This window comes from Anaerococcus sp., from assembly GCF_030825785.1.
GTDB lineage: Bacteria > Bacillota > Clostridia > Tissierellales > Peptoniphilaceae > Anaerococcus.
Window position 1 is genome coordinate 1 of the sequence record NZ_JAPJPG010000005.1, and the last position, 57,671, is coordinate 57,671.

Sequence of the window (57,671 nt, forward strand, 5' to 3'; positions counted from 1 at the left end):
ATATAAATATCCTTTGCTTTGAGTAATAGATCATTTTCATTTTCATTATATGAATTTATCATAAGTATACAATACTTTCCTTCATGCTCAAATATATTGCTTATCTCATCTTTTTCCTTAACCTTAGATTCCAATAGTAGTTGATCGTTTATATAAACGAAATCGGAATTTATAATTGAGTAGTTCCTTGCATTTTTATTAAGGAATGATTTAAAACTTTTTGCATCTGTTATTTTATCTTTGATATTTTTAGCGACATTCTCATCATCGAATACCAAGACGTTATACTTGTATAGCCTATGAAGATTCTTATCTTTGTTATAAAATTCAACTACATATTTATCTTTAACCTTGTTCTTCTTAAGGTAGAGATCAAAATGAGCCTTCCTTATAGAATCATTATATAAGATATCATTCATAGAGTTTTCATTAAACCCTAAGGCGAGGATATTTGCCTTAAGTGAATCCTCACCATTTAGTTTATCTGAAATAATATTCTTTAAACTATTTGATCCATTATCATCTAATTTAATATTATTAGACTCTAAATCTTTTTTCATAACTTGATCTTTAATCATAGAGTCAACAAGTTCATCTCTTAGTATTTGATCATTAGTCTTCCCGTTTTTGCTCTTATTTTCTAAGTAAGATTCACCGTAGACCTTGCTATAATAGGCCTGATAAAATCTTAATTCTTTTGAATATAAATCACTCGAAATGGTCTTTCCATCAACACTTGCTATGATATTGCTAGTAGTTCTATCCTTACTATTACATGAAGTAAGTGTGGCAAATAACAAAAACGCTGTTAGTAAAATCTTACTTGTTTTCGTCTTCAGATTCTTTATTGTTTGCTTCATCTTTAGAATCTTCTACTTTTTCCTCTTTATCAGTAGTATCTTCTTCTTTTTCTGTCTTTACTTCAGTTTCTGATCCTTTTGCATCATCACTAGCGTCTTTTTCACTTGCATTATCAGTAACTACATTTGCATCATCATGCAATTTCTTAATGTAATCTGCATATTTTTGATCTTTGATTTTCTTAGCGATTTCTTCTTTAGAATCTTCGAAAGAATCTGTTATTTTGTTAACCTTAATTATATGATATCCGAATTGTGACTTAACTGGATCAGAAACTTCCCCTTCTTTCATAGAAAAAGCAGCATCTTCAAATTCCTTAACCATTTGACCTTTGGAGAAGGCACCTACAGCTCCACCGTTTTTAGCACTAGCAGTGTCAGTTGAGTATTCCTCTGCAAGCTTAGCAAAATCTTCTCCGTTATCAATTTTTTCTTTTACTTCTTTAGCAGTTTCTTCATCTTGAACTAAGATGTGAGATGCGTCAACCTTTACAAATTCATCTTTGTTATCTTCGAAATATTTTTTGATTTCATCTTCTGTAACTTCATTGTTAGAGTCGAACCATTCCCTATGTTTTTTATACATTAGGTCCTTTTTGAGAGTTTCTTTGAATTTATCTAAACTCATATTGTAATCATCTAGTGTCTTATCGAATTGTTCTTGACCACCAAAATTTTGTACAGATTGCATCAAAGCATCATCTACTTCTTTATCATCTATTTTAATATCATTTTTCTTGATGTCATTTGCAATTAATTTATCTTGTACCATCATAGTTACGATAGAGTTTTTGAGTTGTTGTTGGCTAGCCAGCATTGATGCATAGAAGCTTAGCTCTTCCTTATAATCATCCTTACTAATCTTTTCTCCATCGACTATAGCTACAGTTTTATCATCGAGTTTTTCTGTTTTCTTATCTTTTACTTCCTCTGTTTGTTCTGTTTTATTGTTCGCACCTTCTCCTGCATCTTTATTTTGATTACATCCTGCAAATAACAAAGAAGCCATTAACATCACTGGTATAATTTTATTTTTCATTTTTACTCCTTACTTTTTCGATTGTTTTTAATAGTTCATAGGTATCTAAGAGTTTGTTTCTAGATACTGGAATTTTAAACGCTGGATTAGTCGATAAATCAAGAGACATATCTCTTTCAAATGATTGATTAATCTCTGCCAATTCCTCAAAACTAAATGCATCCTTATTTTCGAAATATATGTTTACATTACCGCTTTTTTCTCTAATTTCACTAAATAATAATTCATCCGCCATAGATTTTATCAATGAAATGTACATTAAATTATCTACCATTATAGGTATATCGCCATATACATCTATTAAATCAGCGACTAATTCATCATAGTCTTCTTGATTTTGAATTCTTGCAATTCTATTATAAATCTCAATCTTTTGTGCTTGGTCTTCAATATAAAAGTTAGGAATATATCCATCGACCTTTATATCGATATATACATCAGATTTATCTTTGATTTCTACTTCCTTACCACTAGCTTTTTCTACTGCTTCTTGAAGGAATTTAACATAGAGATCATATCCTATTGCTTCGACATGTCCTGATTGGCTTTCTCCCAAAAGATTTCCTGCTCCTCTTAATTCTAGGTCTTTCATAGCTATTTTATAGCCTGAACCAAAATCTGAAAAGTCTCTTATAGATTTTAATCTTTTTTCACTAATCTCTGATAATATTTTTCCAGTCCTATAAGTAAAATATGCGTAGGAGGATCTATTTCCTCGCCCGATTCTTCCTTTAAGCTGATATAGCTGTCCAAGTCCCAACATATCAGAGTCATAGATTATTATGGTATTTACATTTGATATATCCATCCCGGTTTCAATGATAGTTGTCGATAGGAGAATATCTATCTCACCATCTATGAATTCAAGCATTGTTTTTTCAATCTGCTTCGGACTGATCCTCCCGTGAATTATCGCTATATTTGCATCAGGAACAAGTTCTATTAGATGATTGTAGAGTTTTTCTATATCATTAACTCTGTTATAGACAAAATAGACTTGACCATTTCTATTTAGCTCTCTTTCTATAGCTTGTTTAATAATACCATTATCATATTCAAGTACATAGGTATTTACAGGCATCCTTTCTTCAGGAGCTTCATCTAAAGTAGATAGATCGCGGATTCCTGATAAGGACATCTGAAGGGTTCTTGGTATCGGAGTTGCTGACAATGTCAAGACATCAAGGGATGATTTTAATTCTTTTAATTTCTCTTTATGCTTAACACCAAATCTTTGCTCTTCATCTATAATCAATAGGCCAAGATTTTTATATCCTACATCTTTTGATAGTAATCTGTGAGTTCCAATAATTAAATCAACCTTTCCTGCTTTCAGATCCTTAATTATTAGTTTATTTTTTGAACTAGGATTAAATCTAGAAATCACTTGAACATTGACAGGAAACTTATCAAAGCGTCTTTTTATGGTCTCATAGTGCTGATTCGCAAGAATTGTAGTGGGAACTAGAAATGCTACTTGATACCCATCCATAATTGCCTTAAAGGCTGCCCTTATAGCAACTTCTGTCTTACCAAAACCCACATCGCCACATAGGAGTCTATCCATCGGTTTATCAGATTCCATGTCTTTTTTTATCTCTTCTATGGATCTTATTTGAGAATAAGTTTCTTCATAAGGGAAAGAATTTTCAAACTCGTTTTGCCAAGTCGTATCTTTTGAGAAAGCATGCCCCTTAATTTTAGATCTTTTAGCATACAATTCAACCAAATCATCTGCTATTTCATCAACAGCCTTTTTGGCTCTTGCTTTAGCCTTTTGCCAGGTTTGAGTCCCCAAAGACGAAAGTTTTGGGCTTTCCCCTCTACTTCCTATATATTTACTTATTAGATTCATCTGATCTACTGGTACGAAGAGTTTATCTGTTCCTCGATATTCGATGACTATAAAGTCTTTTTCAATATTATTTACTTCAATTTTTTCAAGACCCTTATATATACCGATACCGTTATTTTCATGAACTACATAATCTCCAATATCAAGGTCAGAATAATTGATAATATCTCTAGACGAGGTCTTGTTCTTTGATTTTTTCTTTCGAGCCTTTCTTTCACTACCATAAATTTCCTTATGGGTAAAAACATAAAAGTCTAGATCATAAATATAATATCCGCTACTACTTGTAGCATTTGCGATTTGTATAGGGATTTTCTCGAAACTTTCACCTATGCCAACTTTTGAAACTTGCGTAAAATCTTTTTCTAAATACGCATCTATCAGCTGAAAAGCAGTTTTTTCATTACCTTCAAGTATTAATACCTTTTTGTCGCTATTAGCAAGTTCTATTGTCCTATCTATGAAATAATCTACTCGTCGATTGAAATTTTCTGATTCTATTGTTTTTATCTCTATAATTTTTCTAGGATTAAAGAGCTTTGATTTTTTTAGAATAGATGTTAGGTTTATTATTCTAAAATTATCTATTTGTTCATAAATATCATCAATCAGTATTCTTGCATGCTCAAAAGATTTGAAAACCTCATTATTCTCCATTTGTAGACTCAAGTCTTCGAGGAAATTTTCGTAAAAGTTATCATAGTCTTCTATAACTCTAGCAACATCATCAAAAAATATCAGACCACTCTTTGGGATATAATCTAAGAAACTAGAATAGTCATCCTTTCTATAGGGATTTACAAGGTCAATATTACTAACAAACATACTCTCTTCAATAAAAGCTGTAATTTGTTTATATTTATCTATGAGCTTCTGTCGATTTATTTCCTTTGAATCATTATCTAAAGACATTATTTCCCTGTTAATATTTTTTATCACCTTATCATAATCGTCTTTTGAATATATAAGTTCAGTAACAGGGCTAATTTCAGCCTCAGAAATCTTTTCTATTGTTCTTTGACTGTCCTTATCAAATAATCTGATGGAGTCTACCTCGTCATCGAATAGTTCAATTCTAACTGGATTGTCGTATGAAACGGGCCAGAAATCTATAATAGAACCTCTCTTAGCGAAGTCTCCCTTATTCTCTACAAGAGAATTAGCTGTATAGTTAAGATTTATAAGATTTTCTATGAAGTTATTAACGTCAATAATATCTTCATCTTTTATTTTAACAAAAGACTTGTTAAATCTATCTAAAGTGGTCAGTTTATTTGTCATAGCCTTTAGTGTAGTTATGACTATAAAGTTTTCTCCCTTAGCAAGCTTCGTTAGAACTTCCATCCTTTGAGAAAGCTTTCTATTATCTATTGACTTAATATTATAAAAATTAATATCCAAACTAGGGAACAAATATGCCTTATTTTCTATAATTCCGTTTATACTATCGAGATAAATCTCAGCCCTTTTTTCATTTTCTGCAATTATTACTAGGCTTTCTTTAAACTTTTCAAACAAAGCAAGGACTAAGTGAGGCTTGAAACCGTCAGTTAGTCCTGATAAATATATAGGTGAATAATCATCTATATTATTTTCTATTTGCTTAAATTGCTCTAAAGAGTTGATATTTTCTAATAATTTATTCATCAATATCTTCCACTAATCTAACAGAATTGTACAGATTCATTGACTTATCAATATTTTCTTCTATTATAGTTTCGATAGACTTGCTCGCTATATCAATTTCATTTCGTATTATTTCTGCTTCTTTTTCGCTAAATCCACTTAGGACAAAATTTGCCAAATCCATATATTCTGGTTTCTTTCCTACTGCTATCTTTATCCTTGGGAAAGAGTCATCTTGAATTTGATAAATAATGGATTTCATTCCGTTATGAGTCCCAGCTGATCCTTTTTTTCTTATCCTTATACTTCCAAAATCTATATCTATATCGTCGTAAATTACGATTAATTTGTCAGTATCAAATTTGTAGAAATTCTTTAAGTCCCTTACTGCTTCTCCTGAATTATTCATGTATGTTTGTGGTTTTACGAGCATGACTTTATGGCCAGAAATTGTTCCCTGACCATAGAGTGATTTGAATTTAGATTTTCTGACATCTATATTATGTTTCCTTGCAAGATAATCAATTGTCAAAAACCCAACATTATGTCTTGTATTTTCGTATTTTGATCCAGGATTACCTAATCCTACGATATAATACATTATCTACCATCCACGAATAGTCCACTTATTGATTCATAAGTATTAATTCTGTGAATTGCTTCAGATAATAAAGGAGCTATAGACATTTGAGTTATCTTATCTATGTTCTTATCTTCGTCTAGGGCTATGGTATCAGTTATTACTACTTCTTTCACATTTGATTTATTTATTTTATCAATTGCATCTCCACTAAAGACACCATGAGTCGCAACAAGATATACATCTTTAGCACCACTGTTAATTAAAAAGTCACCTGCGTTAGTAATTGTCCCTGCAGTGTCAATCATATCATCAACAATTATTGCATGTTTACCCTTAAAGTCTCCAATCACAGACATAACTTCAGAAACATTTGGTTTTGGTCTTCTTTTTTCAATTATAGCTATAGGAAGCTTTAGATAGTCTGCAAACTCTCTTGCTCTTCTAACTCCACCTAAGTCGGGGCTTACTACTACAAATTCATCTGGTCTATCATAAGCAAAATCCTTAAAATGAGTTGAAAGATGTCTTATAGCAGAGAAATGGTCGACAGGTATATCAAAATATCCTTGGATTTGTCCAGCGTGAAGGTCCATTGTAATAACCCTATCAGCTCCTGCTACTGTAAGCAGATTTGCTACAAGCTTCGCAGTAATTGGCTCACGACCTCTAGTCTTTCTATCCTGTCTAGCATATCCGTAATAAGGTATTATCGCATTTACGTATCCTGCTGATGCTCTTCTACAAGCATCAATCATAATAAGTAATTCCATCAAATTATCATTAGTAGGATTAGAGGTTGGTTGCATTATAAACACATCTTTACCTCTTATGGATTCATTTATTTTGATAGATATTTCTCCATCTTTAAATTTCTCAATATCTGCTTCAGTTAGTTCAACTCCTAGATGTTTAGCAACACTTTCAGCAAGTTTCTTATTAGAGTTACCTGTTAAAAGCTTCAATTCCCCTCTTTGAATATATGAGCCTCTATTACAATTTGATGTCATTTTTTCTCCTTTAATTTTTCTTGATCTCTTTTTTTCTTTTTATCTACGTAGCCTGCAATATTTTTTTGCTCTGCTCTCTCTATTGATAACTCTCCCTTATCAATATCTTTAGTAATAGTAGATCCTGCTGCTACATATCCTTCAGAAGCAATGTTTACTGGTGCTACTATATTAGAATTTGACCCTATAAAAGCACCATCTCCAACTACAGACCTATGTTTAAATTTACCATCATAATTAACAAAAATCACGCCACAACCAACATTAATATCTTTACCTAAATCACAATCTCCTATATAAGCCAAATGACCAGCCTTACAACCATCACCCATACTGGCATTTTTAACCTCAACAAAATTGCCAATGTGAACATTTTTATCCAAATGCGCCTTTGGTCTAAGATGTGAAAAAGGTCCAATATTACTAGATTCTTCCATGATAGATTTTTCTATTACAGAATTGTCTATTCTCACATTATTGTAAATTTTCGAATCTTCAATTCTAGATGATCCCTCAATCACACAATTAGATCCAATCTCAGTCTTACCTAGAATTTTCACATTTCCAGATATAACTGTGTCTTGTCCTATTATTACTCCAGGTTCAATTGTGACCGTATCTGGTGTCTCGATTATTACTCCATCAAACATGTACTCTTCATTTATTCTCTGTCTAAGAATTCTACCAGCCTCTGCTAGTTCCTTTTTGTTGTTAATTCCATAGAATAAATCAGCTTCCTCATTCATAAAAGCCATTGATTTTTCGTTTTTATTATGGAGAATTTCAATGCAATCAGTTAAGTATAATTCATTTTGGTCATTATCTGTATTTATTTCTTTTAGGGCATTTTTAAGAGAGGCTCCATTAAAGATATAAATACCTGTATTTATTTCGTTAATGTCTAATTGGTCATCTCTAAGATCCCTATGCTCTGTAATTTGCAAGAAATTTCCGGTTTTATCTCTTATTATTCTTCCATATCCACTAGGATCTGATACTTTGGTAGATAAGACAGAAACACTTGACTTATTTTCTATGTGTCTATCAACGAATTCTTCAAGTGCCTCCTTAGTTATAAGTGGTATGTCACCATTTAATACAAGCACCTCATCATTATCCTCTATATAGTCGCTACATAGGCTTACAGCATATCCCGTTCCGTAAGGGTATGCTGGCCCAATTTTCTGCTCTATTATCTCACACGTATCGAACATTTTACCTATAGCTTCTCTGTTCTTACCTGAGATGATAATAGTTTCAGAATTTTCTAACTTACTTGCTTCATAAACATATCTAATTATTTCTTTATTAAGTAACTTGTGAAGGACCTTGCTTGTAGATGATTTCATCCTAGTTCCTTCACCTGCTGCCATTATAATAACTTTTAACATATATTATTCCGGTGCCACTTCTAGAGCAAGTTCCATCATATTTGTATATGAAGTTTGCCTATTCTCAGCGCTATCAGCAACATTTTCGACAAGTGAATCACTAATTGTGAATATTCCTAGACCCTTTTTACCGTGTTTCTTGGCTGCCATAAATAGGCCGTATGATTCCATTTCTACACATAAAACGCCATATTTCTGTAGGTTCTCAAAAACTTCTTTTGGCATATCATTGTAAAATTGATCTGATGAGTGAACTTGTCCACAGTGGGTAGTATAGCCTAATTCATTTGATTTTTCATAGGCTTGTAATAATAAGTCGAAATCTGGTGTTGATGAAAAATGTATATTTCCAAATAAATTATCATTAATAGATGATTCAGAACAAGCTGCTGATGCAATTACAATATCGTGTAGTTTCACATCTTCTTGCATGGAACCTGCTGTTCCTACTCTAATAATAGTATCTACATCATAGAATTGAAATAATTCGTTGTAATAAATCATTGATGATGGAATTCCCATTCCACTTCCCATAACAGAAACTCTTTTTCCCTTATAGTAACCTGTATATCCAAGCATTCCTCGAGTTTCATTAAACTGAGTAACATCCGTTAAGAAATTATCTGCAATATATTTTGCTCTAAGAGGATCTCCTGGCATTAATACTGTCTTTGCAATTTGATCAGCACTTGTTGCTGATATGTGTGGTGTAGGTATACTCAAATTTATCTCCTTTAAAATATTCTCACTTATATAATAACATTTTTTATGAAAATTTAAAACAGAACTCCTAAGCTTTATTGGATTTTTCTATATCCATAATTTTATCTACTCTTCGTTGATGTCTTCCGCCTTCAAATTTAGTATTGACAAATTCATCCACAATCATTCTACATGTTTCAGAGCCTATGACGCGAGCTCCCATACATAGGGTATTAGCATTATTATGGGCCCTACTCATCCTTGCTGAGTAAGCTTCAGAAACGCACGCTGCCCTAATACCCTGAATCTTATTTGCTGAAATACTCATACCAAGTCCAGTACCACAAATTAAGATAGCAAAATCAGCTCTTCCTTCAATCACCTCGGTACAAGCCTTTTTTGCATAATCGCTATAATCTACAGACTCACTGTTGTAAGCTCCTACATGATATACCTCATGCCCAAGCTTTTCTAATTCATCCTTTACTACTTCTTCTAAATCAAGACCTCCATGGTCATTTCCTATTACATATTTCATATTCTCTCCTTTGCTATTAATATACTTTTAGCTAAATTCTAATCAATTATTAATATCAATTGACTCACTTTATTATATAAATATGGTATAATAAAAACACCCATACAGTATAGATAATAACTAAGGAGAATATATGTTTAAATTTGATTTAGAAAGACATGATTATAAATACATTCATTTTATAGGAGTAGGTGGCATATCAATGAGCGGCCTTGCTCAATTGCTTTTGGCTAAAGGTTATGAAGTTTCTGGTTCTGATAGGTCAGATAGTAAAATTATCAATCATCTAAGAGAACTTGGAGTTAAGATATCAATAGGACAAAAGAAAGAAAATATAACAAATCCTGATCTAGTAATATATACGGACGCTATCTTAGATGATAACGAAGAATTAATAGCTGCAAAAAAGCTTAATGTTCCAGTTGTAACAAGAGGAGTTTTCCTAGGTGCCTTGATGAGAAACTATAAAAATTCTATTGCAGTATCTGGATCTCACGGTAAGTCTACCACAACTTCTATGATTTCTAAGATTTTAATGCACTCTGATAAAGACGCTACTATCCTGCTAGGTGGTGAATTAGATGAAATGAAGGGTAATGTTAGGGTTGGTAGTGAAGAATACTTGGTAACTGAGGCTTGCGAATATAAGGGAAATATCAGATATTACTATCCACAAACATTAATAGTATTAAATATTGACGAAGACCACCTAGACTATTACAAGGACCTAGCCGATATTGTAGATACATTTAGAGAGTACCTAACTAACCAAGATGAAAACTCAATGACTATTACAAACTTAAATGAAGAAAACAATAGATTGATTTTTGATTCTGTAAAGGGAAAGTTAATAACTTACGCACAAGAAAACGATGAAGCCGACTATTGTGCTTTCAATATAAAGTTTGACGAAATTGGTAGACCAAACTTTGACTTAAGAATGAGAAATGGTGACGTTGAACATTTCGAATTAGGTGTTATAGGAAGACATAATATCAATAATGCTATGGCTTCAATCATCGCCACATATGAAAATGGCATAGATGTTGAAACTATTAGAAAGAATATCCTTAAGTACGAAGGGCTCGATAGAAGAATGCAAATCATAGGTGAAGTTGATGATGCGACGATAATGACCGATTACGGCCACCATCCATCAGAGATTAAAGTTACCCTAGACGCCTTAAAAGAACATACTAAGGGCCGTCTTATTTGCGTATGGCAACCTCACACCTACAGTAGGACCAAGACATTGTTTGACGACTTCTTGACTTGCTTCGATTCTAGTGATGAAGTGATTATAACCGATATTTATGCTGCAAGAGAAAAGTTTGATCCAAGTATTCATTCAAAAGATGTTGTTGATGCTTTAGTTAAACAGGGAATAAATGCAAAGTATATTGGTGAGTTTGAAGATTGTAGGGATTATATTTATAAGGAAATTAAAAAAGACGACTTAGTCCTCACCACAGGTTGTGGAAACCCAGATGTTTTGGCGAGAATGATTGTCGAAGATAAGTAGATATTAATTTTAAAATAGAGCTGTTACAAGATTGAATACATGATTCTAATGAAAGGGTAATATTCATTCTCTAACAGCTCTTTTATGTATTATGTAAGTTTAATTATCAACTAAATCTAATGATATTGCCATAGCTTCATCTATTTTTAGCATTATGTCGTGATTGAAGCTACCTATTTTCTCTCTTAATCTTTTCTTATCTATTGTTCTAAGCTGTTCCATCAATGCTACGCTATTTTTGGGAAGTCCGAACTCGTTACCCTTTAGTCTAACATGGGTGGGAAGCTTGGCTTTATTAAGCTGACTAGTCACAGGAGCAACTATAATAGTTGGTGAATATTTATTTCCTACATTATTTTGTACAACAATAACAGGTCTAACACCTCCCTGCTCACTACCGACGACAGGAGATAAGTCAGCATAAAAAAGATCCCCTCTTTTAATTTTCATACAGTTCTCCTAAATAATTATCTACCTCAACAATTTCCCCATCTTTTATGTAAACCCTAGTTAATCTCATATCGAAAGATGTCATTAGTTCATAAGGTATTGTTCCAATCTTATTAGCTTCTTCGTAAATGTCTGGGTATAGTATCACCTCATCTTCTATTTTACAGTCGATATCGCTTACATCGACCATGATCTGATCCATGCATATCCTACCACAGACTTTGGCAATCTTACCCTTAATTAATACTTCCCCAATATTGGAAAAAGCCCTAAAATATCCATCAGCATAGCCTATGGGAATAGTCGCAATCTTCATCCTATCTTTGGCTATAAAGCTTCTACCATAGCTAACTGAATCACCAGGGTTAATATTTTTTACAAATGATATTCTGCTTTTTAAAGAAAAAACTTGTTCTAGCTTAATATCTTCTCTTTCCTTTAAATAATCAGAAGGATAAATGCCATACATAGCTATTCCAATCCTATCTATATCACTATTAATATCATGATAAATAGATGCAGCCGAATTTGCTATATGAAATATTTCAATCTTAAATTCGTCACTAAGATTTTCTCTTAGCCTTTCAAACTTTTCATATTGCTCATGTGTAAAAGTCTTATCTTCTTCATCTGCTGTTGAAAAATGGCTGAAAGCTCCCTTTATTTTTAATTTTTCTAGCTGTTTTAGCTTAAGAATTCTATCAAATTCGAATTCTCTAAATCCTAGGCGAGAATGCCCAGTATCTAAAGCTATATGAACATTCAATAAACCGTCTATACTCTTATTTATCCTTTCCGCATAAGATAAGTCATAAACGGGGATTTCAATATCATAATCTACACATCTATTTGCTTCTTCTATACTAACAAAACCCAATATCATTATAGGTTTTGTAATGCCAGCAATTCTTAGGTTTTTAGCTTCAAGGAAATTAGCAACAGCAAAATATGATACTTGGTTTTCTATGTATTTAGCAATAACAGTTGCTCCCAATCCATAAGCATTTGCCTTGACTACAGCACAGATATTTTTATTTTTAGATATTTTTTTTATATTTTCGATATTTCTCTGTATTTTATCTATATCAACTTCAATATAATTAGTAAACATTCCTACCCCAATAATTTCATAGCACCTGGAATATGGTTAACAATGTCAGATGCTATTATTGAATCTTCGCATAAGTCTTTTGATGCAAGATCTCCTGCTAACGAGTGGATGTAGACACCAAGACAAGCCGCCTCGTAGTTATCCAACCTATGTAATAAAGCAGATATTACTCCAGATAATACATCCCCACTTCCTGCAGTAGCCATTCCAGGATTTCCGATTTTATTTATATAAATCCTATTGCCATCAGTAACTATAGTTTCCTCAGATTTTAACACAAGAATTAATCCGTTATCCCTAGCAAATTTTTTAGCAAGATCTATTCTATCAGAATTAATTTGATCAAGGCTTAATTTTACAAGTCTAGAAAACTCCATTAGATGAGGCGTTAATATAAGATTTTTGTGGTTTTTTAATATCTTAATATCATTGCTAACAGCATTCAATCCATCTGCATCTATAAGTATTTTACCACTAAAATCGATAAATATGCTATTGATTAATGAATTTAATGAATCATCTTGACCCATCCCCGGTCCTATTTCTAATACATCCTTATCTCTTAGATAATATGTTATTTTTTCTAGATTCTCCTTGTTATTAGTAATATTAAAAGAGTCCAGAGGTAAAATTATCTGCTCATTAGTTTTTATCTGAAGAATATCACTAATAGACTTAGGAACTATATTATATACTAATCCTGCCCCAGTTCTTAGGCAAGCCATGGAAGAAAGATATACAGAACCACTCATACCAGAACTTCCGCCAAGTATGGCGATCCTACCGTAATCTCCTTTGTGGGTATTCTTCTTTCTTTTAGGAAATATATTTTTGAAATACTCGTCTACATAGATTTTTTCTAAATAAGACTCACATACAGAAAGCGCATAGTCTCCATCATGGCTTATGCTTATATTATCAGTTAAGAAAAATCCATCTAAGAAAACTCTTGGTTTCTTATCCCTGTATCTTATTTCGATTCTCTTTTTTAAAATATAAGATAAATTAAATCCATATGCCTTAATAGTAGCTTCTTTTGCAGCAAAAATTCCCGAAAGACTCATATTAAAGTCCTTACTTTCTCTTGCGTGCGCTAATTCTTTTTCTGTGAAAATCTTTAAGACCTTGGATTTTTTCTTAAATTTATTTACGCTAACTAAATCTATTCCAATCATTATCTAGCCTTAAGTTCTTCGAATTGTTTTTCTGTCATTGACATTATATTTTCTCTATCGACATTATTAAACTTACCATCTCTATAAACAATGTTACCATCTATAATAACATTTTTTATATCTGATTCATAGGTAGAAAAGCACAAGGACGATAGGATATCATTGTAGGGGATGTGGTTTTCATTATTGATATCAATCATTATTAGATCAGCCTTATAGGTTTCTTTAATCATTCCTACTTTATCAAAGCCTAGGGCCTTCGCCCCATTTATAGTTGCCATTTGTAGCATTTCTATGTAGCTTATCGGTCTACTTGAATAAAGCTTAGATACAAGCATCGATACTTCCATCTCTCTTAGAATTGATAGCTTATTGTTACTTGAAGCAGAATCAGTGCCTAAGCACACATTAATACCCTTATCAATTAATCTGGCTAGGTCTAAAAATCCTGATGATAGTTTTAAATTAGAGCTTGGATTATGAACTATGCTTACATTATTTTCTTTAATAATATCCAAATCATCATCGGATAAATATACTCCATGGGCAGCTATTGTTTTGTTTTTAAAAATTCCAGCCTTATCAAAAAGCTCGGTCGGACTCATATTGTATTTTTTATAGCAATCTTCATTTTCCTTTTTGGTTTCGGATAAGTGTATATGAACAGGTAGCTTGTATTCTTGCGCATAGTCTGATATTTTTTTCAAATAATCTAAATCTGCTGTATATACAGCATGAGGACCAAGCCCTATATCTATTAAACTGTCATCCTTATATGTATTGGCAAGATTTATGTTTTCCATAATTTTAGAAGAATTTTTATCTGGAATAGCTAGTCCTCTAGATATTTGTGCCCTGATATTCATCTCTTTACAAGCTTTTGCAGTCTCTTCACAGAAAAAATACATATCTGCAAAGCTAGTAGTACCTGCTTTTATCATCTCTAATAGAGCAAGCTTTGATCCGTAGTAGACATCTTCTGCCTTTAGCTTATCTTCAAGTGGCCATATGTAATCGTTAAGCCAAGTCATAAGATCAGTCTCAGGTCCATAATTTCTAAAAAGAGTCATGGCAACATGAGTATGAGCATTAATAAACCCAGGCATTGTCAAGAAGTTTTTGCCATCTATAACTGTATCACTTTTAAAATCATCCCTATTTCCTATATAGGAAATCTTATCATCTTCTATAAAAATATTCGCCCTTTTTATTTTATCATCTTCCATTGTAAGTAGGCGTGTGTTTTTAATTAGTATCTTCATTTTATCAAGGAGCTTTATTAAATCATCCCATTGGTTTAGAGCTTGCTGTATATAAAAGCAAGCTCTTCTATGGTTTTATAGCCCTACTCTCCTATCTTTTCTCTTAACAATTTATTGATTTCTTGAGGATTTCCTTTGCCTTTAGTTTTCTTCATAGCTTGTCCAACTAAGAAACCGAAAGCCCTATCCTTACCTCCCCTTATATCTTCTATAGATTCAGGATTCTCACTTAAAACCTCATCTACAACTTCCTCCAAGAAGGATGAATCTGATATTTGAAGTAAGTTTCTTTCCTCAGCGAGTTTTTCTGGATCTTCATTTGATTCATAAATTTCTCTAAGGAGTTTCTTGGCAACATTGTTGTTTATTTTATCTTCTTTAGCTAATAGTATTAACTTAGAAAAGTTTTCTACTGAAAGTTTCATCTCTGAAGGACTTTGTTCAAACTCATTTAGCCTTCTAGATAACTCTGATAGAATCCAGTTTGCGCATGTATTAGGATCGTCAACTATGGCATTTGTTTTCTCAAATAGTTCAGAAAGCTCTCTGTCATTAGCTAGTAAATTCGCATCATACTTGCTAAGTGATAGGTCATTGATATATCTCGCTTCTTTTTGACCTGGCAATTCTGGTAGATTTTCTTTAACGTGATTTATGAAATCATCAGAAAGTTCAATTAGAGGAATGTCACCTTCTGCGGAGAATCTATAGTCGTTTCCAACTTCCTTATTTCTCATATGAACTGTTTCTGATAATTCATCATCCCATCTTCTTGTTTCTTTCACGCCAACTTTTCCTTCTTCAAGAAGGGTGATTTGTCTTTTTTCCTCAAAAGCTAGTGCATTTTCTATAGCTTTGATAGAGTTTATGTTTTTAATCTCTGCTATGGCAGTTCTTTCTCCAGTTTCTAAGTTTTCGATATTGATATTAACATCAACACGCATAGAACCTTGAGCCATGACACAGTCTGATACTCCCAAAAATCTTAAGGTAGATGCAAGAGTTTCTACATACTCCCTAGCTTCATCTGGTGAAGACATATCTGGTTCACTAACTATTTCAATTAGTGGGACACCTGCTCTGTTGTAATCCATAAGGGTCGCATTATTTTCATCGTGATTTGACTTACCTGTATCTTCTTCCATATGAATTTCTGCAATTCTAATATTTTTACCTGACTCTAAAGTTAGGTAACCATTTGTTGCATAAGGCTTATCAAATTGAGTTATTTGATATCCCTTCACAAGATCTGGATAGAAATACTTTTTTCTGTCCATTTTTTGGTCATGTCTTATGTCACAATTAAAGGCAAGACCAGCCATAACTGCAAATTCAACTGCTTTTTCATTCATTTGAGGAAGAGTTCCAGGATGACCTAAACATATTGGACATACATTTGTGTTAGGAACTTGTCCGAACTCATTTTTACAGGAGCAAAACATCTTCGTTTCAGTGGCTAGCTCCACGTGAATTTCTAATCCGATAATTGTTTTAGTTTTCATTTATACTCCTTAAAAATATCTCACTTGCATTGATTAATTTGTTATCTTCAAATCTATTAGCTATAAACTGTACTGATCCAGATATGCCTTTTCTCACAGGTAATGAAATACCGCACATTCCAGCGAGATTTACAATTACATTGAAACCATCCGCCTTGAAATCGCTTAATGGATCGTTCTCATCATCTGTTAAATATGGTGGTAGATTTGTTGTAGTTGGCGTTATCAGTAAGTCTATTTCTTCAAAAACTTTTTCCAATTCGTTTTTGATTAAGCTTCTCAACTTAAGTCCTTGCTTATATATCCTTTGATCATCATTTGCTGATAAATACATAGTTCCCAAAGCGATTCTTCTTTGAACTTCTTCTCCTAAACCTTCTGATCTACTTTTTACGAAAAGTTCTTCTACACTTTCGTAATGATCTGCCTGATATCCAAATCTCACTCCATCAAATCTACTCATGTTTGAGGATACTTCTGAGCTCATTACGACGTTATATACTTGGTTTGCGTACTTAGCATACTCTAAATCGATAGGGTAAAGATCGGCTCCTAAAGACTCTAGGGTATCTAATGCTTTTTGATAATCTCTCTTTACTTCCTCTTCAATGCCTTCATAAAGGCTTGAATCTGTTTTTATAAAGCCTATCTTTTTTCCTTTGAAATCATAATCTTCGTAGCTATATTCATATTTTTCGAGATTAGAAGTCATATCCTTAGGATCATGTGAAGCAGTTGTATTGGCTAACACTCTCATATCTTCGATGTTTTTAGCGAACAAGGATACTTGATCTAAGGTGTTTGCCATAGAAACTACACCATACCTACTCATAATGGAGTAAGTAGGTTTATAGCCCAAAATGTTACAGTAGGATGCAGGGCATCTTACCGAACCACCTGTATCTGTTCCTAGAGCTACTAGGACATCACCCTTAGCTACTGCTGCCGCAGATCCTGAAGATGAGCCACCAGGAACTCTCTTGTTATCAAGAGGATTTTTGGTAGGGCCAAAGTATGAGGTCTTTCCTCTACCGCCCATAGCAAACTCATCCATGTTAGTTTTAGCTACTATAATAGCATCTTCTTTTAGTAGATTTTCTACTACACTTGCATTATATACTGGCTTGAAATTTTCTAACATTTTGGATGCACAGGTCATTTTCATTTGGTCATAGGATATATTGTCTTTAACTGCAACAGGCACCCCAAATAGAGAACCTAACTTTTCACCGTTTTTTTGTTTTTCATCTAACTTTTTAGCTCTTTTAATAGAACCATCACGATCAATACTTATATAAGCATTCAATTCGTCGTTTTCTATTTTATCTAAGGTTGCTAAAATATTATCTTCAACACTTAGATTTCCGTTTTTATAATCTTCGATTAATTTTTTTATATTCATTATAGCTCCTATAATTTCCAATCAAGTCTAAAATAACCAAATTCTGTATCTTCAGCGTTAGCCAAAGCCTCATCTCTAGTTATTGATTCTTTAGCTTCATCTTCTCTAAAGATTGCCTTGTGATTTGGTATAAGTTCAGTCATATTAACTTCATCTGTATCAACAGTAAAGATATCTTCGATAAAATCTATAACTGTATTGAACTTATTTGCTAGTAAGTCAGTGTCTTTTCCTTCTAGACTTAGATTAGCAAGCCTATATATTTTTTCTACTTCTTGTGTATTCATATTACATTCCTTCCAATTCATTCAAGAAATCATATAATTTATCATTCTCATAAATTTCTATTCCTAATTTATTAGCCTTATCTTTCTTTGAACCAGATTTTTCACCAGCTAAAACAACATCCGTATTCTTTGAAACCGATCCAGTAACCTTAGCTCCGTTACTTTCCAAAAGTTTCTTTATGTCATCTCTTTTATAATTATCTATAGTTCCAGTAATAACAAAAGTCATGTCATTTAAGCTATTACTATTATTATCTGCTTTTACTTCGGATATTTCTATACCTTTTTTCAATAAATTATCGATTGATTTGCTGATATTAGAATCTCTAAAGTATTCAATTATATTATAGGCAGTGATTTCACCGATATCTTCAATATCTGAAAGATCTTCTGCACTAGCCTTTCTTAGATCATCAAAATTCTTAAACTTATTTGCTAAATCTCTAGATGTTCTTTCGCCTACGTTTGGTATGCCTATAGCGTATATGAAATTATCAAGATTTACTTTTTTGCTAGCTTCTATTGCATTTAAAAGATTCTTTGTTTTTTTATCTCCAAAACGATCTAGCTTAATTAGATCGTCATAGGTTAAGTCATATATATCATCAACTTCATTGATATCTAACTCTTCCATTAGTTGGGCTATAGTTTTTTCGGACAGTCCTTCTATATCCATTGCATTTCTTGAGGTAAAATGCTCTATTCTCGCAAGAAGTTGTGGTTTACATGATATAGAATTAGGGCAAATTATGTGGACATTGCCTTCGATTAGCTCACTTCCGCAATATGGACATTTGCTAGGCTTTTCTATCTTTTGAGTTCCTTTTTGATTTTCATCTACAACGCCTAGGATTTCAGGGATTACATCATTTGATCTTCTGATGAACACCTTAGATCCAATCCTTACTTTTTTTCTAATAATATCATCATAATTGTTTAGGGTAGCTCTACTTACTGTAGCACCAGAAAACTCTACCGGGTCGAGTATTGCACTAGGAGTAACTTTTCCACTTCTTCCTACATTCCAAACAACCTCTCTTAATGTAGTGGTATATTCTTCTGCCTCGAATTTATAGGCTATTGACCAACGAGGGAATTTGTTTGTTGATCCTAAGACTTCTTGAGTTCTTTTATCATTAATCTTAATAACTACGCCATCAGTTAGAATATCTATATTTTTTCTTTCTTCCTCTATGAAATCAAGTTCTGCTAGCATTTCTTCTAAATTATGAACTTTTTTATGGTAAGGGTGAATCAATAATCCCTGTTCTTTTAGAAATTCCAACATATCTTCTTCGCTAGCAAAGTCTAAGTTATTAGTTGGTATAGAATAGAAGTAGGCTGTAAGCTTCCTTTTGGCAGTTTCTTTGGTGTTTAAATTTCTAAGTGCTCCTGCCGCAGCATTTCTAGCATTTTTCAGCTGCAATTCATTTTCCTCATTATAGCGACTTAGCTCTGATAAGGGCATCAAGGCTTCGCCCTGTATTTCGAGTAAAGATTCCTCTTTTATTTTATTAGGAATGGTTTTAATGGTTCTTACTTGAGCTGAAATTTCTTCTCCAACAATCCCATTTCCCCTAGTTGCAGCATTTACTAAAACACCGTCTTCATAGGTTAAATTTACTGTTAGGCCATCGAATTTATACTCCATTATATATTCTAGCTCAGTTAATTTATCATCGTGATTTTTGTTATAGTCATCTATTAATCTATTACATCTATCAATCCAAGCGCCAAGCTCTTCGTGAGTTTGGGCCTTATTTTGAGATAGGAGCTTAGTTATATGAAAATGCTTTTCAAACTTATCGAGTATCTCCCCTCCCACTTTTTGTGTAGGAGAGTCATCTCTAATATATCCTGTTTCCTCTTCAAGTTTTCTAAGGTCATCGTATATTTGATCATATTCTCCATCAGAAACTAGAGGCTCATCCAAGGTATAATAGTGGTAGTTTAAATCCTCTATTTTTTCTATTAATTTATTTATTTTCTCTCTCTTATCCATATTACACCTTCTCTATTGGAGCGTAGTCTTGGTTTAGTTTTTTAAGACCTTTTTTATCAAAAGCAACTACAAGCTCATTACCCTTATCTTGTTTTTTTATCTGTACAACCATACCACTACCCCATTTAGCATGTACAAGCCTATCTCCAACCTTGTATTCATCATCACTTGCACTGGTTTTATTTAATTTTTTACCTAAGACTGACTGCCTAGTTTTTTCTCGCATGTAATCTTCTACCATGGTCTTTTCGTATTCTCTTGATGAATAACCATACGAACTAATCTTTTCTTCGACCTTAATGTTATCAATTATTTCATCTATAAATCTAGATGGCTTGTAAAATACTGGTTTTCCATAATTCCTCCTTGCCTCGGCACTTGATAGAAATAGTTTTTCCTCGGCTCTGGTTATGGCTACATAGAAAAGTCTTCTCTCTTCTTCAATATTTCCTTCATCTATGCTTCTTTTTCCTGGAAATAGTCCCTCATCAAGACCAACTACAAATACTATTGGAAACTCTAGACCTTTTGCAGCATGCATAGTCATTAGTGAAATCGAATTATCTGTACTTTCCGTCTTATCCAGATCTGATAGCAAAGATAGATTTTCGAGATAATCGTAGATATTGTCCTCTGGATTATTTTCCTGATATTCCGATGCTGATGATATAAATTCATTTATATTATCTATCCTTGCCCTATCTTCAACTGAATATGATGACTCCAGGGATTTCATGTAACCACTTTTGTCTAATACGTCCTCTATAAGATCAACTATCTTGTAATTATCTACATTATCAAATATATCCTTTAATGGTAAATAAAACTTCTCGGTAGACTTCTTAATCCTATCAGAAATCAATGTATTGAAACTATCATTAGTTATCAAGTCTAGGATTGCAATATTATGCAAATTGGCTACTCTTTCCAACTCCTCAATAGATTTATTGCCAATTCCTCTTTTAGGTTCGTTAATAATTCTCTTTAGCGATAGGTCATCTTTTGGATTAACTAAAATCTTTAGATAAGATACCAAATCCTTTATCTCTTTCCTATCATAAAACTTTAGTCCACCAACTACCTTGTAGTCTAATAGGTTCTTCATCAAAATCTCTTCAAATGGCCTTGATTGGGCATTAGTCCTATAAAGAATAGCAAAATCCTTGGCGTCGTAATCTTCTTGCATTAGACTTTTTATATTATCAAGGACGAACTTAGCTTCTTCGCTTTCTACGGAATTCGCCTTATATATAACCTTCTCTCCGCCCTTATTTTCAGTCCAGAGCTCTTTATCTTTTCTTTCGGAATTATTTTCTATTAGGTGATTTGCGGTTTCTAGAATATTTTCTGTCGACCTATAATTTTGTTCTAGCTTTATTGTTTCAGCATCCTTAAAGTCTTTTTCGAAGTTGAGGATATTTGAAATATTTGCTCCTCTGAAGCTATAGATAGACTGGTCAGCATCACCTACAACTGTGACATTATTATGAAAACCCGCAAAATATTTAATTAGTTCATATTGGCTGTTATTGGTATCCTGATATTCATCTACAAATACATACTCGAATTTCATTTGATAGAATTCTAGCGTTTCCTTGCTTCTAACAAAAAGATATAAAACTTTGTCTATTAAATCATCAAAATCTAAGGCGTTATAGTAAAATTTCTTTTCTTCATATTTTTTATAAATTTCGTAATATATGTCGCCCTTACTATAGTAAGTATTTAATTTTAGAAATTCATCTGGATCTAAAGATTTATTCTTGGCAGATGATATCACATTAAGTGCTTCTCTCGGAGCAATATCATCCTTATATCCAAGCTCGTTAATAATCTCTTTGACTAAGGTCTTCTGATCGCTCGTATCATAAATAGTAAAATTTCTATCGTAACCAATTTTGTCTATATTCATTCTTAGAATCCTTGCGCAAATTGAGTGAAATGTCCCAATCCAAAGATGTGATACATCCATACCAAGAAGCCTTGAGATTCTTTCTTTCATTTCATTTGCTGCTTTGTTGGTAAATGTTATAGCAATGATATTTCTAGGATCGATATTTTTTTCTTCAATAAGATAGGCAATACTTGTCGTAAGTACCCTAGTTTTACCAGATCCTGCTCCAGCAAGAACTAACAGGGGTCCTTCACCATGAAGTACTGCCTTTCTTTGCATTTTATTTAATCCATCTAAGTTCATATTTCACGTCCTTCCATCTATCACATTATACCATAAAAATAAAAGAGTAAGTTATCCTTACTCTTTGCTTTTTTCTTCTTTTAAATTCTTTTCAATAAGTCTTTCCAAAACTATATCATAGCCGTTAGATCCATAATTAAGTGACCTATTTACTCTTGAAATTGTAGCAGTTGATGCACCAGTTTCTTCTTCGATGACACTATATGTTTTTCTAATCTTAAGAAGTTTTGCAACATGTAGTCTTTGCGCTATTGATTGGATTTCTCTAGCTGTACATATATCGGTGAAGAAATCATAGCATTGCTCAATATCCTCAAGCATTAATACTGCTTCAAAAAACTCATCTATTTCTTTGTTTCTTAATTTATTTTCTTTCATTTGTCTCTCCTATTAATTAATATATCAATTAAGCTTTCGCATAAATTGTTGTTTCTAGCAAGCAATGGTCCATGAAGGTAGGTCCCTATAGTGTTTTTATATCTAAATCCTTCGCTCTTGTCTTTGCCATTATTGCCATTACCTTCCAAGACATATGCAAAAGGTTCTTGACTTTCTCCCAGAAATGTTATACCGCCATGATTTTCAAAACCATTATAGACCGATTTTTTATCAATAGCTGATTGAACTTTTATATTACCAGTAAATCTATTTTTATCTTCCTGGTTTATTGTGTAGTGGTCAAAAATCTTAAGGCCCTCTATTTTATTATTGTAAGCATCGTAATAGTACTGACCTAACAATTGGTAACCGCCACATATAGCTAATAGTATACCATTATTTTCAATGTATTCTACTATAGCATCTCTTTTTTTAAGCAAATCTTTTTGCACTATACTCTGCTCATAATCCTGACCACCTCCAAAAAATACAAAATCATACTTTTTGTAATCAAAATCATCTCCAAGGCTTACTACTTCAATGTTAGTTTCAAAACCTCTAATTCTCGCCTCGTGAGCAAAAGCCATTACATTACCCACGTCGCCATATGTGTTTAATAAGTTTCCATAAAGATGTGCAATATTAACAATCATGATAATTCTAATACCTCTCTTAACCTTAGCATAGCTGTGTAAGTTGATAAGATATATACATTATCGGACTTGCAGTTTTCTATTACATCAACTATTTCCTTTTCATAATTAAATTCTTTTATATCCCCTTCATAAATCTCTGCTATCTCTAACCTTCTTTTCATATCAGAAGATCTTTTGCCAGATACATAGACATCTTTTATATCCATTTCTTCTAATTTCTCGTAATGAGAATCGTATATCCAGCTTACATCTAGTCCATCTGCATAATTGTCATTTAACAGGCAAATAAGACTTATATCACTTTTATTTAAAAGCATCAATTCTATTATTTGATTAAGTCCAGTAGGATTTTTTACAAGATTAATTATTACATTCTTATCAGCTACCTTTATATTTTCTTGTCTACCAAATACATTCTTTTGAGACTTTAGTCCATTGTAAATTTCTTCATAAGTTAATCCTAGCTCTTTGGCAACAGCAAGTGAGGCTAAAGCATTATAAATATTATATAAGCCACCTACGGATATTTCGTATTCTTCACCTTCTAATTTAAAAACTGAATGATTACTTTCTAATTTTACTAGATTATCTATACAATATTTTAAATTCTTTGAAGAAAAATCACATGAAGGACAAGTAAAATCTCCTAAGGATGAATAATTAACAAGCCTATACTTAAGAACACTATTACACTTTGGGCAAAGTATACCGTCAGAATTTAGTTCAGCATCTAGACTATAGTCCTCATGAACATCTCTCTTATCTCTTATTCCATAATAAACCTTTTTGTAGGAGTCCATCTTATCATAAGCGAAAATCGGAAGATCTCCATTAGCTACTATAGTAGCATCAGGCATCTCCTCCATACCTTCCATCATCTTGTCGAAAATATTGTAGATTTCACCAAACCTATCCATTTGATCTCTAAATACATTGGTGAATACAACATAATCAGCCTTGAGGAACTTGCCTATTCTAGAAAGATTTGCCTCATCCACCTCTAGAACAGCAACAGTGTCTTTTTTTGGTGGATTATCCAATAAAGATGTGATAATGCCTTGGACCATATTAGAACCAGACTCATTAGTAAAAACATTTTCATAGTGCTGTCTTAATATATTGGTCAAAAAATGGGTAGTCATTGTCTTACCATTTGTACCCGTTACAAATATAAATTTTGTATTCTTAGACAATTCTTTAAGTATATCTTTATCTAATTTATAAGCGACATACCCTGGTAAGGAAGTTGCCTTGTGCTTAGTAATCTTTAAAGAAAATCTAATTAATTTTGCTATGTTTTTTATTACTTTACTTTTAAAACTCATAAGTCTACTATATACCCAAAATTAATATCTTGCCATAGCTAATACAAAATTTCAAAAGATTTTTCATCATTCTTTATGTCTATCTTGCTTATGTCTTTGGATTCTATCCTCACAAATCTCTGCTTATATAGTTCTCTCACAAAGGCATCAATATTTTCAGTAGATCCTTGTACGTTAACTTCTACACTTCCATCGTAGAGATTCTTAACGTTTCCTGTTAAATTTAGATCAGTAGCAATCCTTAAAGAGTGAAATCTAAATCCTACTCCTTGGACCCTACCTTTAAAATTTATTTTAAGTCTTTCCATGCTCACCCCTTTACTATACTATAACATTATATAGCCTTTCTTGTAAAGACTTTTCTTTAGCCTTGACATAAATTAGATGAAGGTTATAATATTATTGACACCCCCCATGGGTGTTAAGGAGGTAATATGAAAGAGCGTTTTGATGTTAGCGGGATGACTTGTGCATCTTGTCAGGCTAATGTCCAAAAAGCGGTTCAAAAATTAGGTGTTAATGATGTTAATGTCAATCTTATCAGCGAATCAATGACAGTTGATTACGATTCTGATAAGATTAGTAACGACGATATTATTAAGGCAGTAGAAAAAATTGGTTATGGGGCGAGTCCCAAAAATCAGGACAAGTCAAATGAAGAAACACTTAAAGAAAGTGAAGAAATGTCTACAATAAGTAGGTTGAAAATCTCTTTCTTGTTTCTGATCCCTCTGATGTATTTATCAATGGGACCTATGATTAACCTTCCTATACCTAGTATTCTAGAAGGTCGATCAGGAGCAGTAAATAATGCTTTTGTTCAATTTTTGCTAGCCTTGCCAGTAATTTTTGTAAATCGCAAATTTTTTGTATCAGGCTTTAGGGGACTTATTAATAAGGCACCTAACATGGATACACTTGTCGCCCTAGGAGCAAGTGCTGCTACTATATTTGGTATATTTGCCATAATGAGAATGTCTTATGCCTTAGGACTAAACGATACCCAAGTGTTAGACCATTATAGGCACAATATCTATTTCGAATCAAGTGCAACTATCCTAACTTTGATTACTTTAGGTAAATATTTTGAAGCAAGGAGTAAGGGTGAGACCAAATCATCTCTCAAACATCTTATGGAACTTGCCCCAAAAACAGCTAATGTGATTAAAAACGGTGAAGAAATTGAAGTTGCTATTGAAGAAATTGACATTGGCGATACTATTGTTGTTAGACCAGGAGAGGCTATTCCTGTTGATGGTATTGTTACAAAGGGCTCTTCTCTAGTTGATCAGGCCGCCATTACTGGTGAAAGTATACCAGTAAATAAAAATCCTGGAGATGAAGTAATATCTGCAAGTATTAACAAACAAGGATCTTTTCAATTTAAGGCTAAAAGAGTTGGTGAAAATACTACCATCTCACAAATCATAAGTCTTGTTAATGAAGCAAATGAAACTAAAGCACCAATCGCAAGATTAGCTGATAAGATAGCAGCAATTTTTGTTCCGGTGGTAATAGTTATTGCAATTTTAACTTTTGCTATATGGGCTTATCTTACAAAAGATTTTGAATTTGCCTTAAATCTTATGATAGCAGTACTCGTAATATCTTGCCCATGTGCACTAGGTCTTGCTACACCAATGGCGATAATGGTTTCAACTGGTAAGTCAGCAGAGCTAGGTCTTCTGTTTAAAAACGCTGAAAGCCTAGAGAACCTTCATAAGATTGATTCCATCCTTCTAGATAAGACTGGAACAATTACAGAAGGTAAGCCTGTAGTTACTGATGTCTATACAAAAATGAATGACAAGGAGTTCATATCTATCGCAAGAAGTATAGAAGAGGCTTCCGAGCATCCTTTGAGCAATTCAATTGTAGAATTTGCTAATAGCAAAAACATTAGCCCTAAAGAAACTTCAGACTTTCATTCTATAACTGGAATGGGGCTTGAAGCAAAAATAGACGGCAAAATATATTATGCGGGAAATATAAAACTTATGAATGATAAAAATATTTCTATAGAAGATTTTGAAGAAAGATCTATCGCATATTCAAAAGAAGGAAAAACCTCAATGTATTTTGCTGATGAAAATAAGGTCTTAGGCCTAATAGCAGTTCAAGACTTAGCAAAGGATAGTTCTATTAAGGCAATAGAAAAATTAAAAGCAATGGGCTACCATATTGTAATGCTAACAGGTGATAATGAAAAAACAGCCGAAGCCATTAGAAAAAAACTGGCTATAGATGAAAAATATGCAGAGGTCCTTCCACAAGATAAAGATAAAGTTGTAAGAAAACTTCAAGAATTGGGTAAAAAGGTAGCGATGGTTGGAGATGGAATAAACGATGCTCCTGCTCTAGCAAGATCTGATATTGGTATAGCTATCGGTAGTGGAACTGACATAGCGATTGACTCAGCTGATGTAGTATTAATTAAGAATTCCCTACTTGATATAGTAAATTCGATAAAATTATCTAGTAGGACTATAAAGATAATAAAGGAGAATCTCTTTTGGGCATTTTTCTATAATGTTATCCTTATACCAGTTGCAGCAGGCATCCTCTACCCTAGATACGGCATAACTTTAAACCCAATGTTTGCGGCCTTGGCAATGAGTATATCCTCAGTCTTTGTATGCATTAACTCACTAAGACTTAGGAACTTTAAGGCAGAAGAAGAAAGTAAAGAAAAAATTAAAGAAGAAAATATATTAATAAAGGAGAATAAAATGAGTGAATTAAATAAAATGATTGTAAAAGTTGATGGAATGAGCTGCGAAAATTGTGCAAAACATGTTACAGAAGCCCTAGAATCTGTAGCAGGATTAAAAGAAGTAAATGTTGATCTTGAAAATAAAGAAGCTAATGTAGAGTTTTTCGGATCAGTAGATGAAAATGAAATATCAAAGGCAATTAGCGAAGCAGGATATGAATATAAGGGTATCGAATATAAATAATGCATGCTGATAACAAAAAAACTATCAGGAAACTTAAAACCGTCGGTGGACAAATCGACGGTTTAATTAAAATGATTGAAGATGACAGGTATTGTATAGATATCTCAAACCAAATTATGGCTTCAATTTCTATTCTTAAAAATATAAATAAAGAAGTCCTCCAAGCCCATCTAGAGCACTGCGTATACCAATCTCTCAATAGTGATGATGAGGAAAACATAAGACAAAAAATCGAAGAGATAGAAAAAGTTATCGATAAACTGAATAAAATTTAAGAAGTGGGTATATATTTAATAGTAAGCAAAGATGAATTTAAAGGAGAATAAAATGACTGAAAATTATAATAATGAAAATTTTGCTGGCGAAGTTAGCGAATACGTAGTAAGCGATAAGGTTCTTGCTAAAATAACAAAAAAAGTTGTCGATAACGTAGACGGGGTTCTAGACTTACAAGGTGGATTCTTTGATAATCTAACAAGTTCTTTCTCATCTAACGAACAATCAACATCTGGTATTTCTGTAAATCAAGCTGATAAAGATGCTGTTGTTGAAGCAGGTATCATCCTTGAATATGGAAAAAGAGCCGAAGAAGTATTTAGAAATCTAGATAAGGCTATCAAAAACGAAGTAAAAAACTTAACAGGTATTAACGTTAAAGCCGTTAAAGTAAATATAGTTGATATTCTAACTAAAGAAGAATTTAACAAAAAACAAAAACAAGAAGAAGAAGAAAAAAAGCAAAAAGAAATATAATTAAAAACTCCCCTCTATCTGCACGATAGAAGGGAGTTTTTTAAAACTCTCTAATATATTTAATAAAACCATCATTCTTTTCAAGCATTTTAAATATTAAAACACCTATAATACTCACCATAATAAATTCACTTGCCATAAACTCGAGAATCATAATAAATAATACAGCATCATTAGCTAAAATAAAATATGTTCCCAAAGCAGGCACAATCACCATTAATACTGGCCATAAAGAAGCAATAAATAAAGTCTTACTCTTTAAGATAAGACGAAAAGCAACATATGATGATAAGGTTCCAAACACTACATCAAAAGCAGCCATTGGTGAAAATAAGTTAGCTATAGCACATCCTAATACAAGACCTGGTATGAATCTCTTGTTATAAAACACAAGAAGAACCATAATTTCACTAAATCTTAGTTGGATTGGTCCATAAGATGCCATAGGCAACAATAAAGTAAGCACAGCATACAAAGCTGCGATGATTGCGGATTTTACTAAAAAATTTGTATCCAAATTATTTTTCATTTTACACTCCTTGATATTTTTTACAATGGGTCCCAAGAAACATTGCCTTAACATTATAGCATAAAATACACGTTTTGCAAATTATGAAATTAAATAATACACATGAAATAACCTAGTATAACATATATTTTTTCATCGAGTTTAATTAAATTGTGTCTATTATAAGCATGAAAGACGCTTTTACAGATTGAATAAATCCTACCATTATCATTAGATGCCCCCAAGGAAGTTTCAGTATATAAGCTTATATTAGCAATTTGTCTACTGCAAGAAATGGTAAACTTATCTAAGAGAACCTTCTAACTATAGAGCGATGATTTTTCATAGTTTTACAACAGCCTCTTCCCATAAAGATAATCACTTCAATTTTTATGCTTTTAAGCAATTCTACTTTTTAAAGGAGTAATAGGGTCTAGTGTCATTAAAAAATCTTATTTTAAAGCCTTAAGTTTCTTATAGGTAAGTACATCTTCCTGAGCTTTTCCATCTAGGCTTTCAGTTCTTATAAGTCTTTGGCATTTGAGTTATATCGCTTGTAATAATTCTTGGCAAAGTTCTATGATAAGTTATATATAGTTTAACAGCAATGATGTTTTAACTACAATAGCCTAATCTATAAAGTATCAGTTATATCAAATGTTATAAATATAATTTGTCCCTACCATGAAAGCCCATGGATTTTCTTGAAATCTCTACTTTATTTCCATATATCAATATCAGATCCAAAACTATCTAGCGATTATCATAGGGCCCATAGCAAATGTATGAGACCCCAAAATCAAGGCCTATCACCAGTTATCTTTATCATCTCCCTACTCCTATCCCTCAAATAATTTAAGAGCTTCCTTATTCTATAATTCATTTCCAATAACAAATCGTACCTAAAGGGCTTCAATCTACTTACTTCCTCAATGTAGTCTAATTTATTATTTTACATTCTCCTTAGAAGGTATTTCTTATTATCTTAATTCTTCTGCTGGTAGAATTTTAATCCTTAATTTCATTCAATAGCTTTTTTGTCTAAATTATCCCATTATCAGCTTTTAAGAATTGATTAATCATCAATAAAAGGTAATGTAAACTTATGAAGTTCAATAGGTTGATATTTTTGTTAGCTGCACTTTTTTTATGCTCGTGTTCTAACAAAATAAAATTAGATAATGATTACTTAGATAAAGAAAACCTGCAGATGATAGAAGAAATCAATTCCATTGCCAAGGATACTTTTAATAAAGGAGAAGATATAGTTAACAATATAAACATTGTGAACAAATCAAAACCTGTTTATAAAACTGATAGGAGAGATGATTTAATTAAAAACTTAGAAGATCCTGCAAAGAAAGACCCAAAGGCTAAATGGGTTTATGATAATTTCAAGAATTTAACAGATACTGAGGCCTATCTTACTGGAAATGACCCCGATACTATTGAGTTCGTATATAATATGAATCATAATATCAAAGATTTCCAATATAAGGAAGGAGAAAGCATTAAGCTAAATAGACCTACCCCCTACTATATTCAATGGGATAATAGATGGGCTTATCAGGAACTATCAGATATTAATATAGGTGTTGCAGGCTGCGGACCAACTTCCATGGCCATGGTCTTAGCTAGACTTAGGAATGATCCTTCTATAACTCCTAAAGAAATCGGAGAAGATGCAGATGAATATATGGTTGAAGAAGGAATTGCTTGGAGCTTTTTTACAGATGAAGCTAATAAGTATGGCTATAAATGTGAAGACTTAGAAAAAGATAAGCAGAAAATGATAGAGGCATTAAAGGAAGGTCCTTTAATAGTTTCTGTAGGGAGAGGATATTTCACTCTTGTAGGTCATATTTTCGTAATAGATTCATATAAAGACGGAAAATTTATTATAAATGATCCAAATAGTATAAAGAATACCATGCGAGAATGGGACTATGAGCAGATTCAAGACCAAATAGTCCACATCTGGAAATTTTCTTAAAAATATTTGACAGCTACCCCGAAACATGGTATTATATGAGGGTAGTTGATACGCACCATTAGCTCAGTTGGTAGAGCACCTGACTCTTAATCAGGGTGTCCAGAGTTCGAGTCTCTGATGGTGCACCAGATCATTAAGAGGCCTAGCCTCTTTTTTTATTCTTATTTAACTAGTATATATAGTAAAAGAGCTACCATATTAATTGGTAACTCCTCTTACTATATATTTATTTATCTATCTTGTATCAAATCATTTGCTGTTTCTAATAAGGCAAGCCCTGTGTAATAATTTTCTCCCATCAAATCATAGATGGCATCTTCACTCAGTACAGCCTGATTTATATCATCCCCTATCTCTCCTCTGTTAGATGCATCCATATCCTTTGTAAAATCTTCGCTATAATAATAAGTAACTAATCTCTTGTACTTATCTTGATGGTCTACAAATTCTTCTAGAGCTTTTTTTAAATTTTCCATTAATTTTTCATGATCTTCATATATTTCATTTAGTTCGTTTAGGTAATTATAATCCATTAATATCTCCTTTAATATATTTTATCAACTTATCAACATCTTCTTTTATTAAATCTGACAAATCGTCAGACCTATCATTTGTAGTCACTATTACTATATTTTCATCAGCTAATAATGCAATTATTTGACCACCAGTTCCTGAAGCAAAAACTGTTTGTTTTTTACTCTTCCAGAAACCAAAGGTGTAAAAGTCTTCAGAAAGATAGGTAAACTTATCAGAATCTCTAGCAAAAACCGGTGTAAATAATTTCCTAATAGAATCTTCGCTAATAATTCTATAATCCCTATACTTTCCTTTATTTAATAATAGTAGACCTATTCTTAGCATTTCTAAATCACTGAGATATAGCTTGCTAGCTCCAACTAAAAATTTTCCATAAGAATCCCACTTTACTTGTTTTATATCTAGTTTAACGAACAAATTATCTTTTAAAAATTCATACAGTGAAGAATTAAGATAATTTTCCATAACTACAGATAATATGAAATAAGAGGCATTTGAATATTGAAAATGAGTACCAGGCTTATACTTGATGGGATAATTAATACATAAATTAAGTAAATCTTCTTCAGGAATACCTTCAATATCCTTTGACATCAACAAGGATTTATCATATCCTACACTATGCGACAGTAGATGTTTTACTTTAGTTTCCTTTAAATATTTAATTTTTTCTTTATTTGTTATACTTATACAATCTTCTAATAAAGGATAGATATAAGTATCTAAATTGAAATCAAATTGACTTTTTTCCATCAGTATTAAGGATCCAATAGCCAAAACACTCTTGGCGATGGATCTCACATTTAAAGGCCTGTTATTTGCCTTTCCTATAATCCTATCCCTATTTCCATCATAGATTAGAAAAGAACTAGCAAGGGATTTTTCTAGATTTCTCTTGTAATATATATCTAAATTAGACTCCAATATATACTCCTATAAGGCTTATTTATTAATACCTCTAAATTAGTCATCAAGACAGTTATTTTTTATACAAATTAAGTTCTATTTTTCCCTGGTCAATAAAGCTACGGCTTCTAAATGGCGGGATTTTGGGAATTGGTCATAAATTTCGTAATCTTTTATTTCAAAACCTTGATTTATGAATTCCTTTAAGTTTTCTACTTGGGTTTTTGGATTACAAGAGATGTAGATGAATTTTTCTGTGTCGATCTTTAGTATTTTTTCGAGAGATTTTGGGCTAATTCCTGCTCTTGGCGGATCTAGTATTATAACATCATACTTATCTCCTACCTTTTCGATTTCTTCTAAGACATCTCCACACAAAAAATTAATATTATCTATATCGTTTATTTTAGCGTTCTCCCAAGCCTTATCTACGGCCTCTTCTACTATTTCGATACCTGTAGCAGTCCTTGCTCTTTGAGCCATAACTTGAGTAATTGTTCCTGTCCCTGAATAAAGGTCAAGGACATCCATGCTTTGATTTATATTTGCAAGGTCGAAGGCCTTTTGGTAGAGTTTTTCAGCTGTATATATATTAGGTTGGAAGAAAGAAAAAGGTGAAATATTAAAGGTTAAACCAAGCATTTCTTCCTTAATAAATTCTTTTCCATATATTAGATTGAGTTTTTCTACTACTACAGCATCTGCTGGCGAATCGTTTATTACATGATAGACTGATACTATTTTACCTACAAGATCAATTGATAAAAGTTTGTTTAAAAATAGATTTATCCTCAAACTATCAAAGCTCTCGTCACTTGTAGTAACTAGAATTACCATTATCTCGCCAGTTCTATGGGCTTTTCTTATGATTAAATGTCTTAGAAGCCCCTCTCTAGTTCTTTTGTGGTAGAAATCTGTCTTCTTTTCCCTAAAATAAGCCTGGACGCTCTCCCTTATAGTGTTAAAGTCTCCATCGATGATATTGCAATTTGTCGTATCAACAATTTCATAAAATCTATTTTGTCTATGAAGTCCTAAGACAAGATCTCCACCCTTTTCACTATCGCCAAAAGTATATTCCATTTTATTTCTATAGGCTTTAATTACAGGAGATTGGTTTATTTTGATATCCCCTGAGTAATCTATAGAATTATCCTTAAAGAGATTTTTAATCATGTCCACTTTTAACATGAGTTCAGTCTCGTAGGCTAGCTTTTGGTAGGCGCAACCTCCACAAATATCGGGATTATCGCATGTATTAGTCGAGTTTTCTAGGTCAGATTTTTCGATTGTTTCAATTAATTTCGCCTTAATCTTATCCTTGTTTCGTTTTTTAGCCTTTACTTTTACTCTTTGGCCTAGTATACCTCCCTTAAATTCGACCAATTTTCCATCTTCATCGTAGCCTTGGCTAATATTAGGATATTTCATTTTCTCTATTTTAATTTCTTTAATCGCTTTTTTTCTCATTTTTACTCCAAAATTTATCTGTTATATTTTTTAGTTCTTCAGATTGATTTAAATATTTTATACTATTCCAATGTTTTGGGAAAAGCATTTGGTATTGATTCCAGCTATATCTATCGTCAACAAGATAGATTATACCCCTATCATCTTCGCTTCTAATAACTCTTCCAGCTGCTTGGAAGACTTTATTAATTCCTGGAAAGGTGTAGGAATAATCAAATCCACTTAAGCCTTCCCTATCAAAATGTTCCTTTATGAGATTTCTATCGAAAGAAACCCCTGGCATACCAACTGATATAATCATAGAGCCAATAAGCCTATCACCTATTAGGTCTACCCCTTCAGAAAAGATACCCCCAAGAACTACAAAGGCTACTTCCTTACTTTCTTTTGTAAATTTTTTAATAAATTTACTCCTATCAAGCTGACTCATAGACCTATCTTGAATTAAGATATCATCGCTATATCTTACAGTATAATCGCCAGCGACAGCTTCTAGATAGGAAAATGAAGGGAAGAATATAAAGTAATTGCCCTCTCTACTACTTACAAATTCATTTATAATATCAGATATTAAAGAAACATTTCTTGACCTATCCCTATAACGAGTGCTTATGGATTTTTGCAAAATAATTAAATTTTCTGAGGAAAATGGCATATCAAGACGTAATTTGAGGCTGTCTCTTGCCCCTAGCATATTCATAAAAAAGGGCATTGGAGAAAGTGTTGCAGAGAAAAAAATAGTAGATCTTGCATAATCGTATTTTTTCTTTAGGATATGGGAAGGATCAACACACTTAATTTCAAAAATTTTATCCTCGTTTTTCTCATCGAAACAAATCACATTATAGAAACCATCCATGAAATAATCTGAAATCTTAAGGTAGGAATTGATATTAAAATATATCTCAAGGACATAATCATAATTCCTATCGTCCTTTTCTTCTATTAAGAACTTCTCCATTTTTTTAGCTAGTTCGAGTAATATCTTATCCAAGCTATCTATGTGATTTTTCGTATAATAGTGGAGTTTTTTGCCATATTTTTCGTAAATATTCTCAAAATTAATGATGGCCTCGTCCAAAACTTTAATTATTTTCTTGTGCTTATTAATATCAAAACAAGCTCTTAATTCTTTGAAATCACTATCCTTGAAGGAGAATGAGTACATATCTCTCGCCCTATCAAGGAGATTGTGGGCCTCGTCAATTAAAAATATATATCGTGATGATATTTCTTCAAAAAATCTCCTAAGAAATACTGTAGGATCGAAGACATAATTATAATCACAAATTATAAAATCAGAATAGCTTGCTATATCAAACTCAAACTCTAAGGGGCAAACTCTATATCTTTCCGCATAGGAAGTTATAATATCATAATCCATTATGGTTTCTTTAGTCAAAATATCTTTAAGAGCATCATTTACCCTATCGAAATGCCCCTTGGCAAAGGGACAGTCATCAGGATTGCACCTAACCTCATCATTTAGGCAGATTCTTTCCTTAGAAGTTATTTGAACAGCTTTTATCTTAAGTCCATTTTCTTCTAATAACTTAAGGGACTTGATAGCCTCCTTGCCAGTTGTAGTCTTAGCTGTTAGGTAAAATATCTTATCAGATAAGTCTTCTCCAATAGATTTTATAGAAGGAAATATTGATGATATAGTCTTTCCTATTCCTGTAGGAGCATCTACAAAAAGATTTTTCTCCTTAAGAATTGCTGTATAAACGGCCACTGCCATCTTTCTCTGCCCCTTCCTATATTCACCATAAGGAAAGTTTAAGTCCTTTGAACTGATATTTCTATCTTCGAGATTTTTTGTGATAATCCTTGAGAAATCTATGTATTTTTTTAATAAATCTATGTAAAATATCTCAAGTTCTGCCCTAGTAAATGATCTTTTAAAAATTTTGGTCTTGTAGTTTTCTGTCGATACATAAGTTAGGCTTATGTTTATTTCATCTAAATCCTTATCTACTGAAAAGTAATAAGCGTAGCATTTTGCTTGTGCCCAGTGGAGCTTATTTTTATCATCTATCTCTTCAAGCTTTCTCTTAGTAGATTTGATTTCATCAATTGTGTAGGAGTTCTTATCCTTGATTAGGCCATCCGCTCTTCCTTCAACTTGAAAGTCAATTCCCGAAATACTTGTTAAGTTCTTCAAAGAATATTCTTTGTTATAATTAAGTCCATAAGACTTCTGGATCTTTTGGTGGGCCCTAATTCCTTCAATCATCTTTGTATTATCCCTAAAAGTATTGTCTATATCGCCTGAACGCATTACAAATTCTATTAAATTTCTTACAGATATTTTAACTAACATATTATCACCTAGCTAAATTATAACATATTGGGTATAAGTTTAGAAAGAAGAAAGGAGCTATTATGAAAGATGTAATTGATTTAGCCTTAAATCATAGGACTATAAGGGAATTCACAGATCAAAAAATAGACGATAAAACTATAAAAAAATTATTAGATGTTGCTAATCATTCAGCCTCATCTAACGGTATGCAGATGTTCTCAATAGTTAGAATTACTGATCAAAATATTAAAGATCAACTAGCCGATAATGGTAATCAAGAATATATGAGAAGAGCACCAGAGTTATGGATTTTCGTAGCCGATCTATATAGGAATTACTCTATAGTCAAGGAAAAAGGCATAGAAAACGACGAAATGATTAGTTTTGATAAGTTTATTCAAGCCTTCACAGATGCGGTTATTGGAGCCCAAAATGTCGTTGTCGCTTGCGAATCCTTGGGACTTGGTACGAATTATTTTGGAAATATACACAATGATACTCAAAGGATAATAGACTTACTAAATCTCCCTAAACTTACCTATCCTGCTGTAGGACTAGGCTTTGGCTACCCTAACCAAAGTCCACAGCTTAAGCCAAGAATGCCGATAGCGCTTAAGGCTTTCGAAAATTCTTATAAGGTTTTTGATAATTATAACGAGAAGATAAAAGATTATGACAAGGAAATGACTACTTATTATGATCTAAGAGATGCTAATAGAAGAAGTGATTCCTTCTCCCTACAAATCCCTAAAAAGCAAGGATCTCTTATAAAAAATCGTGGTAAGATGTTTGAAACATTAGAAAAACAGGGATTTCTTGTAAAAAGTAAATAAAGAGGTCAACTTCCCTTCTATTTTTTAGCTATTTAGTTTATAATACTAGTATCAGAGTAGATAAAGAGCATTAAGTGTTAAGAAATGGGTTGTCGTTCTTAAACGAAGCGAATGCATGATTCTTTATCGCAACCGCTGACCTCTGATAGAAAGGGGATTTATGAAAAATAAAATACTAATTAATAATTTAGTTAAGGCAGCGATGTTAACAGCACTAAGCATAATTTTATCGAGGATATTCGGTATCCAGCTAACACAGGATATAAAAATATCTTTTGGTACCCTACCTCTTATACTTTCTGGGATACTATTTGGTCCCTTGCTTGGAGCCCTATCGGGACTAGCAGCTGATCTTATAGGAATCATGATTAATCTAGGAGGAGCCTATCATCCTGGCTTTACCCTAGGAGCTATTCTAACAGGAATGGTGCCTGGGCTTATATTTATTTATGGAAAGAAAAAAAACATATCTAATAAAGTTTTAATTCTTCTTGTTATAATTTTTGTATATGGGATTAACCATGGTTTGTTGACACCTTTATGGTTGACACAACTTTATGGAACTCCTTACAAGGTTCTTCTTGCAGGCAGAGCTATTAAAGTTATGCCAGATGCTATAATAAATTATATATTACTTTTATTAATATATGAAAGACTAATACCAAAAATGAAATAAAGAAAAAGGAGTTTGTATTCTCATTAACTTGAGACAAACTCCTTTTAAATTAGAATTTTCTACTAGCGCCTCCGCCACCGGTGCTTCCACCTCCGCCAGAAAAGCCACCTCCGGAAAATCCTCCACCAGAAGACCAACCTGAGAAGGGATCATCATCGTTATCATTCCAGAAACTTCTACCATACCAACCTGGAAAGTTTCTTCTTCCTCTTCTTCCTCTGTAATATGAAGAAGGTCCGCGACTAATTCTAGTAAACATGTTTGAAATTAATATAAATACTACTAATATAAATAATATCTCGAACATACTAATTCCATCACCAGCTTCTAGATTTTCTTGATAAGCTTCGTAATTACCATCCAGAGTGATGTCGTATTCGCTTAAAACTTGGCTAACAACGGCATTGAATCCTTCATTAACACCCTTTGAGTATTGGCCATTTTTGAAATAATCTAACATAAAGTTGTCAATTATTCTACCAACTTTGGCGTCATTAAGTATTCCTTCTAGACCATATCCTGGTATAATCGCAATTTCTCTTTGGTCTGTATTTTTATCCTCTAGAAATAAAATCAAGACTCCATTATCTTTTACCTTGTCTCCGATTTTTAATTCATTAAATAAATCGCTTCCATAATCCATACCCTCTAGTCCGTCTGGATTATTAAGGCTTAGAAAGACTATCTGAGAACCCGTCTTACTTTCTAGTTCTCTATTAGTCTTTCTAATATTCTCTTTAGTACTTTCATCTAAAATCGAAAGTTCATCGTAATAGTAATCATTTATCTTGCTTGATATATCATCTGCTTGAGCAAGAGTTGGAAAAAGGCAGAAGATAATCAGCATAATTATATTTAATTTTATTCTTTTGACCTTTTCCATAACATCTCCTATTTATTGAAATCTACAGTAGGCGCTTCTTGGGCACTTTCACTTGCTTGGAAATATTCTGCTTGTTTAAACCCTGTAATCTTTCCTATTATGTTAGTTGGAAATCTTACAAGCTTAGTATTAAATTCTTGACAAGCTTCGTTATAATTTTTTCTTTCAACTGAAATCCTATTTTCACTACCAGCAAGCTCATCCATCAAAGCAACAAATTGAGTATCTGCCTTAAGCTCAGGATAAGCTTCAACTACTACGTTGATATCTCCCACAGCTCTTGTTAACTCTTCGTTAGCTTCTGCAAGCTCTTCTGGGCTATTAGCATTTTGTATTCCAGCTCTTGCATTGGTGACCTTGGTTAAAGTATCTTCCTCGTGATCTGTATAGCCTTTTACAGTATTTACAAGGTTAGGTATAAGGTCTGCCCTTCTTTGTACAACATTTTGAACTTGGGCATAGGCTTTATTTACATTTTCCCTTGATGTAGCTAGATTGTTATATGTTGGAACAATCGCTATTAATAAGATTACAGCTACTGCAATTATAGCAATTATTGCTGAAAATCCTTTCATTTTTTTGTTTTTATTCATAATTCCTCCTCTTTATTTTATTTATACCCATCCAGAAGGATAATATCCTTATATTTTAGGGAGGATTTTACGTCTATTATTCTTTGATTGCTAGATCCTCTAAAATCCAAGGTCAAATCTTTATATTCTTCTATAAACTCACCATCGACTAGAACGTCAATTTGTTCCAATATTTGTCTAGATAGTTTCATTTTCTCTAGAACTTCAAATTTAAAGCCGCTATAGATCCAAATAGACTTGTCTGTGTGTTTTCTTATATTTATTAAGGACTGTAAAAGTCCCTCTGGGCTTTCGAAAGGTTCCCCTCCTAGAATTGTAAGGCCCTCAACTTCATCAAGCTTAAGATAAGAAATAACTTCCATCAGCGACTTATCATCCCACTCTTTTCCAAAGTTAAAATCCATATAATCTCTATTGAAGCAATTCTTGCAATTTCTATCGCAACCTGATAGGAAAAAAGAGGTCCTAATTCCAGGACCATTAGCTACATCATATTTTCTGATTTGCCCATATCTCATATATGAAGCACCCTTGCTTTTATTTCTTTTGTTCTACCTTCGTTCCAGAAGTTTTCACCTAGGTAGCCACAGGTTCTCCTAACTACAGTAAGAGTGTTTCTATCCTTGTTGCCACAGTTTGGGCAATACCAATTATTATCATCATCTAGGAGGATTTCTCCATCATATCCACACTCAGCACAATAGTCTGACTTTGTGTTGAATTCCGCATATTGGATATGATCATAAATATATTTTACCATGGTCATCACGGCCTTAATATTATTGGTCATATTAGGGATTTCTGCATATGAGATACATCCGCCTGTCGATAATTGTTGAAATTCTGACTCGAAATCAAACTTATCAAAGACAGAAATATCTTCTCTAACATCTACATGGAAGGAGTTTGTATAGTAACCCTTGTCGGTGATATTTTCTATACTTCCAAATCTTTCTTTATCTATTGAGGCAAATCTATGAGTTAAGCTTTCTGCTGGAGTACCATATACTGCAAAGGCGATGCCATATTCCTTCGTCCATTCTTCCTTCTTCTCATTTAGGACTTCCATAATCTTCATAGCAAAGTCGTGGCCACGCTTACTAGTATGACTTTCTCCTGTTGTAAGTACACTTGCTTCGTAGATTCCAATATATCCAATTGTAACTGTAGCATAACCATTTTCTAATAGTGGCTTTATAGATTGATGTCTGTCTAATCTTGCTATAGCTCCGTGCCTAAAGTGAATTGGAGAAGAGTCACTTGTTACCTTGGATAGGTGTTCATATCTTAGTAATCCAACTTGCTTTATCAGGTCGAGCCTCTTATCTAGTATTTCAAAGAATTTATCCTCATTTCCATCAGCAAGGATTCCTATTTGAGGGAGATTTATTGTAGCAACTCCCATATTAAATCTTCCATCAAACTTATACTCACCACTTTCGTCCTTATATGGAGGAAGGAAGGCCCTACACCCCATAGGAGAGAATACATTTCCTTCATAGTTTTCTCTCATTTTCTTAGCTGAAATATAGTCAGGATACATTCTCTTGGCTGTACATTTTGCTGCAAGTTCTGTAAGCTTATAATATTTAGAACCTTCGTAAACATTATTTTCATCTAGGACATAGATTAGCTTAGGAAAGGCTGGAGTAACATATATTCCTTGTTCATTTTTGATTCCCTTAATCCTTTGTCTAAGAATTTCTTCTATTATTTTTACAGTACTTGAAAGGTATGGATCATTCTCGTCAGTATGCATAAACAAGGTAACAAATGGAGATTGGCCATTGCTGGTCATTAGGGTATTTATCTGATATTGAATTGTTTGAATACCGCTTTCTAGATCCCTCTGAGTTAAAGCTTCTGCCATTTCTCTTATTTTTTCTTCATCATCTAGGATAGACCTACTTAGTTTTAGGTTTTTATCGTAAGATTTTTTTAGATAAGGACTTAGACAAGATATATTTATGGATTGACCTCCGTACTGATTGCTCGCAATTTGTGCAATAATTTGTGTCATAACATTACAGGCGACTTGAAAAGACTTTGGAGTCTCAATCATCTTATCATTTACAACTGTTCCATTATCAAGCATATCCTTCATATCAACTAAGCAACAATTAAAAATTGGTTGAATAAGATAGTCCAGATCGTGAATATGTATGGCACCAGAGTTATGAGCTTCTACTAGATCTATTGGTATTAATTTCCTTTTAGCAATATCTTTTGCGACTTCTCCTGCAATCAAATCTCTTTGAGTAGATGCAATAATAGGATTCTTATTAGAATTTTCATCCATAACATCAATGTTAGTTTGATTTAATAAGCCTAAAATATCATCATCTGAGGTATTTTGCTCTCTCTTATAGGCTTGAACTGACTTATAGCTCTCATAGGATTTGGCAGTAGCTGGATTTTTCCTGTCGATCAATTTATAATAGACCATATCTTCTATCTTATAAATTGAAATTTCATCCTCGCCTAAAGCTTCACTTTCTATTTCATTAGCTATATCCATAGCTTGATTTTCAACAAAAACTCCACTTGCTGATTTCATTGCTTTTTCTATAGCTATTACTATTTTATATTTTTCAAATTTGGCTTTGCTGCCATCTCTTTTAATTACCTGAATCATATTAACCTCCGAAATCTATGATGATTATACCATATATAGTGGTGCTTGTAAAAAATGAATACTATATATAGTGTTAAGCCTATGATTTAGACAATCGACTTTTATCTTTAATTATCTTTATACATATCAAAATATTTAAAAAATCCCCAAGATTCCTAGTTAAGAGTTAGAATCTCGGGGATTAAAATAAAGTTTATCCTATTTTATTTTAAATATTAATTTATTATTTTCATCTAAATCTAATAATGCTGTATCTTTTTCAGTAACTTTTCCTTCGATAATTAACTTACCTAGTTCTGTTTCTACATGAGTTTGTAAGAATCTCTTAACAGGTCTTGCACCGTACTCGATATTATATGCATTAGCCAAGATATATTCCTTAGCAGCATTTGAAATCTCTAGATTTATATCTTTATCTTCTAGCCTAGATCTGATGTCAGCTATTTGAAGGTCGATTATTTCGTAGACTTGTTCACTTGTAAGTGGAGTAAACATCACTATATCGTCAATTCTATTTAGAAATTCTGGCTTGAAGGAATTTCTTAAGATTACATCTACCTTTTCTTTATTTTCATCATCAATACTTCCATCATCATTTAGGCCATCTATCAAGTATTCTGAACCTATATTGCTTGTCATGATGATTATAGTATTTTTAAAATCTACAGTTCTTCCTTGGGAATCAGTTAGTCTTCCGTCATCTAAAACTTGTAGTAATATGTTGAATACATCTGGATGGGCTTTTTCAATTTCGTCAAAAAGGATTACTGAGTAAGGTTTGCGTCTAACCGCTTCTGTTAATTGGCCGCCTTCTTCGTAGCCAACATATCCAGGAGCTGCACCAATTAGTCTTGACACAGAATATTTTTCCATATATTCACTCATATCAATTCTAATCATATTTCTCTCATCATCAAACATTGCTTCAGTTAAGGCCTTGGCAAGCTCAGTCTTTCCTACACCAGTTGGACCTAGAAAGATAAAGGAACCGATAGGTTTACTTTGGCTCTTAAGTCCAGATCTTGCCCTTATAATAGCATCTGATACTGCTCTTATTGCCTCATCTTGGCCGATTACTCTTTGGTGTAGCTTTTCTGGTAGGTGGAGGATTTTGCTCCTTTCGCTTTCTACAAGCTTATTAACTGGTATATTTGTCCAGTTGCTCACTACATCTGCTACATCTTCGTCGGTTACTTCCTCTTTGATTGAAGAATCAGTATTTTCACCAGAATTCCTCTCCTCCAATTTCTTCTTTAATTCTTCAAGCCTACCATATTTTAGTTCAGATAACTTTTCGAAATCATAATTTCTTTCAGCATTTTCAATCTCGACTTTTACCCTATCTATCTCTTCCTTTATATTCTTAACATCGTCTATGGCAGATTTTTCATCTTTCCATTTTAGAAATTCTTCATCATATTTTTCTGATAGGTTTGCTAAGTCTTCTTCTAATTCCTTGAGTCTCTTCTTAGAATATTCATCATCTTCTTTTTTAAGAGCAGTAATTTCTATCTGTAATTGTAGAAGTTTTCTCTTTTGCTCATCTAGATAGCTAGGCATGGTGTCAATTTCTGTTCTAACTGTAGCACAAGCTTCATCCATCAAGTCTATTGCCTTATCTGGTAAGAACCTATCTGAGATATATCTATCAGATAATTCTGCAGCTGCAATTACTGCACTATCTTGGATTCTTATTCCATGGAAGATTTCATACTTATCCTTGATACCTCTAAGAATACTTATTGTATCTTCTACAGATGGCTCTTCTACCATGACCTTTTGGAAACGACGTTCCAAGGCACCATCTTTTTCTATATATTGCCTATACTCGTTAAGGGTAGTAGCTCCTATGACTTTAATCTCTCCACGAGCTAGCATTGGCTTCATAATATTTGAAGCATCCATAGCCCCCTCCGACTTACCAGCTCCTACTATGTTGTGAATTTCATCTATGAACATTATTATTTGTCCATCTGACTTTTGAACCTCATCGATTACAGCCTTTAATCTTTCCTCAAATTGTCCCCTATATTTTGCTCCTGCTACAAGAGAACCCATATCGAGTGAGAATATAGTCCTTCCTTGGATTGGTTCTGGGACGTCGTTATTGACAATCCTTTGGGCAAGTCCTTCTACTATAGCAGTCTTTCCTACACCAGGTTGACCAATTAGTACTGGGTTATTTTTCTTTCTTCTAGAAAGAATCCTTAGAGCATTTCTAATCTCCCTATCCCTTCCAATAACCGGATCTATTTTACCTTCTCTGGCTTCTTGGGTTAGGTTTCTACCGTACTTCTCTAAAGGGTTAGTAGTTTCTTCTGGGTTGTCGTTAGTAACTTTTTGACCTTTCCTGACATTTTGGATAGAGTTTTTAAAGCTAACTGCGCTTATGCCAAATTTCCTATTGATTGAATCTACTTCGTTTTTTTCCTTCAAGAGACTTAGGAAGATATGTTCAGTTGATACAAAACTATCTCCCATTTCTTTAGCTACATCTTCTGCCTTTAGAAGGATTCTTTGGAATACTTGACTTGGGTAAGTATTTGAGTTACCAGACTGACTTGGCATAGAGTCAACCTTTTTGATTAGTTCATTCCTGTAGCCTTCGTAGTCTACATCCATTGACTTAATTATTTGACTAACAATAGAGTCTGAATTGTTAACCAAAGCATAAGCCAAATGCATTTCGTTTACTTCTGGATTTGAGTTTTTTATAGCCATTGCTTGAGCGTCATTAATGGCTTCTTGAGATTTTTGTGTGAATTTGTTGATGTCCATATTAATCCTCCTCTGCTAATTTTCTATATAATTCTTCTTGTTTCTCACTGAGTTTTTCAGGGTTTTCTATTACTATATTTAAGATCAAATCTCCTATATTGCCCTTTCTATCCTCATATCCTCTCTTCTTTAATCTAATCTTTCTTCCTGAACTTACTTTTTCAGGAATATTAACCTTAAAAGATCCTGATTTAGTATCTATTTTTTTCTTAGCACCAAAATAAGCTTCCCACGGTGTTAGTTTAACTTCCTTGATAAAGTCAATCCCGTCAAGGACCAAACCCTCTTCATCTTGGATAATTACCTTTACCATGATATTAGCATTTAAACCGTATTTTGAACCATCTATTCTTATCTTATTTTTATTCTTGATTCCCTTTGGTATTGTTACATTGATGTCTGTAAGTCTTCCTTGATTTTTGACTTTTATTATTCTTGAAGTCCCTTTGATAGCTTCATCTATGCTGATTTTCATATCATAGTCTAGGCTTTGCTTCTTCTTTCTACCAAAACCCTGACCTATATTAGAAAACCTACTTCCACTACCGAAACCTTTGTTAGTAGATCTTGATCCTTGTTGGAATCCTCCAAAAAGTGTATCGAAGAAATCTGAAAATCCACTATCGCCAGTTGACGAATATGTGTAAGAGCTTCCTCCAAAATTATTAAAGTCGAAACCAAAATCTCTAGGGTCGAAGTTCTGACCTCCTTGGAAATTAGCATTTTGACCAAACATATCATACTTTTTACGCTTGTCCTCATCTGATAAGACTTCATAAGCTTCATTTATTTCTGTAAATTTCTTTTCTGCTTCCTTGTCGTTCGGATGAAGGTCTGGGTGATATTTCTTGGCTAGTTTTCTGTATGCTTTTTTTATTTCGTTGGAACTTGCTTTTTTGTCAACTCCCAACACTTCATAATAATCTCTGTATTTCATATTTACCTCCATCTTCTTTGACCATCTCTGACCTTAATAAAATTATACTAGGTCAGATTCTTTTTTCAAGATATATTTACAAAAAAAGAATTCCCTTGTCAGGGAACTCCTTTAATCTAGTGATTGTATTTTATTAATGATATTACATCGTAGTCCTTTAGGTAATCTCTACCCTTAAGGTCAGTAAGTTCTATTAAAAACTCGAAGCAAGCTATCTTGCCTCCTACTGCTTCAACAAGCTTAGCTGCAGCCTTTGCAGATCCACCAGTTGCTATCAAGTCATCTAAGATGACAACTCTTTCTCCTTCTTCCAAGGCATCTTTGTGCATTTCTAATTCATTTGATCCATACTCTAATTCATAAGAAACTTTTTCTATTTCCCCAGGAAGCTTACCTGGCTTTCTTATTGGGATGAATCCCTTAGTAAGTCTATCAGCAAGAGGAGCTCCAAATATCAATCCTCTTGATTCAATTCCTGCTATATAGTCAAAATCGTAGTCCTTTAGCTTTTCTTCTAGCTGATCTATAGTTTCCCTAAAGGCATCTTTATCCCTTAGCAAGGTTGTAATATCTTTAAAGGAAATTCCTTCTGTTGGGTAGTCTTCTATCACTCTAATTTTTGATTTTAAATCCATTTAGTCCTCCACTCATAAAATCTCTATATTATATAATACCCTAATAAGCAAAGTTATATAGATAATCGCTCCTTATTTCTTCAATCGATTCGTCATAAATTTCAAAGTAGCTTACATCATCCTCATAGGTCACGAAACCTTCTAGCCTTACCATATTTATATCTGACTTATCAATAGACCTAAAGGCTAGGGCAAGTTGTGAAAGCTTAGAGAATTTGATATTTGTCTTAATCTTATCTTTCATAGCTATGTAAGCTATAGGAAGCTTAGGTAGGTTCTTTGCCTTAGTCATCTCGTTTATGAATTGCATCATAAAGTCTTGTTGGGTCGATATTCTACCAAGATCTGCGTTCTCGTAACCCTTCCTAAACCTAACATATTTTAAGGCTTCTTCTCCAGTGAAATGATGGGTACCAGGGCTTATATCCATAGCGCTTGCTACATAATCATCGACTTCTATGTCTATGCCTCCTATGGCATCTATTCCCTCAACTACCGCCTCAAAAGGAATAACGCAATAGTAAGTTAGATTAATTCCCAAGAAATCCCTTATGGTCTGCATTGTCAAATCAATACCCCCGTAAGAGTGAGCCGCATTGATTTTATCCATATATCCATTAATTTCGACCTTGCTATCTCTAGGTATTGAAATTAAATCAACCGACTTGTCAGCAGAATTTGCCTTAACCAGCATAAGAGTATCGGTTCTTGTTCCTGTATCTTCCCCCGTACTATCTACTCCAGCTAAGAGAAATAGAAATTCATCCCCATTTCCAGATATCCTATCATCAGAATCATTTTTAACAAAATTAATAACCAGTATTATAGAGCTGAACAAAACTATAAACATCAAAAATATAAGTATAGACTTAAGAATTCTTTTAAAACTTTTTTCCATATTTATCTCCTAATTAGATTATATGCCTTTTTACCTAAATTAAAATGGTCCTTTTATAAATAAATAGTAAGGTATGGAAGAGGTAATTATGTTAAATGAAAAATTAGATTTATATTTAAATGAAGGATACTATCCTTTTCATATGCCAGGCTCTAAGAGAAGCAAAATACTAAGATCAGATCTTCCTTATAGGAGAGATTTAACTGAAATCTATGGCTTCGATAATTTAAATGATCCAGAAGATATTTTTATTCAAATGGAAGAAAGATTAGCCCAAATTTATAGGGTAAATAAAGCCATAATTTCTACAAACGGATCAACTTCTGGAATTCTTTCAACAATTAGGGCCTTGTGTAGGGATAATAAGAATATATTAATACAAAGATCTTCCCACAAGTCAGTATACAATGCTTGTGAATTAGATTTACTTAATGTTTCATATATAAATATAGTAACTGATGAACAATTGGCCATAAGAGGTATTGACTATGAAGATTTAGAAAAGAAATTAAAGGATAAAAATTATCAGGCCCTGGTATTGACTTCTCCTTCCTATGAAGGCTACCTCCTTAATCTTAAGAGAATATACAAACTCTGCAGAGAAAATAATACTAAGCTTATCCTTGATATGGCTCACGGAAGTCACCTTCCTCTGACGAATCTCTATGATAATTCTTTTGATGTTGCAATTACATCTTTTCATAAAAACTTATCTGCCCTAACTCCTTCTGCTGCCGTCCTAATAAATGATATGGAGTATTTTAATGAGATCAAAAGAAATATGGCAATATTTCAGACATCTTCTCCATCATATGTTATTTTACAATCCATTGATGAAATGATAGAAAAGTTTGAAAGTTTTGATGAGCTTTATAAAAAATTAGAAAATAATTTAGACGATCTATACAAGTTGAAATTAGATAATATAAAGCTAATAGAAGATTCAAAAAAAGACAAGACTAAACTTCTTATATCTACTAAGAATGCAAATATAAGTGGAAGTGATTTAGAAAAACTTCTTAGAGAAGATAAAATCGAAATAGAAATGTCCTATCCAGACTACGTTCTTTTAATTTCTACAATATTTGATACCGAGGACGGATTTAATAGAATAAAGAAATCCCTAAGAAGGATTGATGGATTGTTAGGTTCGAAAAGCAAATCCTACAGTTTAGAATTACAAATCCCTCAAAAGAAATTAGAAATATATGAAGCTATAAATTGTAAGAAAAAATATGTAAAGGTAGAAGATTCTCTGGGAAAGACTGCAGGTGAATTTGTTTACGCTTATCCCCCAGGAAGTCCAATAATAGCTCCTGGAGAGATAATCGATGCAGAAATTCTAGCTACTATTACCTACATGTTAGACAATAATATCCATTTAAACATCAAAGATGAATATATTTCCGTCATAATTGACAAATAATTAAAAAACTGTTATTATAAAGTAAGTAAAGGAGAATATACATATGAAAAGAATTGTAACTTTAAATACTAGAAATCTCCACAAGAGCAAAAAACATGGTGGTTGCGGCGAATGTCAAACATCTTGCCAATCAGCATGCAAGACAAGTTGTGGTGTAGCTAATCAAGAATGTGTTAGCAAGAAAAATAAATAATTGTTTTTAGCTTATCTAGGATAATTCTTAGATAAGTTTTTTATTGTAGGAATTTTGTTAGATTATTCTCAATTCCTAGTAAAACAATATAGTAAATATAAGGAGTAATAATGATTCACCAATACAAGTCCAAGGGCTTTAATATTGTTTTAGATATATACAGTGGTTCTGTCCACGCAGTAGATGATATAACCTATGATATCATCGAGAAATACGAAACAGAAGACAAAGAAGATATTAAAAAAGAAATAATTGAAAAATATGAAATAAGTAATGATCAATTCGAAGAGGCTTATACTGAGGTTAAGGAATTAGAAAACGAAGGGCTTCTCTTTACTGACGACATATACGAGGATCTTTCAATTGATATAACAAATAGACCGACAACAATAAAGGCCCTCTGCCTAAACGTCGCTCACACCTGCAATCTATCATGTGAATATTGTTTTGCGAAGGGAGGAAAGTATTCCGGTCCAGATGCTATTATGACAATAGATGTGGCCAAAAAAGCTATTGACTTTCTTTTGGCAAATTCCGGTAGCCACTACAACTTGGACATTGACTTCTTTGGAGGAGAACCTCTCCTAAACTTCGACCTAGTAAAAGAAACTGTTGATTATGCAAGAAGTAAAGAAGAGAAATTTAATAAGCATTTTAATTTCACTCTTACTACAAACGGTCTTCTCCTAGACGATGAAGCCATAGACTATTTGAATGAAAATATGAAAAATGTCGTCCTATCCCTCGATGGAAGGAAAGAAAAGCACGACCAATTTAGAAAGACTCTAAACGGTAAAGGTTCATATGACGCCATAGTCCCTAAATTCCAAAATTTTGTAAAAAAACGTGGCAATAAGGAATACTACATGAGGGGAACTTTCACTGCAAATAACCTTGATTTTACAGAAGACTTGAAGACATATCTAGACCTAGGCTTTACTAGAACTTCCCTTGAACCAGTTGTAGGAAAGTCTGATGAGACTTATGCCCTAAAGGAAGAACACCTAGATAAAATCTATGATGAATACGAAAAACTTGCAGATATGCTAATTGAAAAAATCGACAAGAATGAAGATTTCATCTTCTATCATTACATGATTGATTTAGAAAATGGACCTTGTGTCCACAAGAGAATTTCTGGATGCGGATCAGGTACCGAATATATGGCTGTAACTCCAACTGGCGAGCTCTATCCTTGCCACCAATTCGTAGGAAATCCTGATTTTATTATCGGAAATATAAATGATGGAATTCAAAATAAGGACTTGGTAAATCAATTTAAAACTTGTAACTGTTATTCCAAAAATGAATGTAGGTCTTGTTGGGCAAATATGTATTGCTCTGGCGGTTGTGCTGCTAATTCCTACAATGCTACAGGTGATATAAATAATATCCATGAATATTCTTGTAAACTTTTTAGAAAAAGAATAGAGATGGCAATAGCGGTTAAGATATATGAATATATGAAAGAATCTGAAAAAGAATTCGCATAGAAAAATAGCGCCGATTAATACCGGTGCTATTTTTTAGATTCTTCTTTTTTAATTTTATTTTCTTTGACAATCTTGGTCTTGGAGAATTCTTCTCTTTCTTTCTCCTCTATGCTTTGAGATATGGTCTTAATCATTTCCTTGTATTTTGGAATTTGAACCTTATCCAAACTATTTACTTTCTTGCTCGTCTTTTTAATTTCTCTATCCAAAGAATTAATTGTAGTATCAAGCTCAGCAAGCTTAAATATCTTGGATCTTAATTGATTAAAAGAAAGTATAGCCTCATCAAAACCAGCATTAGTTTCATAAAATGAATAGGATAAGTTAAGCTTTACATCTTCAAAGTGAATTTCAGATATTTCTGTCTGCATGAATTTATCAACTTTTAAGCTAATACTATTATCTATTGGCACAGTCTTTGATATGGAATCAAGATCCGACTCACCAATGCTTACCAAAACTTTTTTGAAATCATGGCTGACCTTTTTGATCGTCTCATTTACCTTTTCATTTAAATCATTACGTTCTTTTATCTTGGAATCATAAGCTCCGATCAAGGCCTTTCTCTTCTTATCGAGTATGTCGTATCCGCCCTCTAAGAGATTTAGTTCTTCTTTTGCCTTGATTAGATTGGCCTTTGTAGCTGCAACATTATTCGTTTGCATACTATTCACCTATAAACTTATCTAGATTCTCTTTAGAAACTCTGTGAAGCTCATTTCTTGGAAGGATTTTAAGAATTTCCCAACCTAAATCTAGAGATTCATCGAGTTCCCTATTCTCATCCTTATCTTGGGCTAAGAATCTTCTTTCAAATTCATCTCCGAAACGTAAATATTTCTTATCAACATCAGACAAATCATCTTCACCAACAATTTGAGAAATATTTCTAACATCTTGAACCTTAGAATATGATTCATAAAGTTGGTTCATTAAGTCTTCATGGTCAGCCCTTGTGTAACCTTCACCTATACCGTCCTTCATAAGTCTTGACAAGGAGGGAAGTACATTTATTGGAGGGTAGATTCCCTTATTAGAAAGAGATCTGTCAATTACAATTTGTCCCTCTGTTATATAGCCTGTAAGGTCGGCAACAGGGTGGGTTATATCATCATTAGGCATGGTAAGTATTGGAATAAGTGTTACAGATCCCTTAACTCCTCTAATCATTCCTGCCCTTTCGTATAAAGAAGCAAGGTCTGAGTAAAGATATCCAGGGTAGCCCTTCCTTGAAGGAACCTCTCCCCTTATAGATGAAACTTCACGTAGGGCTTCTGAATAAGATGTCATATCAGTGACTATGACAAGCACGTGATAGCCCTTCTTGTAAGCTAGATATTCAGCTGCTGTTAGGGCACATTTTGGAGCAACAAGTCTTTCCATTATTGGAGAATCCGCAAGGTTTTGATACATTACAACCTTATCACGAACACCTGCCTTGTTGAAGGCATCCTCGAAGAACATGGCTTCGTCTTTCTTAATCCCCATAGCAGCAAAAACAAAGCAGAAGTTCTCATCTGTCTTAAGCTTAGCTTGTCTTACAATTTGAGCTGCAATCTCGTTGTGTGAAAGACCAGATCCAGAAAATATCGGTAGCTTTTGTCCACGGATAAGGGTTGTTAGAGTATCAATAGAAGATATTCCTGTTTGGATGAAGTCTCTTGGGTATTCACGTGCTACAGGATTTAGGGGAAGTCCCTCTACTGAATATTTATCATCAGAGTAGATATCTCCTCCATTATCAATTGGCTCTCCTATTCCGTTAAAGCTCCTACCAAGTATTGATTCATCGAGAGGAATCTCTAAAGGCTTTTCATGAAAGCTTACTACTATATCATTTAAGGAAAACTCTTCTGTATTACCAAAAACTTCAATAGTTACAGTGTCATCATCAATTTTAACAACTTGACCTACAAAGTCCATCCCCAAAGCGTGAACAGAAACTACTGCCTTGTAGGCTACATCTGTAACTTTTTCTATCTCAATCATAGATGATTCAATTTTTCTAATCTTAGTATATTCTTTTCTCATCTATAAACCTTCCTTCACACTTACAAAATGATTGTTTATCTTTGAATTAAGATCAATAAACTTGTCTAACTCATCATTTTTTATATTATATTTCATTTGAGTAATCTCATTAATTAGATTTGAATCATATATAGCCTTATGGCTAAGACCACCACTAATAGCTGCCTTACTCTTTTGGTAATAATTATAAATAATGTCGAGCATCTTGACTTGTTTTTCAAGTGGGACATACTTATCAATATCATTGTAAGCATTTTGTTGTAAGAAGCCATTTCTTATAAGACCTGAAACATCTAATATGTTCTTTTGACTATTAGAAAGTGCATCTTCTCCCACTAGCATCATGATAGATCTAACTTCGTCTTCTTCAAGGAGGACATTCATCAATTCATTTCTTATAGCAATTATGTCCTTACCCAGTCTTTCCTCATAGTAGGCTCTGATTTTTTCAATATAATTAGAATAAGAAGAAAGCCAGTTTATAGCAGGATAGTGTCTTGAATAAGCAAGCTTTCTATCAAGTCCTAAGAATACATTTACACATCTTCTAGTATTTTCTGTTACAGGCTCTGAGAAGTCTCCCCCAGAAGGTGATACGGCCCCAATAAGAGTAACAGAACCTTCGCTTCCGTTTAAGTTTTTGAAATATCCCGCTCTTTCATAAAATTGTGAAAGTCTTGATCCAAGATATGCAGGATAGCCTTCCTCGGCTGGGATTTCTTCAAGTCTTCCTGATATTTCACGTAAGGCCTCTGCCCATCTTGATGATGAGTCTGCCATAAGAGCTACATCATAACCCATGTCTCTAAAGTATTCAGCCATAGTAATACCAGTATAGATAGATGCTTCCCTAGCAGCTACTGGCATGTTTGAAGTATTGGCAATTAAAATAGTCCTTTCCATTAGTCCCTTACCTGTATTTGGATCTATAAGATCAGGGAACTCCTCAAGAACCTGGGTCATCTCGTTTCCACGCTCTCCACATCCAATATAAATTATTATATCTACGTCAGAATATTGGGCAAGCTGGTGTTGAAGCATAGTCTTTCCTGTACCAAATCCACCAGGAATTGCAACAGTACCTCCCTTAGCAAGAGGGAAGAAAACATCAAGGACCCTTTGACCTGTCTCAAATAGCTTCTCTATTGGCATATTAGCCATAACTGGTCTTTGATTTCTAACTGGCCAATATTGGTATAGTTTTTCCTCAACCACATTTTTTTCTGTCTTAATTTTTACTACAGTATCTTCAAGTGTGTACAAACCATCTTCTGCTACTTCAACAACTTCACCACTAACTTGATTCATAAGTCTATGCTCGATTGTTTCAGTTTCTTTTATGGTAGCGTAGATGTCGCCTCTTTTAATCTTATCTCCAACCTTAACAGTAAGTTTGACATCCCATTTTTTCTCAGTATCTAAATTTTCAAATCCTATTCCTGAAGGAATAAAAGATCCATTTTTATCCATTATATTTTTTAAGGGTCTTTGGATACCATCAAACATGTTTCCAAGCATACCTGGTCCCAGTCTTACTGAAAGAGGTCTACCAGTTGGAATTATATCTTCATTTACTTTAAGTCCTGATGTATCTTCATAAACCTGAATTGTCGCAAGATCACCCTCAAGTGATATTACTTCACCTATAAGCTTTAGCTTACCAACTGAAACCATCTCACGAACAGTCAAGATTTTCGCATCTGTCGCAACTACAACAGGACCATTTATTGTTTTAATTTTTGGATTCATTAAAACTCTCACTTTCAAGAAGTTGATTTAGTTTTTTACCAACTTCATATTTCTTCTCTTTAAGCCTATTCAAATAAGTATAATTATATCTAAAATCTCTATCAAGATTTGAAATTATAAAACCACCAATATACTCATCATCGAGTACTTCTACATTAGGAAAGTCTATAAGCTTCTTGTCCTTTTCTAATACACTTATTATTACTTCTTCCTTAGCTAAACCAAGGTCTTCTAGAGCTTTATTTATACTTGAAGTTAGCTTGTCTTTATAGTCTTTAGTATTAGTAAAATCTCTAAGATATTCTTTAATTCGTTTTGTCAAATCTTCCAATAGAGATTGTCTATAAAGAAATATATCATTTTTAGATTCAAATTCTTTCTTAGAAACATTCTCATTCTTTCTAGTCTCAGCAAATATTTGTCTATCCTTGACACTCTCTTCCAAGTGCTTTTCTAGCTCCGCCTTTTTATCTGAAACTAATTTTGAATTATCCTCTGTTGACTGATATAATTCTTTTTCACTTTTTTCTTTTTCTTCATCCCATACCATCTTTCTAAAGGATGAAATCTTTGCTTCTAGATCTAGCATTTTTCCTCCAATCAACCATCAATAACTACGATTAAAGGCTCACTTTTATTTTCTCTATAATAATCAACATCCTTGGATATATTATTATAAATTGTTCTACTTAAGATAAGAACAGCTAGATTATCATCACTTACAGAAGTCTTAAATTTACTAAGACTTTCTTCGATTCTATCTACCTGCTCTATTTCTATACCCCCAAGCCTAAACATAAGGTTTAAGCTTGGATCGTTACTTATTAATTTTGCCTTCATTTTATGCGTATAGGATTAGGATTGATATAATTACACCGAAGATAGCAATACCTTCTGCAAGACCTACGAAGATGATTGTTCTACCAAGGATAGATTGATCTTCTGAAATAGCACCAAGTGCTGCTGAACCTACAGTACCTACTGCATAACCAGTACCAATTGTTGCAAGACCTGTTGAAAGTGCTGCACCAATGTATTTTAGACCATCACTTGCTGCTGCACTTGTACCAGCTTCTGCTGCTTTTGAGCTTGATGGGAAAAGAAGAACTATCATCATTACCATAATTGGCACGAAAGTAGATAGGTTAAGCTTTAATGCCTTTCTTATCTTTGCCTTTGAACTATCTTCGTTTGTTTTTAATAGATATAAACCTGAATAAATTGTCATTACGACAACTGCTAATGCTAATAAAGCAATTTTAAAAATCATATTAACTCCTTATTTTTCTGTAATTGGTCTAAACTTACGACCATTTCCTTCATAGTACTTACTAAACATTTCGTAAAATTCTAGTCTTAGTCCTTGGATGAATACAATCATTCCTTCAAGACCTATTATCAGAATATTACCTAATATCAAAATTATTATTCCAATTATTCCACCACCTGCAAGTTTTGCCATGACTTCAAAGGCCATATACAAACCTACGTGGTTGATTGCGAAAGCTCCAACTCTTGTAAAAGACACTAAGTTAGAGAATACCGATAGTAGGGCCTCTACTATTGAGAATGAACTTTCTACATAATAGTCACCCTTTGAACTGTCATATAGCGGATATTCTCCCTCAATCCTTCTTGCTAGTGGCTGTTTAAATATTATCATAACTATTGATAACACAAGAATTATTATAGCTACAAGCATAGGTATTGGGCTTTTTCCTACTATATTAAGGATGATTAGTATAAAAGAAATCATCATCATAAGACCTGCTAGGCCTTCTTTTCCAAATATTCCTTCCTCTATATTATCTTGTTTTTTGACTTTGTTGAAGATTCCTATGATATAAGATATGACCATCAATACTACACCGAACGCTACAGATGCTATTAATACAGTCATAATATTATCAAAAGGCTTGATCAACAATGTAGGTATCAGAGTCTCTATACCAAAGAATGAACCGTACATCAATCCAAATATAGAAGAACTTATTCCTATTCTTCTTACCAGGCCGCCAAAGGTCTTGTTTATCTTGTCTACATAGAAGCTTAATAAAACAAATACTAATCCTTGTCCTAAATCACCGAACATCATTCCATACAACAATAAATATGTTATAGCGAAAAATGGTGTTGGGTCAATTTCGTTATAGTTTGGAGCACCGTACATGTTCACCAAAAACTCAAAAGGACGAAAGAGAATATTGTTTTTTAGTTTGGTCGGCGGTTTCGAGGAACAACTCCTATTGTTTATATTTACCTTAGTTTTGTCGTATTTTTCTTCAAGATTTTTGAAGTCATCGACTTTTGATTTAGGAACCCAGCCACTAAGGTAGAAGTACTTGTCCCCTTTTGCCATCTTATCTTTTATTTCACTACTTTTTTCATAGTATTCGATTGTATGAGGAATATCTTGAATCAAATCCTCATTATTATTCTTGATAGCTTCAATTTTCTCTTCTAGTTCTTTTATTTCTTTGTCAGTTTCTTCTAATTTCCTATCTGTAGTTTCTAGATCATCGGACTCTGGAGTCTTTTTATCTATGAAACCCATAGTATTGACAGCTCTTTTAATATCTTCTTTGACCTGTTTAGGATAAACTAACAAATAATTTTCTTTGCTGTCAATATTTTTATTTTTCTTCTTAATTGCCAATTATTTGTTCCCTTCTTCTAAAATAGATGAGCTAATCTCAGAAACTATATCTTCGCTATAATTCTCATAAATTCTATCAAGCTTATCTTTCATTTGCTTATACTCATCTTCTATCTCTTTTTTCCTTAATTCACCCTCTGAAAGGATATTTGAGTAAACTTCATCAGATTTTTCCTTAGTTAAGGATGAATATTTTTTATCAAGCTGAGCTATTACATCAAAGGTATTAGTTTTCTCATTAGAAACTATATTATCTGTATCAGTTCTCAATTTACTTGTTTCCTTATCAAGTGCTATAAGTTCATCAAGATATCCCAAAGAAATATCATCAAGGCTACCATCCAGGTGGAGAATCAATGAAGGCAAGTTGTCATAGTTATTCTTTAAAATATATCTACCATCCTTGCTTACTTCACCATACCTATGATCAAAGTAGTTGAGATTTTTAATCTTTCTAATATCTATTCCAGACCTATTAAGGACTTCTAAGTTATCCTTATACTCTTCGAGAATATTTTTTTCTTCGATTAATTTATTTTTCCTATCAATTAATGCCTTCAAGTCGTTGTATAAACTGTCAATATCACTTTCGGAAATATGCTTTGGATTTTCACTAGCTGAAGAGTCTATTTTAAATAAATCTTTTAATAAGTTCAACTTATCAATAATAGACTTATCTGGCCTTTCAAAGCTCGATATAGTTGATATATCTTCAGTCAATTCAACATTTTCTTTACTAGCCTTAATTGAGAAAGCTCTTGATGCTACTTGATTAAAGGCATCAACTGGTTCAATATCGCCTAATTCAATAATATCTTCTAGAAAATCATCGAGATTATTTAATCTAGAAGTAATATTGACAAGGTGCATTTTTTCTACTGCCATAATTACCTCACAATCACTAGTTCATATCTTTCAGAAAGAGTAAAGCTCTCATCAACCTCAAGCATACTAAC

General features: G+C 33.0%; 53 protein-coding genes and 1 tRNA gene (1 of these 54 running past the window's edge). 11 read left to right on the plus strand and 43 right to left on the minus strand.

Features of this window, described 5'->3' with window-relative positions; translation table 11 throughout:
• From RCH56_RS01285 to rpiB, 8 genes are all read right to left on the minus strand, one after another.
• Positions 1–860: SurA N-terminal domain-containing protein (locus tag RCH56_RS01285; RefSeq protein ID WP_306483197.1), on the minus strand; the 860-nt coding region annotated here is incomplete at its 3' end.
• The gene (locus tag RCH56_RS01290; RefSeq protein WP_306483198.1) at positions 820–1,899 is read right to left on the minus strand and encodes a peptidylprolyl isomerase; all 1,080 of its coding nucleotides are present in this window, start codon (positions 1,897–1,899) and stop codon (positions 820–822) included. The genes RCH56_RS01290 and RCH56_RS01285, both read right to left, overlap by 41 nt.
• Positions 1,889–5,401: a transcription-repair coupling factor gene (mfd, locus tag RCH56_RS01295; protein ID WP_306483199.1), complete on the minus strand. Its 3,513-nt coding sequence runs from the start codon at positions 5,399–5,401 to the stop codon at positions 1,889–1,891. The genes RCH56_RS01290 and mfd overlap by 11 nt, the downstream gene beginning before the upstream one ends.
• Positions 5,394–5,981, minus strand: a complete 588-nt coding sequence (pth, locus tag RCH56_RS01300; RefSeq protein ID WP_306483200.1) for an aminoacyl-tRNA hydrolase — start codon at positions 5,979–5,981, stop codon at positions 5,394–5,396. Before pth ends, mfd begins: the two co-directional genes overlap by 8 nt.
• Complete coding sequence (locus RCH56_RS01305; protein WP_306483201.1) at positions 5,981–6,970, minus strand: ribose-phosphate pyrophosphokinase; 990 nt, start codon at positions 6,968–6,970, stop codon at positions 5,981–5,983. The genes pth and RCH56_RS01305 overlap by 1 nt, the downstream gene beginning before the upstream one ends.
• Positions 6,967–8,361, minus strand: coding sequence for a bifunctional UDP-N-acetylglucosamine diphosphorylase/glucosamine-1-phosphate N-acetyltransferase GlmU (glmU, locus tag RCH56_RS01310; protein ID WP_306483202.1), 1,395 nt, complete (start codon positions 8,359–8,361; stop codon positions 6,967–6,969). Before glmU ends, RCH56_RS01305 begins: the two co-directional genes overlap by 4 nt.
• 3 nt (positions 8,362–8,364) lie before the next feature.
• The gene (gene deoD, locus RCH56_RS01315; RefSeq protein WP_306483203.1) at positions 8,365–9,084 is read right to left on the minus strand and encodes a purine-nucleoside phosphorylase; all 720 of its coding nucleotides are present in this window, start codon (positions 9,082–9,084) and stop codon (positions 8,365–8,367) included.
• Positions 9,085–9,151: 67 nt separating this feature from the next.
• The gene (gene rpiB, locus RCH56_RS01320) at positions 9,152–9,601 is read right to left on the minus strand and encodes a ribose 5-phosphate isomerase B (RefSeq protein WP_306483204.1); all 450 of its coding nucleotides are present in this window, start codon (positions 9,599–9,601) and stop codon (positions 9,152–9,154) included.
• Between the two features lie 133 nt (positions 9,602–9,734).
• On the opposite strand from rpiB, the gene murC reads away from it, so the two are divergent.
• Entirely contained in the window at positions 9,735–11,123 is a 1,389-nt protein-coding gene (murC, locus tag RCH56_RS01325; RefSeq protein ID WP_306483205.1) for a UDP-N-acetylmuramate--L-alanine ligase, read from the plus strand.
• Between the two features lie 99 nt (positions 11,124–11,222).
• On the opposite strand, the gene RCH56_RS01330 is transcribed toward murC, so the two are convergent.
• The 13 genes from RCH56_RS01330 to RCH56_RS01390 all read right to left on the minus strand — a co-directional run bounded on the left by RCH56_RS01330 (position 11,223) and on the right by RCH56_RS01390 (position 25,178).
• Positions 11,223–11,573: a type II toxin-antitoxin system PemK/MazF family toxin gene (locus RCH56_RS01330; protein ID WP_015777905.1), complete on the minus strand. Its 351-nt coding sequence runs from the start codon at positions 11,571–11,573 to the stop codon at positions 11,223–11,225.
• On the minus strand, positions 11,563–12,684 hold the full coding sequence (gene alr, locus RCH56_RS01335; protein WP_306483206.1) for an alanine racemase: 1,122 nt from the start codon (positions 12,682–12,684) through the stop codon (positions 11,563–11,565). Before alr ends, RCH56_RS01330 begins: the two co-directional genes overlap by 11 nt.
• A 2-nt stretch (positions 12,685–12,686) precedes the next feature.
• A complete protein-coding gene (locus RCH56_RS01340; protein ID WP_306483207.1) occupies positions 12,687–13,859 on the minus strand; it encodes an NAD(P)H-hydrate dehydratase in 1,173 nt (390 codons plus the stop codon).
• Positions 13,859–15,121 carry an amidohydrolase gene (locus tag RCH56_RS01345; protein ID WP_306483208.1) on the minus strand — a complete coding sequence of 421 codons (1,263 nt, stop codon included), beginning with the start codon at positions 15,119–15,121 and terminating at the stop codon, positions 13,859–13,861. The genes RCH56_RS01340 and RCH56_RS01345 overlap by 1 nt, the downstream gene beginning before the upstream one ends.
• An 83-nt stretch (positions 15,122–15,204) precedes the next feature.
• Entirely contained in the window at positions 15,205–16,623 is a 1,419-nt protein-coding gene (gene gatB, locus RCH56_RS01350; protein ID WP_306483209.1) for an Asp-tRNA(Asn)/Glu-tRNA(Gln) amidotransferase subunit GatB, read from the minus strand.
• On the minus strand, positions 16,613–18,025 hold the full coding sequence (gatA, locus tag RCH56_RS01355; RefSeq protein ID WP_306483210.1) for an Asp-tRNA(Asn)/Glu-tRNA(Gln) amidotransferase subunit GatA: 1,413 nt from the start codon (positions 18,023–18,025) through the stop codon (positions 16,613–16,615). The genes gatB and gatA overlap by 11 nt, the downstream gene beginning before the upstream one ends.
• 8 nt (positions 18,026–18,033) lie before the next feature.
• Positions 18,034–18,312, minus strand: coding sequence for an Asp-tRNA(Asn)/Glu-tRNA(Gln) amidotransferase subunit GatC (gatC, locus tag RCH56_RS01360; protein WP_306483211.1), 279 nt, complete (start codon positions 18,310–18,312; stop codon positions 18,034–18,036).
• 1 nt (position 18,313) lies between these two features.
• Positions 18,314–20,314 (minus strand): NAD-dependent DNA ligase LigA, encoded by a 2,001-nt coding sequence (ligA, locus tag RCH56_RS01365; RefSeq protein ID WP_306483212.1) that lies wholly within the window; start codon positions 20,312–20,314, stop codon positions 18,314–18,316.
• Between the two features lies 1 nt (position 20,315).
• On the minus strand, positions 20,316–22,511 hold the full coding sequence (locus RCH56_RS01370; RefSeq protein WP_306483213.1) for an ATP-dependent helicase: 2,196 nt from the start codon (positions 22,509–22,511) through the stop codon (positions 20,316–20,318).
• Between the two features lie 57 nt (positions 22,512–22,568).
• Positions 22,569–22,889, minus strand: a complete 321-nt coding sequence (locus RCH56_RS01375) for a YerC/YecD family TrpR-related protein (protein ID WP_015777914.1) — start codon at positions 22,887–22,889, stop codon at positions 22,569–22,571.
• Positions 22,886–23,542 carry a type 1 glutamine amidotransferase gene (locus tag RCH56_RS01380; RefSeq protein WP_306483214.1) on the minus strand — a complete coding sequence of 219 codons (657 nt, stop codon included), beginning with the start codon at positions 23,540–23,542 and terminating at the stop codon, positions 22,886–22,888. Before RCH56_RS01380 ends, RCH56_RS01375 begins: the two co-directional genes overlap by 4 nt.
• Positions 23,539–24,870 (minus strand): Mur ligase family protein, encoded by a 1,332-nt coding sequence (locus RCH56_RS01385; protein WP_306483215.1) that lies wholly within the window; start codon positions 24,868–24,870, stop codon positions 23,539–23,541. The genes RCH56_RS01380 and RCH56_RS01385 overlap by 4 nt, the downstream gene beginning before the upstream one ends.
• A gap of 38 nt (positions 24,871–24,908) precedes the next feature.
• Positions 24,909–25,178 (minus strand): acylphosphatase, encoded by a 270-nt coding sequence (locus tag RCH56_RS01390; RefSeq protein ID WP_306483216.1) that lies wholly within the window; start codon positions 25,176–25,178, stop codon positions 24,909–24,911.
• Between the two features lie 126 nt (positions 25,179–25,304).
• Here RCH56_RS01390 and RCH56_RS01395 point away from each other — a divergent pair, with 126 nt between their 5' ends.
• From RCH56_RS01395 to RCH56_RS01405, 3 genes are read left to right on the plus strand one after another with little or no spacing between them, the layout of a single operon-like run.
• Complete coding sequence (locus RCH56_RS01395; protein WP_306483217.1) at positions 25,305–27,827, plus strand: heavy metal translocating P-type ATPase; 2,523 nt, start codon at positions 25,305–25,307, stop codon at positions 27,825–27,827.
• On the plus strand, positions 27,827–28,102 hold the full coding sequence (locus RCH56_RS01400) for a metal-sensing transcriptional repressor (protein WP_306483218.1): 276 nt from the start codon (positions 27,827–27,829) through the stop codon (positions 28,100–28,102). Before RCH56_RS01395 ends, RCH56_RS01400 begins: the two co-directional genes overlap by 1 nt.
• A 52-nt stretch (positions 28,103–28,154) precedes the next feature.
• Entirely contained in the window at positions 28,155–28,580 is a 426-nt protein-coding gene (locus RCH56_RS01405) for an Asp23/Gls24 family envelope stress response protein (RefSeq protein ID WP_306483219.1), read from the plus strand.
• Positions 28,581–28,620: 40 nt separating this feature from the next.
• Here RCH56_RS01405 and RCH56_RS01410 read toward each other — a convergent pair whose 3' ends face one another.
• Positions 28,621–29,109: a QueT transporter family protein gene (locus tag RCH56_RS01410; protein ID WP_306483220.1), complete on the minus strand. Its 489-nt coding sequence runs from the start codon at positions 29,107–29,109 to the stop codon at positions 28,621–28,623.
• A gap of 1,189 nt (positions 29,110–30,298) precedes the next feature.
• On the opposite strand from RCH56_RS01410, the gene RCH56_RS01415 reads away from it, so the two are divergent.
• A complete protein-coding gene (locus RCH56_RS01415; RefSeq protein ID WP_306483221.1) occupies positions 30,299–31,081 on the plus strand; it encodes a C39 family peptidase in 783 nt (260 codons plus the stop codon).
• 52 nt (positions 31,082–31,133) lie between these two features.
• A tRNA-Lys gene (locus tag RCH56_RS01420) sits at positions 31,134–31,209 on the plus strand.
• A 102-nt stretch (positions 31,210–31,311) separates the two neighbouring features.
• On the opposite strand, the gene RCH56_RS01425 is transcribed toward RCH56_RS01420, so the two are convergent.
• The 4 genes from RCH56_RS01425 to RCH56_RS01440 all read right to left on the minus strand — a co-directional run bounded on the left by RCH56_RS01425 (position 31,312) and on the right by RCH56_RS01440 (position 36,317).
• Complete coding sequence (locus tag RCH56_RS01425) at positions 31,312–31,614, minus strand: DUF4298 domain-containing protein (protein ID WP_297379965.1); 303 nt, start codon at positions 31,612–31,614, stop codon at positions 31,312–31,314.
• A complete protein-coding gene (locus RCH56_RS01430; protein ID WP_306483222.1) occupies positions 31,604–32,542 on the minus strand; it encodes a serine hydrolase in 939 nt (312 codons plus the stop codon). The genes RCH56_RS01425 and RCH56_RS01430 overlap by 11 nt, the downstream gene beginning before the upstream one ends.
• 78 nt (positions 32,543–32,620) lie before the next feature.
• On the minus strand, positions 32,621–33,994 hold the full coding sequence (rlmD, locus tag RCH56_RS01435) for a 23S rRNA (uracil(1939)-C(5))-methyltransferase RlmD (RefSeq protein ID WP_306483223.1): 1,374 nt from the start codon (positions 33,992–33,994) through the stop codon (positions 32,621–32,623).
• A complete protein-coding gene (locus RCH56_RS01440; protein WP_306483224.1) occupies positions 33,975–36,317 on the minus strand; it encodes an ATP-dependent DNA helicase in 2,343 nt (780 codons plus the stop codon). Before RCH56_RS01440 ends, rlmD begins: the two co-directional genes overlap by 20 nt.
• Positions 36,318–36,379: 62 nt before the next feature.
• On the opposite strand from RCH56_RS01440, the gene RCH56_RS01445 reads away from it, so the two are divergent.
• Together RCH56_RS01445 and RCH56_RS01450 are read left to right on the plus strand one after the other, a co-directional pair.
• Positions 36,380–37,132 (plus strand): NADPH-dependent oxidoreductase, encoded by a 753-nt coding sequence (locus RCH56_RS01445; RefSeq protein WP_306483225.1) that lies wholly within the window; start codon positions 36,380–36,382, stop codon positions 37,130–37,132.
• A gap of 160 nt (positions 37,133–37,292) precedes the next feature.
• Positions 37,293–37,808 (plus strand): folate family ECF transporter S component, encoded by a 516-nt coding sequence (locus RCH56_RS01450; RefSeq protein ID WP_306483226.1) that lies wholly within the window; start codon positions 37,293–37,295, stop codon positions 37,806–37,808.
• A 49-nt stretch (positions 37,809–37,857) separates the two neighbouring features.
• Here the strand turns inward: RCH56_RS01450 and RCH56_RS01455 are convergent, their stop codons facing one another.
• The 8 genes from RCH56_RS01455 to RCH56_RS01490 all read right to left on the minus strand — a co-directional run bounded on the left by RCH56_RS01455 (position 37,858) and on the right by RCH56_RS01490 (position 47,167).
• Positions 37,858–38,691, minus strand: a complete 834-nt coding sequence (locus RCH56_RS01455) for a YgcG family protein (protein WP_306483227.1) — start codon at positions 38,689–38,691, stop codon at positions 37,858–37,860.
• A gap of 8 nt (positions 38,692–38,699) precedes the next feature.
• Entirely contained in the window at positions 38,700–39,284 is a 585-nt protein-coding gene (locus RCH56_RS01460) for a LemA family protein (protein ID WP_306483228.1), read from the minus strand.
• Between the two features lie 17 nt (positions 39,285–39,301).
• Complete coding sequence (gene nrdG / locus RCH56_RS01465) at positions 39,302–39,802, minus strand: anaerobic ribonucleoside-triphosphate reductase activating protein (RefSeq protein ID WP_306483229.1); 501 nt, start codon at positions 39,800–39,802, stop codon at positions 39,302–39,304.
• A complete protein-coding gene (gene nrdD / locus RCH56_RS01470) occupies positions 39,799–41,919 on the minus strand; it encodes an anaerobic ribonucleoside-triphosphate reductase (protein ID WP_306483230.1) in 2,121 nt (706 codons plus the stop codon). Before nrdD ends, nrdG begins: the two co-directional genes overlap by 4 nt.
• A 198-nt stretch (positions 41,920–42,117) precedes the next feature.
• A complete protein-coding gene (gene clpB, locus RCH56_RS01475) occupies positions 42,118–44,697 on the minus strand; it encodes an ATP-dependent chaperone ClpB (protein ID WP_306483231.1) in 2,580 nt (859 codons plus the stop codon).
• Position 44,698: 1 nt separating this feature from the next.
• Positions 44,699–45,634: a J domain-containing protein gene (locus tag RCH56_RS01480; RefSeq protein ID WP_306483232.1), complete on the minus strand. Its 936-nt coding sequence runs from the start codon at positions 45,632–45,634 to the stop codon at positions 44,699–44,701.
• Between the two features lie 116 nt (positions 45,635–45,750).
• Positions 45,751–46,269: an adenine phosphoribosyltransferase gene (locus RCH56_RS01485; RefSeq protein WP_306483233.1), complete on the minus strand. Its 519-nt coding sequence runs from the start codon at positions 46,267–46,269 to the stop codon at positions 45,751–45,753.
• Between the two features lie 40 nt (positions 46,270–46,309).
• On the minus strand, positions 46,310–47,167 hold the full coding sequence (locus RCH56_RS01490; RefSeq protein ID WP_306483234.1) for an LCP family protein: 858 nt from the start codon (positions 47,165–47,167) through the stop codon (positions 46,310–46,312).
• 88 nt (positions 47,168–47,255) lie between these two features.
• On the opposite strand from RCH56_RS01490, the gene RCH56_RS01495 reads away from it, so the two are divergent.
• From RCH56_RS01495 to scfB, 3 genes are all read left to right on the plus strand, one after another.
• Entirely contained in the window at positions 47,256–48,593 is a 1,338-nt protein-coding gene (locus RCH56_RS01495) for an aminotransferase class I/II-fold pyridoxal phosphate-dependent enzyme (protein WP_306483235.1), read from the plus strand.
• 43 nt (positions 48,594–48,636) lie between these two features.
• Complete coding sequence (gene scfA, locus RCH56_RS01500) at positions 48,637–48,786, plus strand: six-cysteine ranthipeptide SCIFF (RefSeq protein ID WP_004835906.1); 150 nt, start codon at positions 48,637–48,639, stop codon at positions 48,784–48,786.
• Positions 48,787–48,896: 110 nt separating this feature from the next.
• The gene (scfB, locus tag RCH56_RS01505) at positions 48,897–50,279 is read left to right on the plus strand and encodes a thioether cross-link-forming SCIFF peptide maturase (RefSeq protein WP_306483236.1); all 1,383 of its coding nucleotides are present in this window, start codon (positions 48,897–48,899) and stop codon (positions 50,277–50,279) included.
• 26 nt (positions 50,280–50,305) lie between these two features.
• Here the strand turns inward: scfB and RCH56_RS01510 are convergent, their stop codons facing one another.
• The 9 genes from RCH56_RS01510 to RCH56_RS01550 form a co-directional block, all read right to left on the minus strand.
• The gene (locus RCH56_RS01510; protein WP_015777940.1) at positions 50,306–50,944 is read right to left on the minus strand and encodes a V-type ATP synthase subunit D; all 639 of its coding nucleotides are present in this window, start codon (positions 50,942–50,944) and stop codon (positions 50,306–50,308) included.
• Between the two features lies 1 nt (position 50,945).
• Positions 50,946–52,310, minus strand: a complete 1,365-nt coding sequence (locus RCH56_RS01515; protein WP_306483237.1) for a V-type ATP synthase subunit B — start codon at positions 52,308–52,310, stop codon at positions 50,946–50,948.
• Positions 52,311–54,059 (minus strand): V-type ATP synthase subunit A, encoded by a 1,749-nt coding sequence (locus RCH56_RS01520; protein ID WP_306483238.1) that lies wholly within the window; start codon positions 54,057–54,059, stop codon positions 52,311–52,313. It lies immediately after the preceding gene.
• A complete protein-coding gene (locus tag RCH56_RS01525) occupies positions 54,043–54,648 on the minus strand; it encodes a V-type ATP synthase subunit E (RefSeq protein WP_306483239.1) in 606 nt (201 codons plus the stop codon). Before RCH56_RS01525 ends, RCH56_RS01520 begins: the two co-directional genes overlap by 17 nt.
• Before the next feature lie 11 nt (positions 54,649–54,659).
• Positions 54,660–54,899, minus strand: a complete 240-nt coding sequence (locus tag RCH56_RS01530) for a V-type ATP synthase subunit F (protein WP_015777944.1) — start codon at positions 54,897–54,899, stop codon at positions 54,660–54,662.
• 1 nt (position 54,900) lies between these two features.
• Entirely contained in the window at positions 54,901–55,329 is a 429-nt protein-coding gene (locus RCH56_RS01535) for an ATP synthase subunit C (protein ID WP_015777945.1), read from the minus strand.
• A gap of 9 nt (positions 55,330–55,338) precedes the next feature.
• Positions 55,339–56,715, minus strand: a complete 1,377-nt coding sequence (locus RCH56_RS01540; protein ID WP_306483240.1) for a V-type ATP synthase subunit I — start codon at positions 56,713–56,715, stop codon at positions 55,339–55,341.
• Positions 56,716–57,600, minus strand: coding sequence for a hypothetical protein (locus RCH56_RS01545; protein WP_306483241.1), 885 nt, complete (start codon positions 57,598–57,600; stop codon positions 56,716–56,718).
• A gap of 2 nt (positions 57,601–57,602) precedes the next feature.
• Positions 57,603–57,671: part of a V-type ATPase subunit coding region (locus tag RCH56_RS01550; protein WP_306483242.1), annotated on the minus strand (this coding region is incomplete at its 5' end). The annotated region continues 767 nt past the right edge of the window; the window shows 69 of its 836 annotated nt.

Coding starts and splice junctions, on each gene's coding strand:
- RCH56_RS01290 (WP_306483198.1), bottom strand. CDS start 1,899: ATGAAAAATAAAATTATACCAGTGATGTTAATGGCTTCTTTGTTATTT.
- mfd (WP_306483199.1), bottom strand. CDS start 5,401: ATGAATAAATTATTAGAAAATATCAACTCTTTAGAGCAATTTAAGCAA.
- pth (WP_306483200.1), bottom strand. CDS start 5,981: ATGTATTATATCGTAGGATTAGGTAATCCTGGATCAAAATACGAAAAT.
- RCH56_RS01305 (WP_306483201.1), bottom strand. CDS start 6,970: ATGACATCAAATTGTAATAGAGGCTCATATATTCAAAGAGGGGAATTG.
- glmU (WP_306483202.1), bottom strand. CDS start 8,361: ATGTTAAAAGTTATTATAATGGCAGCAGGTGAAGGAACTAGGATGAAA.
- rpiB (WP_306483204.1), bottom strand. CDS start 9,601: ATGAAATATGTAATAGGAAATGACCATGGAGGTCTTGATTTAGAAGAA.
- murC (WP_306483205.1), top strand. CDS start 9,735: ATGTTTAAATTTGATTTAGAAAGACATGATTATAAATACATTCATTTT.
- RCH56_RS01330 (WP_015777905.1), bottom strand. CDS start 11,573: ATGAAAATTAAAAGAGGGGATCTTTTTTATGCTGACTTATCTCCTGTC.
- alr (WP_306483206.1), bottom strand. CDS start 12,684: ATGTTTACTAATTATATTGAAGTTGATATAGATAAAATACAGAGAAAT.
- RCH56_RS01340 (WP_306483207.1), bottom strand. CDS start 13,859: ATGATTGGAATAGATTTAGTTAGCGTAAATAAATTTAAGAAAAAATCC.
- RCH56_RS01345 (WP_306483208.1), bottom strand. CDS start 15,121: ATGAAGATACTAATTAAAAACACACGCCTACTTACAATGGAAGATGAT.
- gatB (WP_306483209.1), bottom strand. CDS start 16,623: ATGAAAACTAAAACAATTATCGGATTAGAAATTCACGTGGAGCTAGCC.
- gatA (WP_306483210.1), bottom strand. CDS start 18,025: ATGAATATAAAAAAATTAATCGAAGATTATAAAAACGGAAATCTAAGT.
- gatC (WP_306483211.1), bottom strand. CDS start 18,312: ATGAATACACAAGAAGTAGAAAAAATATATAGGCTTGCTAATCTAAGT.
- ligA (WP_306483212.1), bottom strand. CDS start 20,314: ATGGATAAGAGAGAGAAAATAAATAAATTAATAGAAAAAATAGAGGAT.
- RCH56_RS01370 (WP_306483213.1), bottom strand. CDS start 22,511: ATGAACTTAGATGGATTAAATAAAATGCAAAGAAAGGCAGTACTTCAT.
- RCH56_RS01375 (WP_015777914.1), bottom strand. CDS start 22,889: ATGAAAGAAAATAAATTAAGAAACAAAGAAATAGATGAGTTTTTTGAA.
- RCH56_RS01380 (WP_306483214.1), bottom strand. CDS start 23,542: ATGATTGTTAATATTGCACATCTTTATGGAAACTTATTAAACACATAT.
- RCH56_RS01385 (WP_306483215.1), bottom strand. CDS start 24,870: ATGAGTTTTAAAAGTAAAGTAATAAAAAACATAGCAAAATTAATTAGA.
- RCH56_RS01390 (WP_306483216.1), bottom strand. CDS start 25,178: ATGGAAAGACTTAAAATAAATTTTAAAGGTAGGGTCCAAGGAGTAGGA.
- RCH56_RS01395 (WP_306483217.1), top strand. CDS start 25,305: ATGAAAGAGCGTTTTGATGTTAGCGGGATGACTTGTGCATCTTGTCAG.
- RCH56_RS01400 (WP_306483218.1), top strand. CDS start 27,827: ATGCATGCTGATAACAAAAAAACTATCAGGAAACTTAAAACCGTCGGT.
- RCH56_RS01405 (WP_306483219.1), top strand. CDS start 28,155: ATGACTGAAAATTATAATAATGAAAATTTTGCTGGCGAAGTTAGCGAA.
- RCH56_RS01410 (WP_306483220.1), bottom strand. CDS start 29,109: ATGAAAAATAATTTGGATACAAATTTTTTAGTAAAATCCGCAATCATC.
- RCH56_RS01415 (WP_306483221.1), top strand. CDS start 30,299: ATGATAGAAGAAATCAATTCCATTGCCAAGGATACTTTTAATAAAGGA.
- RCH56_RS01425 (WP_297379965.1), bottom strand. CDS start 31,614: ATGGATTATAATTACCTAAACGAACTAAATGAAATATATGAAGATCAT.
- rlmD (WP_306483223.1), bottom strand. CDS start 33,994: ATGAGAAAAAAAGCGATTAAAGAAATTAAAATAGAGAAAATGAAATAT.
- RCH56_RS01440 (WP_306483224.1), bottom strand. CDS start 36,317: ATGTTAGTTAAAATATCTGTAAGAAATTTAATAGAATTTGTAATGCGT.
- RCH56_RS01445 (WP_306483225.1), top strand. CDS start 36,380: ATGAAAGATGTAATTGATTTAGCCTTAAATCATAGGACTATAAGGGAA.
- RCH56_RS01450 (WP_306483226.1), top strand. CDS start 37,293: ATGAAAAATAAAATACTAATTAATAATTTAGTTAAGGCAGCGATGTTA.
- RCH56_RS01455 (WP_306483227.1), bottom strand. CDS start 38,691: ATGGAAAAGGTCAAAAGAATAAAATTAAATATAATTATGCTGATTATC.
- RCH56_RS01460 (WP_306483228.1), bottom strand. CDS start 39,284: ATGAATAAAAACAAAAAAATGAAAGGATTTTCAGCAATAATTGCTATA.
- nrdG (WP_306483229.1), bottom strand. CDS start 39,802: ATGAGATATGGGCAAATCAGAAAATATGATGTAGCTAATGGTCCTGGA.
- nrdD (WP_306483230.1), bottom strand. CDS start 41,919: ATGATTCAGGTAATTAAAAGAGATGGCAGCAAAGCCAAATTTGAAAAA.
- clpB (WP_306483231.1), bottom strand. CDS start 44,697: ATGGACATCAACAAATTCACACAAAAATCTCAAGAAGCCATTAATGAC.
- RCH56_RS01480 (WP_306483232.1), bottom strand. CDS start 45,634: ATGAAATACAGAGATTATTATGAAGTGTTGGGAGTTGACAAAAAAGCA.
- RCH56_RS01485 (WP_306483233.1), bottom strand. CDS start 46,269: ATGGATTTAAAATCAAAAATTAGAGTGATAGAAGACTACCCAACAGAA.
- RCH56_RS01490 (WP_306483234.1), bottom strand. CDS start 47,167: ATGGAAAAAAGTTTTAAAAGAATTCTTAAGTCTATACTTATATTTTTG.
- RCH56_RS01495 (WP_306483235.1), top strand. CDS start 47,256: ATGTTAAATGAAAAATTAGATTTATATTTAAATGAAGGATACTATCCT.
- scfA (WP_004835906.1), top strand. CDS start 48,637: ATGAAAAGAATTGTAACTTTAAATACTAGAAATCTCCACAAGAGCAAA.
- scfB (WP_306483236.1), top strand. CDS start 48,897: ATGATTCACCAATACAAGTCCAAGGGCTTTAATATTGTTTTAGATATA.
- RCH56_RS01510 (WP_015777940.1), bottom strand. CDS start 50,944: ATGCAAACGAATAATGTTGCAGCTACAAAGGCCAATCTAATCAAGGCA.
- RCH56_RS01515 (WP_306483237.1), bottom strand. CDS start 52,310: ATGAGAAAAGAATATACTAAGATTAGAAAAATTGAATCATCTATGATT.
- RCH56_RS01520 (WP_306483238.1), bottom strand. CDS start 54,059: ATGAATCCAAAAATTAAAACAATAAATGGTCCTGTTGTAGTTGCGACA.
- RCH56_RS01525 (WP_306483239.1), bottom strand. CDS start 54,648: ATGCTAGATCTAGAAGCAAAGATTTCATCCTTTAGAAAGATGGTATGG.
- RCH56_RS01530 (WP_015777944.1), bottom strand. CDS start 54,899: ATGAAGGCAAAATTAATAAGTAACGATCCAAGCTTAAACCTTATGTTT.
- RCH56_RS01535 (WP_015777945.1), bottom strand. CDS start 55,329: ATGATTTTTAAAATTGCTTTATTAGCATTAGCAGTTGTCGTAATGACA.
- RCH56_RS01545 (WP_306483241.1), bottom strand. CDS start 57,600: ATGGCAGTAGAAAAAATGCACCTTGTCAATATTACTTCTAGATTAAAT.